At 68.9% G+C, this 56,620-nt stretch carries 48 protein-coding genes (1 of these 48 cut by a window edge); 25 read left to right on the top strand and 23 right to left on the bottom strand.

Annotated features, from left to right (window positions below; all coding sequences use genetic code 11):
• From QNJ30_21445 to QNJ30_21420, 6 genes are all read left to right on the top strand, one after another.
• Positions 1–666, top strand: partial view of an outer membrane protein assembly factor BamD gene (locus QNJ30_21445; protein MDJ0946021.1) — the 3' portion only. It extends 135 nt beyond the left edge of the window; the window shows 666 of its 801 coding nt (coding positions 136–801); its start codon lies off the left edge, out of view; its stop codon occupies positions 664–666.
• Positions 667–734: 68 nt separating this feature from the next.
• Entirely contained in the window at positions 735–2,411 is a 1,677-nt protein-coding gene (recN, locus tag QNJ30_21440; protein ID MDJ0946020.1) for a DNA repair protein RecN, read from the top strand.
• 40 nt (positions 2,412–2,451) lie between these two features.
• Complete coding sequence (ligA, locus tag QNJ30_21435) at positions 2,452–4,581, top strand: NAD-dependent DNA ligase LigA (GenBank protein ID MDJ0946019.1); 2,130 nt, start codon at positions 2,452–2,454, stop codon at positions 4,579–4,581.
• Positions 4,582–4,733: 152 nt separating this feature from the next.
• Positions 4,734–5,720 (top strand): threonine/serine dehydratase, encoded by a 987-nt coding sequence (locus QNJ30_21430; protein MDJ0946018.1) that lies wholly within the window; start codon positions 4,734–4,736, stop codon positions 5,718–5,720.
• Between the two features lie 78 nt (positions 5,721–5,798).
• On the top strand, positions 5,799–8,072 hold the full coding sequence (locus QNJ30_21425) for a UvrD-helicase domain-containing protein (GenBank protein MDJ0946017.1): 2,274 nt from the start codon (positions 5,799–5,801) through the stop codon (positions 8,070–8,072).
• Positions 8,073–8,086: 14 nt separating this feature from the next.
• Positions 8,087–8,962, top strand: a complete 876-nt coding sequence (locus QNJ30_21420) for a 50S ribosomal protein L11 methyltransferase (protein MDJ0946016.1) — start codon at positions 8,087–8,089, stop codon at positions 8,960–8,962.
• Positions 8,963–9,033: 71 nt separating this feature from the next.
• On the opposite strand, the gene QNJ30_21415 is transcribed toward QNJ30_21420, so the two are convergent.
• Positions 9,034–9,666 (bottom strand): DUF1127 domain-containing protein, encoded by a 633-nt coding sequence (locus QNJ30_21415; protein MDJ0946015.1) that lies wholly within the window; start codon positions 9,664–9,666, stop codon positions 9,034–9,036.
• Positions 9,667–9,905: 239 nt separating this feature from the next.
• Here QNJ30_21415 and QNJ30_21410 point away from each other — a divergent pair, with 239 nt between their 5' ends.
• From QNJ30_21410 to QNJ30_21400, 3 genes are all read left to right on the top strand, one after another.
• Positions 9,906–11,963, top strand: a complete 2,058-nt coding sequence (locus tag QNJ30_21410; protein ID MDJ0946014.1) for an aminopeptidase P family protein — start codon at positions 9,906–9,908, stop codon at positions 11,961–11,963.
• A 1-nt stretch (position 11,964) separates the two neighbouring features.
• On the top strand, positions 11,965–13,125 hold the full coding sequence (locus tag QNJ30_21405) for a M14 family metallopeptidase (protein ID MDJ0946013.1): 1,161 nt from the start codon (positions 11,965–11,967) through the stop codon (positions 13,123–13,125).
• 78 nt (positions 13,126–13,203) lie between these two features.
• Positions 13,204–14,235: a S1C family serine protease gene (locus QNJ30_21400; GenBank protein MDJ0946012.1), complete on the top strand. Its 1,032-nt coding sequence runs from the start codon at positions 13,204–13,206 to the stop codon at positions 14,233–14,235.
• A gap of 7 nt (positions 14,236–14,242) precedes the next feature.
• Here QNJ30_21400 and QNJ30_21395 read toward each other — a convergent pair whose 3' ends face one another.
• Positions 14,243–16,036 carry a chloride channel protein gene (locus QNJ30_21395; GenBank protein MDJ0946011.1) on the bottom strand — a complete coding sequence of 598 codons (1,794 nt, stop codon included), beginning with the start codon at positions 16,034–16,036 and terminating at the stop codon, positions 14,243–14,245.
• Positions 16,037–16,061: 25 nt separating this feature from the next.
• Positions 16,062–16,559: a thioesterase family protein gene (locus QNJ30_21390; protein ID MDJ0946010.1), complete on the bottom strand. Its 498-nt coding sequence runs from the start codon at positions 16,557–16,559 to the stop codon at positions 16,062–16,064.
• 162 nt (positions 16,560–16,721) lie between these two features.
• Between QNJ30_21390 and QNJ30_21385 the strand changes: the two genes are divergently transcribed.
• From QNJ30_21385 to QNJ30_21375, 3 genes are all read left to right on the top strand, one after another.
• Positions 16,722–17,666, top strand: coding sequence for a hypothetical protein (locus tag QNJ30_21385; GenBank protein ID MDJ0946009.1), 945 nt, complete (start codon positions 16,722–16,724; stop codon positions 17,664–17,666).
• A gap of 341 nt (positions 17,667–18,007) precedes the next feature.
• On the top strand, positions 18,008–18,877 hold the full coding sequence (locus QNJ30_21380) for a VacJ family lipoprotein (protein ID MDJ0946008.1): 870 nt from the start codon (positions 18,008–18,010) through the stop codon (positions 18,875–18,877).
• Positions 18,878–18,944: 67 nt separating this feature from the next.
• Positions 18,945–19,586: an ABC transporter substrate-binding protein gene (locus QNJ30_21375; GenBank protein ID MDJ0946007.1), complete on the top strand. Its 642-nt coding sequence runs from the start codon at positions 18,945–18,947 to the stop codon at positions 19,584–19,586.
• A 53-nt stretch (positions 19,587–19,639) separates the two neighbouring features.
• Here the strand turns inward: QNJ30_21375 and ettA are convergent, their stop codons facing one another.
• Entirely contained in the window at positions 19,640–21,319 is a 1,680-nt protein-coding gene (gene ettA / locus QNJ30_21370; protein MDJ0946006.1) for an energy-dependent translational throttle protein EttA, read from the bottom strand.
• Between the two features lie 159 nt (positions 21,320–21,478).
• Here ettA and QNJ30_21365 point away from each other — a divergent pair, with 159 nt between their 5' ends.
• The 5 genes from QNJ30_21365 to QNJ30_21345 all read left to right on the top strand — a co-directional run bounded on the left by QNJ30_21365 (position 21,479) and on the right by QNJ30_21345 (position 28,031).
• Positions 21,479–21,856: a response regulator gene (locus tag QNJ30_21365; GenBank protein ID MDJ0946005.1), complete on the top strand. Its 378-nt coding sequence runs from the start codon at positions 21,479–21,481 to the stop codon at positions 21,854–21,856.
• A gap of 28 nt (positions 21,857–21,884) precedes the next feature.
• Positions 21,885–23,996 carry an exonuclease domain-containing protein gene (locus QNJ30_21360; protein ID MDJ0946004.1) on the top strand — a complete coding sequence of 704 codons (2,112 nt, stop codon included), beginning with the start codon at positions 21,885–21,887 and terminating at the stop codon, positions 23,994–23,996.
• A gap of 97 nt (positions 23,997–24,093) precedes the next feature.
• Positions 24,094–24,366, top strand: coding sequence for a hypothetical protein (locus QNJ30_21355; GenBank protein ID MDJ0946003.1), 273 nt, complete (start codon positions 24,094–24,096; stop codon positions 24,364–24,366).
• A gap of 3 nt (positions 24,367–24,369) precedes the next feature.
• The gene (locus tag QNJ30_21350; GenBank protein ID MDJ0946002.1) at positions 24,370–27,132 is read left to right on the top strand and encodes a sensor histidine kinase; all 2,763 of its coding nucleotides are present in this window, start codon (positions 24,370–24,372) and stop codon (positions 27,130–27,132) included.
• A 107-nt stretch (positions 27,133–27,239) separates the two neighbouring features.
• Positions 27,240–28,031, top strand: a complete 792-nt coding sequence (locus QNJ30_21345; protein MDJ0946001.1) for a crotonase/enoyl-CoA hydratase family protein — start codon at positions 27,240–27,242, stop codon at positions 28,029–28,031.
• A 9-nt stretch (positions 28,032–28,040) separates the two neighbouring features.
• Here the strand turns inward: QNJ30_21345 and QNJ30_21340 are convergent, their stop codons facing one another.
• A complete protein-coding gene (locus QNJ30_21340) occupies positions 28,041–29,501 on the bottom strand; it encodes a putative nucleotidyltransferase substrate binding domain-containing protein (GenBank protein ID MDJ0946000.1) in 1,461 nt (486 codons plus the stop codon).
• 222 nt (positions 29,502–29,723) lie between these two features.
• On the opposite strand from QNJ30_21340, the gene QNJ30_21335 reads away from it, so the two are divergent.
• Both QNJ30_21335 and QNJ30_21330 read left to right on the top strand, forming a co-directional pair.
• Complete coding sequence (locus tag QNJ30_21335; GenBank protein MDJ0945999.1) at positions 29,724–30,266, top strand: hypothetical protein; 543 nt, start codon at positions 29,724–29,726, stop codon at positions 30,264–30,266.
• A 77-nt stretch (positions 30,267–30,343) separates the two neighbouring features.
• Positions 30,344–30,556 carry a hypothetical protein gene (locus QNJ30_21330; protein MDJ0945998.1) on the top strand — a complete coding sequence of 71 codons (213 nt, stop codon included), beginning with the start codon at positions 30,344–30,346 and terminating at the stop codon, positions 30,554–30,556.
• 20 nt (positions 30,557–30,576) lie between these two features.
• On the opposite strand, the gene QNJ30_21325 is transcribed toward QNJ30_21330, so the two are convergent.
• The 3 genes from QNJ30_21325 to QNJ30_21315 form a co-directional block, all read right to left on the bottom strand.
• A complete protein-coding gene (locus tag QNJ30_21325) occupies positions 30,577–31,185 on the bottom strand; it encodes a tetratricopeptide repeat protein (protein ID MDJ0945997.1) in 609 nt (202 codons plus the stop codon).
• Entirely contained in the window at positions 31,182–31,424 is a 243-nt protein-coding gene (locus tag QNJ30_21320; GenBank protein ID MDJ0945996.1) for a hypothetical protein, read from the bottom strand. Before QNJ30_21320 ends, QNJ30_21325 begins: the two co-directional genes overlap by 4 nt.
• A 178-nt stretch (positions 31,425–31,602) precedes the next feature.
• Positions 31,603–33,594: a sodium:solute symporter family protein gene (locus QNJ30_21315; protein MDJ0945995.1), complete on the bottom strand. Its 1,992-nt coding sequence runs from the start codon at positions 33,592–33,594 to the stop codon at positions 31,603–31,605.
• Between the two features lie 512 nt (positions 33,595–34,106).
• Here QNJ30_21315 and QNJ30_21310 point away from each other — a divergent pair.
• On the top strand, positions 34,107–35,678 hold the full coding sequence (locus QNJ30_21310) for a short-chain fatty acyl-CoA regulator family protein (GenBank protein ID MDJ0945994.1): 1,572 nt from the start codon (positions 34,107–34,109) through the stop codon (positions 35,676–35,678).
• A 23-nt stretch (positions 35,679–35,701) separates the two neighbouring features.
• On the opposite strand, the gene QNJ30_21305 is transcribed toward QNJ30_21310, so the two are convergent.
• Positions 35,702–36,541: a phytanoyl-CoA dioxygenase family protein gene (locus QNJ30_21305; protein MDJ0945993.1), complete on the bottom strand. Its 840-nt coding sequence runs from the start codon at positions 36,539–36,541 to the stop codon at positions 35,702–35,704.
• Positions 36,542–36,656: 115 nt separating this feature from the next.
• On the opposite strand from QNJ30_21305, the gene QNJ30_21300 reads away from it, so the two are divergent.
• Positions 36,657–37,343 (top strand): thermonuclease family protein, encoded by a 687-nt coding sequence (locus QNJ30_21300; protein ID MDJ0945992.1) that lies wholly within the window; start codon positions 36,657–36,659, stop codon positions 37,341–37,343.
• A gap of 10 nt (positions 37,344–37,353) precedes the next feature.
• Here the strand turns inward: QNJ30_21300 and QNJ30_21295 are convergent, their stop codons facing one another.
• Positions 37,354–37,920 carry an NAD(P)H-dependent oxidoreductase gene (locus QNJ30_21295; GenBank protein ID MDJ0945991.1) on the bottom strand — a complete coding sequence of 189 codons (567 nt, stop codon included), beginning with the start codon at positions 37,918–37,920 and terminating at the stop codon, positions 37,354–37,356.
• Positions 37,921–38,018: 98 nt separating this feature from the next.
• Between QNJ30_21295 and QNJ30_21290 the strand changes: the two genes are divergently transcribed.
• Both QNJ30_21290 and QNJ30_21285 read left to right on the top strand, forming a co-directional pair.
• Positions 38,019–38,882 carry an MBL fold metallo-hydrolase gene (locus QNJ30_21290; protein ID MDJ0945990.1) on the top strand — a complete coding sequence of 288 codons (864 nt, stop codon included), beginning with the start codon at positions 38,019–38,021 and terminating at the stop codon, positions 38,880–38,882.
• A 243-nt stretch (positions 38,883–39,125) separates the two neighbouring features.
• A complete protein-coding gene (locus tag QNJ30_21285; protein MDJ0945989.1) occupies positions 39,126–39,599 on the top strand; it encodes a MarR family winged helix-turn-helix transcriptional regulator in 474 nt (157 codons plus the stop codon).
• A 107-nt stretch (positions 39,600–39,706) separates the two neighbouring features.
• Here the strand turns inward: QNJ30_21285 and QNJ30_21280 are convergent, their stop codons facing one another.
• The 6 genes from QNJ30_21280 to QNJ30_21255 all read right to left on the bottom strand — a co-directional run bounded on the left by QNJ30_21280 (position 39,707) and on the right by QNJ30_21255 (position 44,898).
• Positions 39,707–40,513: an ABC transporter permease gene (locus QNJ30_21280; protein ID MDJ0945988.1), complete on the bottom strand. Its 807-nt coding sequence runs from the start codon at positions 40,511–40,513 to the stop codon at positions 39,707–39,709.
• Complete coding sequence (locus QNJ30_21275; protein MDJ0945987.1) at positions 40,503–41,273, bottom strand: ABC transporter ATP-binding protein; 771 nt, start codon at positions 41,271–41,273, stop codon at positions 40,503–40,505. The genes QNJ30_21280 and QNJ30_21275 overlap by 11 nt, the downstream gene beginning before the upstream one ends.
• Before the next feature lie 25 nt (positions 41,274–41,298).
• Positions 41,299–42,363, bottom strand: coding sequence for an ABC transporter substrate-binding protein (locus tag QNJ30_21270; protein MDJ0945986.1), 1,065 nt, complete (start codon positions 42,361–42,363; stop codon positions 41,299–41,301).
• A 199-nt stretch (positions 42,364–42,562) separates the two neighbouring features.
• Positions 42,563–43,249, bottom strand: a complete 687-nt coding sequence (locus QNJ30_21265; GenBank protein ID MDJ0945985.1) for a DNA-3-methyladenine glycosylase I — start codon at positions 43,247–43,249, stop codon at positions 42,563–42,565.
• Between the two features lie 28 nt (positions 43,250–43,277).
• Positions 43,278–44,258 (bottom strand): haloalkane dehalogenase, encoded by a 981-nt coding sequence (locus QNJ30_21260; GenBank protein MDJ0945984.1) that lies wholly within the window; start codon positions 44,256–44,258, stop codon positions 43,278–43,280.
• Positions 44,259–44,310: 52 nt separating this feature from the next.
• On the bottom strand, positions 44,311–44,898 hold the full coding sequence (locus tag QNJ30_21255) for a TetR/AcrR family transcriptional regulator (protein ID MDJ0945983.1): 588 nt from the start codon (positions 44,896–44,898) through the stop codon (positions 44,311–44,313).
• A 194-nt stretch (positions 44,899–45,092) separates the two neighbouring features.
• Here QNJ30_21255 and QNJ30_21250 point away from each other — a divergent pair, with 194 nt between their 5' ends.
• On the top strand, positions 45,093–45,818 hold the full coding sequence (locus QNJ30_21250) for a DUF4397 domain-containing protein (protein ID MDJ0945982.1): 726 nt from the start codon (positions 45,093–45,095) through the stop codon (positions 45,816–45,818).
• Between the two features lie 78 nt (positions 45,819–45,896).
• Here the strand turns inward: QNJ30_21250 and QNJ30_21245 are convergent, their stop codons facing one another.
• The 4 genes from QNJ30_21245 to QNJ30_21230 form a co-directional block, all read right to left on the bottom strand.
• Complete coding sequence (locus QNJ30_21245) at positions 45,897–48,989, bottom strand: efflux RND transporter permease subunit (GenBank protein MDJ0945981.1); 3,093 nt, start codon at positions 48,987–48,989, stop codon at positions 45,897–45,899.
• Positions 48,986–50,413, bottom strand: a complete 1,428-nt coding sequence (locus tag QNJ30_21240) for a hypothetical protein (protein MDJ0945980.1) — start codon at positions 50,411–50,413, stop codon at positions 48,986–48,988. The genes QNJ30_21245 and QNJ30_21240 overlap by 4 nt, the downstream gene beginning before the upstream one ends.
• Before the next feature lie 167 nt (positions 50,414–50,580).
• Positions 50,581–51,612 carry a 2-dehydropantoate 2-reductase gene (locus QNJ30_21235; GenBank protein MDJ0945979.1) on the bottom strand — a complete coding sequence of 344 codons (1,032 nt, stop codon included), beginning with the start codon at positions 51,610–51,612 and terminating at the stop codon, positions 50,581–50,583.
• Between the two features lie 105 nt (positions 51,613–51,717).
• A complete protein-coding gene (locus QNJ30_21230) occupies positions 51,718–52,632 on the bottom strand; it encodes a LysR family transcriptional regulator (protein MDJ0945978.1) in 915 nt (304 codons plus the stop codon).
• Between the two features lie 107 nt (positions 52,633–52,739).
• Between QNJ30_21230 and QNJ30_21225 the strand changes: the two genes are divergently transcribed.
• Positions 52,740–54,086 carry an aminotransferase class I/II-fold pyridoxal phosphate-dependent enzyme gene (locus tag QNJ30_21225; GenBank protein MDJ0945977.1) on the top strand — a complete coding sequence of 449 codons (1,347 nt, stop codon included), beginning with the start codon at positions 52,740–52,742 and terminating at the stop codon, positions 54,084–54,086.
• Positions 54,087–54,103: 17 nt separating this feature from the next.
• Here the strand turns inward: QNJ30_21225 and QNJ30_21220 are convergent, their stop codons facing one another.
• From QNJ30_21220 to QNJ30_21210, 3 genes are all read right to left on the bottom strand, one after another.
• The gene (locus QNJ30_21220) at positions 54,104–54,724 is read right to left on the bottom strand and encodes a DUF4202 domain-containing protein (protein MDJ0945976.1); all 621 of its coding nucleotides are present in this window, start codon (positions 54,722–54,724) and stop codon (positions 54,104–54,106) included.
• A complete protein-coding gene (locus tag QNJ30_21215; GenBank protein ID MDJ0945975.1) occupies positions 54,706–55,470 on the bottom strand; it encodes a CbiX/SirB N-terminal domain-containing protein in 765 nt (254 codons plus the stop codon). Before QNJ30_21215 ends, QNJ30_21220 begins: the two co-directional genes overlap by 19 nt.
• 1 nt (position 55,471) lies before the next feature.
• Positions 55,472–56,620 (bottom strand): cytochrome D1 domain-containing protein (locus QNJ30_21210; GenBank protein ID MDJ0945974.1); only part of this gene is annotated, 1,149 nt, incomplete at its 5' end.

The following is a 56,620-nucleotide window of genomic DNA, read 5'->3' as shown; positions in this document are numbered from 1 at the left end:
GACGACCTCTACAACGAGGCCATGGACACCCTGCAGAGCGGGAGCAACATCAAGGCGGCCAAGCTCTTCGACGAGGTCGACCGCCAGCACCCCTACTCGCCCTGGGCGGCGAAGGCCCAGCTGATGTCGGCCTACGCCTACTATCTCGAGAACGAGTACGCCGACGCCATTGCCGGCCTGGACCGCTTCATTCAGCTGCATCCGGGCAATCCCGACGTCGCCTATGCCTACTACCTCAAGGCGCTGTCCTACTACGAGCAGATCTCCGACATCGGCCGCGACCAGAGCATGACCCGCCTGGCCTTGGAATCCCTGGAGGAATTGACCCGCCGCTTCCCGGAGAGCAAGTATACCCGCGACGCCAACCTGAAGGTCGACCTGACCCGAGACCATCTGGCGGGCAAGGAGATGGACGTCGGCCGCTTCTATCAGAAGCGAGGCCATTATCTCTCGGCCATTAACCGTTTCCGAAGGGTCGTCGACCAGTATGAGACCACCTCGCATACGCCGGAGGCCCTGCACCGCCTGGTCGAGTGCTACCTGGCCCTTGGCATCCTGAACGAGGCCCAAGAGACCGCCGCCGTCCTGGGCTACAACTATCCGGGAAGCGAATGGTACCAGGACAGCTATGGTCTTCTGACGGCCGCCGGCATCGCAGGTCAGTAGCGCAGCGAGGTCCCGGCGCCGCCTCTCCGGCACCTTTCGACCACTGAGACGCCCCGAGCGAGACGCCCATGCTCGTCAACCTTTCGATCCGGGATGTCGTTCTGATCGACAAGCTGGATCTTTCCTTTCATGGCGGGCTCTGTGTCCTGACCGGCGAGACGGGCGCCGGCAAGTCGATTCTCCTCGACGCCCTCGGACTGGCGCTCGGCAGCCGCGCCGAATCCGGCCTGCTGAGGCCGGGCAGCCCGCAGGCGACGGTCACCGCCGCTTTCGACATCACCGACACCACGGACCTTGACGAGCTGCTGGCCGAGCACGGCCTGGCGACCGAGGACGGCCTGCTGGTCCTGCGCCGCAACCTAGGCGCCGACGGCCGCAGCCGGGCCTTTGTGAACGACCAGCCCGTCTCGGTCAGCCTGCTGCGCCGCCTGGGCGAGAGCCTGGTCGAAGTCCACGGCCATTTCGAGCACCGCGGCCTGCTGGACGCCGGCACCCATCGCGACCTGCTGGACGCGGCCGGCGGCCTCGAGGCGGCCGCAGCGGAGGTCGCCGCGGCCTGGGAGGCCTGGCGCCAGGCCTGCGAGGTCCAGCGCCGAGAGGAGGCGGAGCTCGAGCAGGCCCGGAAGGACGAGGATTTCCTGCGCCACGCGGTCGCGGAGCTGGAGACCCTGGACCCCCAGCCCGGCGAGGAGACGGCCCTGGCCGAAGAGCGCGCCTTTCTGCAGCACGGCGAGCAGCTGACCGCTACCGTCGACCAGGCCTTCGCCGCGCTCAACGGCAAGGAGGGCCAGCCCGGGGCCGAGGCAGCCGTCGGCAGCGCCCTGAGCGCCCTGGAGCGCATGGTCGACAAGGCCGGCGGCCGCCTGGACGAGATCATTGCCGGCCTGCACCGGACCGCGGCCGAGCTGCGCGACGTCACGGCCGGTCTGCAGTCGCTGTCCGGCAACCTTGAGCTCGACCCGCAGCGCCTGGAGCAGGTCGACGAGCGCTTCTTCGCCCTGAAGGACGTCGCCCGCAAGCACGGCGTCGAGGTCGACGAGCTGCTGGCCCTGCGCGAGGACCTGGCCTCCAAGCTGGAGAGCATCGATACCGGCGAGGAGCGTCTGGCCGAGCTGGCCGCCGCGGCCGCTGCGGCGCGCGAGGCTTATCTCGCCGCCGCCGGCGCGCTCAGCCAGCAGCGCGCGGATTCCGCCGCCGGGCTCGACCGCGCCGTCATGGAGGAGCTGCCGCCGCTCAAGCTCGACAAGGCCGCCTTCACGACCCGCCTGGAGCGCCTCGCAGAGGACGCCTGGGGCCCCAACGGCCTGGAGCGCGTGGTCTTCGAGGTCGCGACCAACCCGGGCTCCCGGCCCGGCCCGATCGGCAAGATCGCCTCGGCCGGCGAGCTGTCGCGCTTCCTGCTGGCGCTCAAGGTCGTCCTGGCCCGGGTCAGCCCGCGGCGCAGCCTGATCTTCGACGAGGTCGACAGCGGAATCGGCGGCGCCACGGCGGCGGCGGTCGGCCAGCGCCTGGCCCGACTGGCCGCGGACCGCCAGGTCCTGGTCGTCACCCACAGCCCCCAGGTCGCGGCGGTCGGCAACCACCACCTGCGGGTCCGCAAGGGCAGCAAGGGCGAGGTCGTGGCCACCGAGGTCGCGGAGCTGGCCGCCCAGGATCGCCGGGAGGAGATCGCCCGCATGCTCTCGGGCGAGCAGGTCACGGAAGAGGCGCGGGCGGCGGCCGACCGCCTGATGGGGGCCGCCTAGCGTAGGACCCGGCCGAGGGGAGCGGCCCGAGATCCAAGACATGACCGAGACACTTGCAAAGATCCCGGTTGAGAATTTGACCGAGGCGCAGGCGGCGGCGGAGCTGGCCCGCCTGGCCGAAGCGATCCGCTACCACGACACGCTCTACCATCAGCAGGACGCGCCGGAGATCTCGGACGCCGACTACGATGCCCTGCGCCGGCGCAACGACGCCATCGAGGCCCATTTCCCCGCTCTGGTCCGGGACGACAGCCCCAGCCGCAGCGTCGGCGCCGCGCCGGTGACCGGCTTCGCCAAGGTCACGCACCGGGTCCCGATGCTGTCGCTGTCCAACGCCTTCGCGGCCGAGGACGTTGCCGACTTCCTGGGCCGTATCCGCCGCTTCCTCGGCCTGGAGGACAGCGAGCCCGTCGACGTCGTGGCGGAGGCCAAGATCGACGGCCTCTCCATGTCCCTGCTCTACGAGGACGGCCGCCTGGTCACCGGCGCGACCCGCGGCGACGGCGCGGTCGGCGAGGACGTGACGGCCAACGTCCGCACCATCAAGGGCCTGCCGGAATCCCTGAAGGGGGCGGCGCCAAAGGTGATCGAGGTGCGGGGCGAGGTCTTCATGCGCCGCGACGACTTCCACGCCCTCAACGCCCGCCTCGCCGAGGCCGAGAAGGCGAAGACCTTCAAGAACCCGCGCAACGCGGCGGCGGGATCCTTGCGCCAGAAGGACCCGAAGATCACCGCCGAACGGCCCCTGCATTTCCTCGCCTACGCCTGGGGCGAGACCTCGGAGCCCCTGGGCGAGACCCAGTGGCAGGCGCGCGACCGCCTGGCCGGCTGGGGCTTCGAGATCAACGAGCCGGCCCGGCTCTGCCACAGCCTGGAAGAGATCCTGGCCTTCTACGACTGGGTCCAGGGCGAACGGGCGGAGCTGCCCCATGACATCGACGGCATCGTCTACAAGGTCGACCGGCTGGACTGGCAGAACCGTCTGGGCGTGGCGGGCCGGGCGCCGCGCTGGGCGACAGCGCACAAGTTCCCGGCCGAGCAGGCCGAGACCCTGCTGCGCGAGATCTCCATCCAGGTCGGCCGCACCGGGGCGCTGACTCCGGTCGCAAATCTGGAGCCGATCACCGTCGGCGGGGTCGTGGTCTCGCGCGCCACGCTTCACAACGAGGACGAGATCAAGCGCAAGGACATCCGCGAAGGCGACCACGTGATCATCCAGCGGGCCGGCGACGTCATCCCGCAGGTGGTCTCGGTGGTCGAGGCCAAGCGGCGGAAAGGCAGCAAGCCCTTCGCCTTCCCCACGACATGCCCCTGCCCGCTCGCAACCCCGGTGGTGCGGCCGGAGGGCGAGGCTGTGGCCCGCTGCAGCGGCGGGCTGGACTGCCCCTACCAGCAGGTCCGCCGCCTGATGCACTTCGTCAGCCGCGATGCCTTCGACATCGAGGGCCTGGGCGTGGAGAACATCCAGGAGTTCTGGGACGCCGGCCTGATCGAGGCGCCGGCGGACATCTTCCGCCTGAAGGACAGCCGCGAAGAAATTCTGGACCGGGAACGCTGGGCCGAGCAGTCGGTCGCCAACCTGCTGCAGGCGATCGAGGACCGGCGCCGCATCGGCCTCGACCGCTTCATCTACGCCCTCGGCATCCGCCAGGTCGGCCAGTCGACCGGCAAGCTGCTGGCCCGGACCTACGGCGAGCTGGAGGCCTGGCAGGCGGCGATGATCCAGGCCGCCGAGGAGCGCGCCGCCGCGCCCGAGGCCAAGAAACCGGCCGAGGTCGGCGAGGCCTATGCCGAGCTCTGCGGCATCGAGGGCATCGGCATGAGCATGGCCGACGACATCGGCGCCTTCTTCCGGGATCCGCAGCACAGGGCGATGGTCGAGGACCTGGCGGCGGAGCTGGAGGTCGAGGCAATCGCCGCGGCCGTGACCGATTCGCCGGTCGCCGGCAAGACCGTGGTCTTCACCGGCACCCTGGAGACCATGACCCGCAGCGAGGCCAAGGCCCGCGCCGAGGCCCTGGGCGCCAAGGTCTCGGGCTCGGTCTCGAAGAAGACCGACATCGTCGTCGCCGGCCCCGGCGCCGGCTCCAAGGCCAAGAAGGCCGCGGAGCTGGGCATCGAGACCCTGAGCGAAGAGGAATGGCTGGAGAAGATCGGCGGAAATGCCTGATGTTTATGGCTTGATGCCACAACCTCTCATCTGTCATCGCCGGACTTGATTCGGCGATCCATCGTGGCGCTTGTTGGATGGATGCCCGGATCGCGCGAAGCGCCGCGCGTACGCGCTCCGGGCATGACAGCTTGCGATTTGGGAAGCCCGAGATGAGTGACGCGAAAAGCACGCAAGCCGACTCCGCCGAGCCCCACTCCCCGGTCGCCCTGGCCGATATCGAGGCGGCGGCGGAGCGGATCCGCGGCGCGGTGCGGCGCACCCCGAACCTCGCGGCAGAGCCGTTGAAGGACTCCCTGCCGCTCGGCGAGCTGGTCCTGAAGCTCGAGAACCTGCAGGTGACCGGCTCGTTCAAGGCGCGCGGCGCCAGCAACACGCTGTTCAGCCTGCCCGAGGACGAGGTCCGGCGCGGCATCATCACCGCCTCGGGCGGCAACCACGGCCTGGCCGTCGCCTACGCCGGCTGGCGCGCCGAGACCCGGGCGGTGATCTACCTGCCCGCCTCCACCCCGGAAGCCAAGGTCGAGAAGCTCAGGGCCTGGGGTGCCGAGGTGGTGGTCGAGGGCGCGGTCTGGGACGACGCCAAGGACGCCGCCTTGACGACCGCCGAGGCGGAAGGCCTGACGTTCATCCATCCCTTCGACGATCCGCGGGTCGTCGCCGGCCAGGGCACGGTCGGGATCGAGATCCTGGAGGACGACCCGGGCCTGGACTACCTCTTCGTCGCGATCGGCGGCGGCGGCCTGATCTCCGGCGTGGCGACGGCGGTCAAGGCGCTGAAGCCCTCGATCACCGTGATCGGGGTCGAGCCGACGGGCGCGCCGACCCTCAAGGAGAGCCTCGCGGCGAAAGAGCTGGTCACCCTGCCGGAGATCACCACCGCGGCCGGCACCCTGGCGCCGCGCCGCTCGGCGGCGCTCAACCTGGAGATCATCGGCCGGACGGTCGACGAGATCGTCCTGGTCAGCGACGGGGAGATGGCCGCGGCCGCCCGCAGCCTCTGGTTCGAGCTCGGCATCGCCGCCGAGCTCTCGGGCGCCGCCGCCCTGGCCGCGATCCAGAAGGGCCGCTTCGCCCTGCCGCAAGACGCCCGGGTCGGCGCCCTGGTCTGCGGCGCCGGCACCGACGGGATCGCATAACCGGGCGACTCGCCCTACACTATAGGCAGAGGCTGGCTCCGCCGTTCGGGCCCGCCGACGCGAGAGTCGAAAGCGATCATGCCGGAAGCCATGCAAGAGCCGGCGGCGACGCCCGAGCCGCCGCACCTGAGGGGCCTGAACCCGGAGCAGCGCCAGGCCATCGAGAGCCTTGACGGCCCGGTGCTGGTCCTGGCCGGCGCCGGCACCGGCAAGACCCGGGTTCTGACCTCGCGCCTGGTGCAGCTGCTCTGGACCCGCAAGGCGCGGCCCTTCGAGGTCTTGGCAGTCACCTTCACCAACAAGGCGGCGCGGGAGATGAAGGACCGGGTCGGCGCCCTGCTCGGCCGGCCGGTCGAGGGCTGGTGGCTTGGCACCTTCCACGCGCTGGCCGCTCGGATTCTGCGTGAGCAGGCCGAGCGGGTCGGCCTCAAGCCCAACTTCACGATCCTCGACACCGACGACCAGCTGCGCCTCCTGAAGCAGATCCTCGAGGCCGAGGGCTTCGACGACAAGAAGTGGCCGGCCCGGGTGATCCTCTCGGCCTTCGAGCGCTGGAAGGACCGCGGCCTGACCCCGGACAAGGTCTCGGCCGGCGAGGCCGGGGACATCGCCGGCGGCCGCGCGGTCGAGCTCTACCGCGCCTACCAGGCGCGGCTGCTGGCGCTCAACGCCTGCGACTTCGGCGACCTGCTGCTGCACAACCTGACCCTCTTCCAGGCAGACGCCGAGCTCCTGAAGATCTACCAGGAGCGCTTCCGTTTTCTGCTGGTCGACGAGTACCAGGACAGCAACGTCGCCCAGTACCTCTGGCTACGGCTGCTGGCCCAGGACCACGGCAACATCTGCTGCGTCGGCGACGACGACCAGTCGATCTACGGCTGGCGGGGCGCGGAGGTCGGCAACATCCTGCGCTTCGAAAAGGACTTCCCCGGGGCCGTGGTGATCCGGCTGGAGCGCAACTACCGCTCGACCCCGAACATCCTGGCCGCCGCCTCGGGCCTGATCGCCCACAACGAGGGCCGCCTGGGCAAGACCCTCTGGACCGATGCCGAGGCCGACCCGGGCCCGCCGGTGCGGGTCCGCGGGCTCTGGGACGGCGAGGCCGAGGCCCGCTTCGTCGGCGAGGAGATCGAGGCCCTGCAGCGCCAGGGCCACCGCCTCTCCGAGATCGCGATCCTGGTCCGCACCGGCGCCCAGACCCGCGAGTTCGAGGAGCGCTTCATCACCCTGGGCCTGCCCTACCGGGTGGTCGGCGGCCCGCGCTTCTACGAGCGCCGGGAGATCCGCGACGCCCTGGCCTACTTGAGGATCCTCGCCTCGCCCAGCGACGACCTGGCCTTCGAGCGCATCGTCAACGTGCCCAAGCGGGGCATCGGCGACGCCACCCTGCGGCTGATCCACGCCGCCGCCCGGGCCGGCGACAAGCCGCTGCTCGCCGCCGCCGCCGACCTGGTCCAGACCGACGAGCTGCGCCCGGCCGCGCGCCGCAGCCTGGGCGACCTGATCGCCGGCATTGCCCGCTGGCGGCAGCTGACCGATCAGATCCCGCACACCGAGCTGGCCGAGATCGTGCTCGACGAATCCGGCTACACAGCGATGTGGCAGGCCGACCTCTCGGCCGACGCGCCCGGCCGCCTGGAGAACCTCAAGGAGCTGGTCTCGGCCATGGCCGAGTTCGAGAGCCTGGCCGGCTTCCTGGAGCACGTCAGCCTGGTCATGGAGACCATCCAGGGCGAGGGCCAGGACCTGGTCACGGTCATGACCCTGCACTCGGCCAAGGGCCTGGAGTTCGACAGCGTCTTCCTGGCCGGCTGGGAGGAAGGCCTCTTCCCCAACCAGCGGGCCCTGGACGAGACCGGCCTCAAGGGCCTGGAGGAGGAGCGCCGCCTGGCCTACGTCGGCCTGACCCGGGCCCGCCGCCAGACGGTGGTCAGCTTCGCCGCCAACCGGCGGCTGCACGGCTCCTGGGCGGCCGCCATCCCCTCGCGCTTCGTCGACGAGCTGCCAAAGGACCACGTCGAGGTCGAGAGCGACGCCGGGCTCTATGGCGCGACCGGCGGCGGCTTCGGCCCCCGGAGCGGCTTCGACGACTGGCAGAGCCACCGCTGGTCGCCGGGGCTGGAACGCGCCCAGCGCAATCGCGACCGGGCGGCCCCCTTCATCGAGGGCACGGCGACGGTGCTGGGCAGCGACGTGACTGACTTTCCGCCGGGCGCCCGCGTGTTCCACCAGAAGTTCGGCTACGGGACGGTCAGCGAGGTCACAGGCGACCGCCTGACCATCGACTTCGACAAGGCCGGGACGAAGAAGGTCATGGCCGGCTTCGTCATGCCGGAGCACCTGGCGGGCTGACCCGCCGTCGGATCATGGCAGGCTCCGGCTGGCGCATCGACCTGACGGTGCCCGCGGCGGCCCAGGCGGTCTTCGAGGCCGCCCTGGAGCCGGTCGGCGGTGCTCTCGCGATCGGTCTGCCGGGCGCCGACGGCCTGGTGCCATTTCAGGTCTATCTGCAGGAGCCGCCCGACCGGGGGGTTCTGCGCGCCTGTCTGGTGGACGCCGCAGAGGCCGTCGGCACGGAAGTTCCGGAGACCCGGATCGCGGCGCTGGCCGACACCGACTGGGTGGCGGAGAGCCAGAGCAACCTGCCGGCGATCCGCGCCGGGCGCTTCTACCTCCACGGCAGCCACGTCACCGGGCCGCCGCCGCCGGCCTCGATCCCGCTGCTGATCGACGCCAACGTCGCCTTCGGCACCGGCCGCCACGAGACCACCCGCGGCTGCCTCCTGGCCCTGGAGGGCCTCGCCAAGGCCGGCTTCCGACCGCGCCGCCTGCTCGACCTGGGCTGCGGCTCGGGCATCCTGGCCCTGGCCATGGCACGGCTCTGGCGGCGCCCGGTCCTGGCGGCGGACAACGATCCGGCCGCCGTGGCGGTTGCCCGGGTCAACGCCCGGATCAACCGGTGCGGCAGGTGGGTTCGGCCCTTGGTCTCGGAGGGCTACCGGCACCCTTCGCTACGGGCGGCCGGGCCTTTCGACCTGATCGCCGCCAACATCCTGGCCGAGCCCCTGGCCCGGATGGCGGTCGAGCTGCGCGCCCATCTGGCACCGGGCGGACGGGCCGTCCTTTCGGGGCTGCTGGTCAAGCAGGAGCGCTTGGTGCTGAACCCGCACCGGGCCCAGAAGCTACGCCTCGTCCGACGGTTGCGCCTTGCCGAGTGGTCGACCCTGGTCCTGCGCCGCTGATCGCGGATAGGAAAGAGGACGGTCCTGCAGGACCGCCCTCTTCGCTTCTCCATCGGGGCAATCGGCGTGGATCAGGCCGCCTTGCGCGTCACCGTGGGCTCGTTGGCGTTGGCCGGGCCCTGGACCATCAGATAGAAGGGCAGCAACAGGGCGGCGCTCAACTTGACCGTGAGGCCCGGCCGCGGGTCGGTCAGCGGGGTTTCCAGGCGCCAGGTCGGGCTCCGGCCCTCGAGCCGCGCGTCGACCACCTCGGGAATGGCCGCCCGTTCGACGCCGATGTCGCGCAGCAGCCGGTCGTCCAGAGCGGCCAGCTGGCCGATGGTCTGGCGCCGGATCGCGGCGCGCTTCAATTCGGCCTTGAGCCGCTGCAGCCAGCCGGCGGGATGGGGGTGCGCGGCCTGGCTCCTTTCAGTGGCGATGCGGCCGATATCGCCGCGCTCGACGCCGATGTCGCGCAGCAGACGGTCGTCGAGGTCTGCAAGCGCCGCAAGGGTGCGCCGGCGGGCGATGCCGCGCCGAACGGCGCAGACCAGGGCGGCAAGCCCCGAGGCGCGCCACAGCTTGGCCAGGCCACGGTTGATGTAGATCGCGCGTCGGCGCCGCGCTTCCAAGAGGAAGCGGTCGACCTCCGTGGGGTCGACGAACGTCGCCTGGGCCTTGGACCTCAGGATTTCCGCGCGTTCGGTCTCTGACAGGCGGGACATGATTGGATGACTCCTTGTCTCTAGCCAAAAATCCCAGCTTGGAAGGAGCTCCCCGAGACACCCGGTAGGAGGGTTTCTTCTTCTTGTTGCGTGGAATATACGAACGCCCCCGGAGCCGGCCGAGCGGTCGTTTTGCACTGCAGCATTGCCGGGCCTGCATGGCTTCCGGCAGCGATCTTGCCTGCTTCGCGAGGGCGCCTTAGCTTGCCGGTTCAGACCACCTCAGCCGGAGGCCCGAAGTGCCGGATTCAGCCCCGACCTACGCCGGAGACGCCGAGCTCGATCGCCTGCTGACCGCCGCCGGCGCCGACCGGGACGCGGCCGCCGTCCGCAGCCTCCTCGCCGGGGTCCTGGCCGCCCCCGAGGCCGAAAACCCCGAAGCCTGGATGGACCTTGTGGCGGAAGGGCGCAGTCCCGAGCTCGCGCGCCAGCTGGCGGCCCTGAAGCGGGACCTGGCCGCCGGCCTTAACGACGGCCTGGGCGCGGGGGCGGACCACGCCGCCCGCCTGGCGGACCTCAGGGCGGAGCTCGCGCACCGCGGCCTGCAGGGCTTCCTGGTGCCGCGCAGCGACGAGCACCAGGGCGAATACGTGCCGGCCCGCGCCCAGCGGCTTGCCTGGCTGACCGGCTTCACCGGCTCGGCCGGCGCCGCGCTGGTCCTGGCCGAGAAGGCCGCGGTTTTCGTCGACGGCCGCTACACCCTGCAGGTCCGCCAGCAGGTCGACACCGCGCTTTTCGACCCGGTTCACCTGGCCGAACAGTCGCCCGCCGACTGGATCGCCGAGAACCTGAAGGCCGGCGAGAAGCTCGGCTACGATCCCTGGCTGCACAGCGAGTCCCAGGTCAAGGGCCTGCGGGCCGCCGCCGAGAAGGCCGGCGCCAGCCTGGTGCCCTGCGACGGCAATCCCCTGGACGCGGTCTGGCGCGGCCAGCCGGCCCCGCCGCTGGCCCCCGTCCGGCCCCACGACCTGGCCTACGCCGGGCAGGCCACGGCCGAGAAGCGGGCGCAGATCGGCGCCGAGATCGAAGGCCGCGGCGCCGAGGCGGCGGTCCTGACCCTGCCGGACTCCATCGCCTGGCTGCTCAACGTCCGCGGCGGCGACGTCACCCACACCCCTTTTGCCCTGTCCTTCGCGATCCTGCGGGCCGACGGCGGCACGGCCTGGTACATCGACGACCGCAAGCTGACCACCGCGACGCGCCGGCATCTGGGCAATACGGTGGCCGTCGAGCCCCCAGAGGTCTTCGGCCCGGCCCTGGAGGCCTTGGGCAAGGCCGGCGCCAAGGTCACCCTCGACCCGGCCTCGGCCCCGGACTGGGCCTTCGAGCGCCTCAGGTCGAGCGGCGCGAAGGTGATCCCCGGTCCCGACCCCTGCCTGCTGCCCAAGGCGCGCAAGAACGAGGTCGAGATCGCCGGCGCCCGCGCCGCCCACCTGCGCGACGGGGCCGCCGTGACCCGGTTTCTCGCCTGGCTGGCGGCCGAGGCACCGGCCCGGGCCGGCAGGGACCCGGTGACCGAGACCGAGGCGGCCGAGCGCCTGGCCGCCTTCCGGCGCCGGAACGAGGAGTTCCGCGATCTGTCCTTCGACACCATCTCCGGGGCGGGCCCCAACGGCGCCATCGTGCACTACCGGGTCGACGAGACGAGCAACCGGGCCCTCGGCGCCGGCGAGCTCTACCTGGTCGATTCCGGCGCCCAATACCCGGACGGCACGACCGACGTCACGCGCACCCTGGCGGTCGGCGCGCCGAGCGAGGAGATGCGCGAGCGCTTCACCCGCGTGCTCAAGGGCCACATCGCCATCGCCACGGCGCGCTTTCCCAAGGGCACCACCGGGAGCCAGCTCGACACCCTGGCGCGGCGGCCCCTCTGGGAGGCCGGGCTCGACTTCGACCACGGCACCGGCCACGGTGTCGGCAGCTATCTTTCGGTCCACGAAGGCCCGCAGCGGATCTCCAAGGCGCCGAACCCGGTGCCGCTGGAACCCGGGATGATCGTCTCCAACGAGCCCGGCTACTACAAGGAAGGCGCCTACGGCATCCGCATCGAGAACCTGGTGACGGTGGTGCCGCTGAGCGCGCCACCGGAGAGCGAGCGGGAGATCCTGGGCTTCGAGACCCTGACCCTCGCCCCCATCGACCGGAACCTGATCGACGGACGGCTTCTCGACGATGCCGAGGTCGCCTGGCTGGACGCCTACCACACCCGCGTCCGGGAGGCCCTGACCCCGCAGCTCGAGCCGGAAACCGCAGCCTGGCTGGCGGCCGCGACGGCTCCCCTCGCCGGAGCGCGTTGACGTGACCAGGACGACCGAACGCCAGGCGCTGCTGCCCGGCGCCACGGGCACCCAGCGCACGCTGACCCTGCACCGCTACGGCGCGCCTGAGACGCGGCCCAAGGCCTATCTCCAGGCCGCCCTGCACGCCGACGAGACGCCGGGCCTCCTGGTCCTGCATCACCTGATCCGGCTTCTGGACGCGGCCGCCGCCCGGGGCGAGATCACCGGCCAGATCGTGATCCTGCCTTACGCCAACCCGATCGGCCTGGATCAGAACGTGAACGGCTATCACCTCGGCCGCCAACACCTGGGCGGCGGCGGCAACTTCAACCGCAACTGGCTCGACGTCAGCGAGCCGGTCGCCGAGGCCGTCGCCAAGGGACTCGGGCCGGACCCGGAGAAGAACGTCGAAGCGATCCGCGCCGCCCTGCGGGCCATCGTCGCCGGCCGGCGCGAGGCCCTGCCGCCGGATCAGCTCGGCGCCGAGCTGATCGACCACCGGCTGCGCCTGGCCCAGGAGGCGGCCGATTCCGACCTGGTGCTGGACCTGCATTGCGACCTGGAAGCCCTGATGCACATCTTCCTGATCCCGGCGCACTGGCCGGCGGCGCGGGATATCGTCGCCGAGCTGGGCTGCCGGGCCGCGTTGCTGGCGGCGGATTCCGGCGGCGGCTCCTTCGACGAGGCTTTCTCCACGCCCTGGACCAAGCTCGCCGGACGTTTCCCGGAGCATCCCATCCCGGCGGCCTGCCTCTCCGCCACGGTCGAGCTGCGTGGGCGCGGCGACGTTTCGGACGAGCTGGCGGCGGCCGACGCGGCGGCGCTTTTCCGCATCCTGCAGCGCCGCGGCTTCCTCGCCGGCGATCCCGGCCCCCTGCCGGAGCCGCTCTGCGAGGCGAGCCCCCTGGAGGCCGTCGACGTGCTGCGCGCCCCGGCGCCCGGCGTCCTGGCCTACAAGGTCGCCCTGGGCGAGCGCGTCAGGGAGGGCGATGTCGTCGCGGAGGTGATCGATCCGGCGGCCGAGCCCGAGGCGGCGCGGACCCCGGTCGTGGCCCACACCGATGGCCTGGTGCTGTCCCGCCACGTCCAGTTCTACGTCACGCCCGGCACCTCGATCGCGAAGGTCGTCGGCACCAAACCCCTGCCGCACCGAAGCGACGGTAACCTGCTCGAAGACTGAAACCCCGCGGAATCCAAGGGCCACGGGGCATCTTCGATGTCATTTGCACACGAAGCATGCTAGAATTATATCTTTATTATGACCGAGTCTTTCAGAGCCAGGGCAGGACTCTCGCGCGCGGTGGTAGCGGCCTTCGCCGTCGTCGTCCTTGCGGTTGGGCTCCTGCCCTTTGCGATCGCGGACGCGAGCGCCGAGGAGGCTTCGCAGTCCAGTCCGATCGATGCGGTCGTCGGCGTCGCCGCGAGGGTGCCGGCGGACGCCCGGACCGCGGAGCACCTCGGCACCGAACGGGAGGGCTCCGGCGTCGTGATCGGCGACGGCGACCTGGTGCTGACCATCGGCTATCTGATCATGGAAGCCGACCAGGTGGAGGTTCTGCTGCCCGGCGACAGACGGGTGCCGGCCGACATCGTGGCCTACGACTACGAGACCGGCTTCGGCCTTCTGCGGGCGCTTTCGCCTCTCGGAGTGCCGCCCATCGAGCTGGGCGAGTCCGCTGAGCTGCGGGAAGAGGCCCAGGTGCTCGCTGTCGGCTACGGGAGCCCGCCGCAGATCGTGCCCGCCAAGGTCGTCTCGCGGCGGACCTTCGCCGGCTATTGGGAATACCTCCTGCCGGAGGCCATCTTCACCGCGCCGCCGCATCCCAGCTTCGGCGGGGCCGCCTTGATCACCCGCGAGGGCAACCTGGTCGGAATCGGCTCGCTGATCGTCGGCGAGGCCGTGGAGGACGAGGCGCGGCCGGGCAACATGTTCGTGCCCATCGACGCCCTGCGGCCGATCTACACCGACCTGCTTGAGAAAGGCCGCGGCCTGGCCACATCGCGGCCCTGGCTGGGGGTCTACAGCGAAGAGTTCCGGGGCCACGTCATCGTCACCCGGGTTGCGCCGGGCGGTCCGGCCTCGCAGGCCGGGGTCAAGGCGAACGACGTGATCGCAGAGGTTGCCGGCGAGCCGGTGGCCACCCTGGCCGAGTTCTACCGTGCCATCTGGGCGCTGGGGAATGCCGGCGCAAAGGTGCCCCTGACCCTGGTCAGCCCGGGCGGCATCCGGCCGGTCACCGTCACCTCCGGCGACCGCTACGACTGGCTGAAGCTGGCGCCGACTTACTGAAGCACCACTAGAGCTCGCCGCGCTCCTCGGCCCGGGCCTGCTGCAGGGCCCGGTGGTAGGCGAGCATGACCTCATGCTCGTGCACCACCCCGAGAAGCTTCATCTCCTCGATCGAATCGACCACCGGCACGTGGACCTCGCCCGAGGCGCCGTAGACCTTGATGGCCGCTTCCAGATCGTCGCCGACCTGCAGCACCGTCGGATGCTGCCGGGCGACGTCGAGGGCGACCAAGGCCTCGTCGCGGCTGGTGTCGAAGGCGGCGTCGGCCAGGTCCGAAAAGGTGATGGTGCCGACCAGGTGCCCTTCGGGGTCGACGACGAAGAGCTCGCCCCAGGGCGCCCTGGACAGGCGCTCGCGGACCTGGGCCAGAGGGGCCTGCGCCGCGACGGTCTCGAAACGCTTGTCGGTGAAGCCGTCGATGGTGATGGTGCGCAGCAGGCTGATCTCCTGCCCGCCCTTGATCGTGATCCCCCGCCGCTCCAGCTGCCAGACGAAGAAGGAGCGGCCGTGAACCTGCTGGGTGATCACGCTGGCGATGACCGTCGCGATCATCACCGCGATGGTCAGGGAATAGTCGCCGGTCATCTCGAAGACGATCAGGATGGTCGAGATGGGCGCGCCCAGGACCGCCCCGGCGACCGCGCCCATGCCGACCACGGTGTAGGCGCCGTGCCCCGAGGACAGCTGGGGGAAGACCGAGGTCGCGACGATGCCGAAGGCGCCGCCTAGCATGGCCCCTATGTAGAGGGACGGCGAGAAGATGCCGCCGCCGAATCCGCTGCCCAGGCAGAGCGCCGTGGCCGCGCCCTTGACCACCATGAGGGCGATCAGGATCTGCAGATCGAGCCGCTCCGAGAGCGCGGCGTCGGTGGTCTCGTAGCCGACGCCCAGGACTTGCGGGAAGCCGAGCGCGATCAGGCCGAGGAGAAGCCCGGCGAGGGCGGGCCGCGCCCAGGACGGGACCGGGACCCGGGACCAGATGTCCTCGGTCAGCATGACGGAGCGCATCAGCACGATGGCGGCGACGGCACTGGCGACGCCGAGCATGGCGAAGGCCGGGAACTCCAGGAAGGACGCGATCTCCCGCGATTCCGGCAGGATGAAGGCCGGAAAGTCGCCGAAGTACATGCGGCTGACGATGGTTCCCGTGACCCCGGCGATGACGATGGGCGCGAAGGCCGAAAGCGCGTAGTGGCCGATGACGACCTCGAGGGCGAAGAAGACGCCGGCGATGGGCGCGTTGAACGAGGCCGCCACCGCTGCGGCGACGCCGCAACCCAGAAGCGTGCGCGAAAGCACCCGGCCGAGCTGCAGCCGCCTGGCGAGCCAGCCGCCCAGGCAGGCCCCGAGATGGACGACCGGGCCCTCGCGGCCGACCGAGGCCCCGACTCCGATCGAGGCGGCGCTGACGAAGGCCGCGCTGAGCCCGTTCTTCAACGACATCCGGCCGCCGCGCAGCGCGCTGGCCTCGATCACCTGGGCGACCCCCAAGGGCCGGCGCCCGGGCATGACGTAGTAGACGAGAAGGCCGATCGCCAGTCCGCCGAGGCTCGGCACCAGCAGGAGGTGCCAGAACGGCAGTTCCGGCGCCAGCCGGGTGAGGAAATCGGGATCGACGCCGAAGAAGACGCGCTGGAAGAAATCGATTCCGAGCCGGAACACGATCGCCGCGCCGCCGCCGGCCGCGCCGACGACCACCGCCAGGGTGGAGAGCACGACGAGGTCGTTGCGCCCGAAGCGCTTGAGCCCGCGGAAGATCGACTTCCAGGACGGCCGGCCCGGCTTGGAGGCTTCGGACATGCCACGCCGCCCTGCGCGCCGCCGGTCAGGCGCCCGGAACCAGAGCGGTCGGACGGCGGATCATCCGTCCCGCCTCCTCGGGCCAGGGCAAGGCAGCATGGCTCGCCATGACCTGGGCCAGCCGCGCCTGGATCTGCGCCGGCATCGGCCCGACCTTGCGGGCCTTGAGGTCGACGTGCAAGGTCATCCATTCGATCGTCGAGGCCAGGAAGCCCGCCTCGGCGTGATACATCCGATGCAGATAGTGGATCCGTTTTTCGTCGTAGCCGAGCAGCTGGGTCGTGAAGCGCAGGGGATCGCCCTCGACGACCTCGCGCTGATAGGTGATGTGCGCCTCGACCGAGAAGGTCGAGGACCCCGCCGCCGCGCGCAGGGCCTCGTCGAGCCCGAGGAAGTCCAGGAAAGCGTCGGTCGCCCAGTCGAAGACCAGGACGTAGTAGGCCACGTTCATGTGGCCGTTGTAGTCGATCCAATCGGACTCGACGACGGCGCGGTAGATCTCGAGCGGCGCCGGGATGGTCATGACATCTCCGTGACTGGGGACGGCTCCAGGTGGGCTTCAGGAAAGCGCCGCCGCGAAACATAGTCCATTGGCCGGAAGCGGCAAAGCGGCTAGCGTCAGCGCCCGCGGGCGCCGCCTTCGCGCGGGGCATCGATATCAGGGCGGAAGGCAGGCGGCGGGACGATGGTCAGGGTCCTCGAGTTCCTCGGCGGCAACGCGATCCCGGCGCTCTTCCTGGGCGTCTTCCTCGGCCTGCTGCTGCCCGATCTCGCCGCCCTGGCCCGCCCGCTTCTCGGCCCCTGCGTCGTGATCCTGCTGCTGGCCACGCTGCTTCGGGTCGACTGGGAGGGACTGCGGCACTACGCCCGGCGTCCCGGCCTCGCCGTCCTGGCCACGACCTGGCTGCTGATCGCCTCGCCGGTCTTGATCTGGGTCCTGGTGGTGCCCCTCGGCCTGCTACCGCCGGCGCTCGCCACCGCCCTGGTGCTGATGGCCGCCGCGCCGCCGATCCTGGGCGCCACCTCGATCGCGATCATCCTCGGCCTGGACGGCGCGCTGATCATGGTCGTGACGCTCTTTGCCAGCCTGCTGGCGCCGCTGACCATTCCGCCGCTGGCCCTGGCGCTCCTCGGCCTGGAGCTGGAGGTCTCGGTCCTGGAGTTCACCTTACGGCTCTCGGCCGTGGTCTTTCTCGCCTTCGCCGGCGCGCTGGTTCTGCGCCGCCTGACCTCGCCGGCCTGGCTGGCCAGCCGTGCCCGTCACATTGACGGCCTGGTCGTGGTCGTCATGGTCGTCTTCGCCGTCGCGATCATGGCCGGGGTCACCGATACCCTGCTGGCCCGGCCCGGCATCGTCGCCCTCTGGGTCGCCGCCGCCTTCGTCGCCAACCCCCTGCTCCAGGCCCTGGGCGCTCTGATTTTCCTCTGGCTCGGGCGTCGCGCCGCCCTGACCATCGGCCTGGCCTCCGGCAACTGCAACATGGGCTTGCTGATGGCCGCCCTGCCGCCGGACAGCGATTTCGACGTCTTCCTGTTCTTCGCCCTGGCGCAGCTGCCCATGTACATGCTGCCGGCGGCGCTGTCGCCGCTCTATCGCCGGGCCACGGCAGGGCCGGCGCCGGGGGCCTGAGGACCGGCCCGAAGTCGCCGCCGATCGCCCCGGTCGGAGCCCAATCCGGGCGGAAGTCCGCCGGGAATTGCCGCACGAGGGCAATTCTCTGTCTCTTTTCCATCAATCGAGCCCCATCTAGCCTTTCGCGCGCCACTATGATAAGGCGATGGCGCGCTGCCGGGTCTCCAGGGGCGGTCGGGCAGCCTGCCAAGGGCAAGACGGAAGGGGCAGGCTTTCCGCGAGGAAGGGAGACCGGCGGGGCCGGGGCGGCAGGCTTGCCTGGGATCGCCCGGAAAGGATCTGCCCATTGGGGCCTTGGGGCGGGCAAAAAAAGAGATGACAAGGACTTGAGGAGGCCCATGCGCTTCATTCCAATCTGGCGAATCTTGCTGGTCGCTGCGATCCTCGCAGCTTCGCTGGGCGCTTGCGCGTCCCAGCCCAACGAGGCGGATCCGGAACCGGGGTTCGAGGAGGTTTCCGACCCGCTCGAGCCCCTGAACAGGACGGTCTTCGACATCAATCTCCTGCTCGACGATCTGCTCATCCGGCCGATCGCCGAGCCCTATCGCGAACTGATGCCGGTCTTCATCCAGGACATCATCCGCAACATCATTCGCCTGGCCGACACGCCGGTCAACATGGCGAACGCGATCCTTCAGGGCGATGTCGACGCGATGGAGAACATCACGGCGCGCCTGCTGATCAACCTGACCGTCGGTGTCGGCGGGCTCTTCGACATCGCGGCCGACAGCGGTTATCCCTATCGCAGCAAGGATTTCGGCCAGACCCTCGGCGTTTGGGGAGTCGACCCGGGCTTCTACCTCGTGCTTCCGATCCTCGGCCCCAGCAGCGCCCGGGATGCCACCGGCAAGTTCGTCGACATCTTCTTCGACCCGCTGACCTACCTCGGCGGCTTCGAGCTCGCCGGCATCGAAGGCAAGTACGACGCGGCCCGGACCGCCAGCCTCGCCAAGACCATCGCCAACGGCATCGACGTCAGAGCGCGAAATATCGAAGCCGTCGACGACTTGCGCCGCGATTCGGTGGACTTCTACGCCCGCGTGCGCAGCCTCTGGTACCAGAACCGGCAGGCCGAGATTCGCGAAGCGACGCCCGGGGATGCCCCCTTGCCGGAGTTCCCCGACGAGTTCCTGGAAGACCTGGAAGACGAGGACGAAAACTTGGATGCCGATCCGCCGGATGGGGCAGCCGAAAGCCCGCCGTCGTAGCCGGGTCTGAACCCGTGTGGGCAGGAAGGGGGAGTTTCTTGCCGGAGAGATAGGGAGCCAAGAGACGGTGTTCACGGGGAGACGGCGGCCTGCCGCAACGGTCGCGACGGTGATCTTCCTCGTTCTGGCGGCGGCCGGAACGGCGGCAGCGGAAAACGAGGACCCCGGCGACTTTCTGATCGCTCTCAGCCAGCGGGCAATCGCCGAGCTGAGCGATCAATCGATCGGCGAGGCCGAGCGGCAAAAGCGCTTCCGAGAGCTTCTGCGGGCCAACTTCGAGATGCGTGCGATCGCCCGCTTCGTCTTGGGGGCCTACGCGCGCAGAGCCGACCCCGAGGCTCAGGCCGCTTTCCTGGCCGCCTTCGAAGAGGTCCTGATCCAGCGCTTCCTGCCCTACTTCCGGGACTATCGCGGCGAGGCCTTTACCGTCAAGAAAGTCCGGCCCGACCCGACCAATCCCAAGCTCAGCCTGGTGATATCCGACATCATCCTGACCGACGGCAAGACCCTCCCCGTGGGCTGGCGCGTCCGCAGAACCAAAAGCGGCTTCAAGATCTTCGACGTCGTCGCCGAGGGCGTTAGCCTGGCAATCACCTTCAGGTCCGAGTACGCCGCGGTCCTGAAGCGCTCCGGCGGCGACCTGCCCGGTCTCACAGCCCAATTGCGCGCGAAGCTTGCCAACGGCAGCTTCGCGCCAAAGACGGAATGAAGGCCCAGACCGCGGCAGACGCCCTCGGGAGGCCGGATTGATCCGGCCCAAGTCTAACGCGTCAGCGGCTTGTACTTGATCCGGTGCGGGCGGTCGGCCTCGTCGCCCAGGCGGCGCCGGCGGTCGGCCTCGTAGTCCTCGTAGTTGCCCTGGAACCAGACCACCTGGCTGTCGCCCTCGAAGGCCAGGATGTGGGTCGCGACCCGGTCGAGGAACCAGCGGTCGTGGCTGATGATCAGGGCGCAGCCGGCGAAGTCGTCCAGCGCCCCTTCCAGGGCCCGCAGGGTGTCCACGTCGAGGTCGTTGGTCGGCTCGTCCAGCAGCAGCACGTTGGCGCCGGACTTCAGCATCTTGGCCAGGTGGACCCGGTTGCGCTCGCCGCCCGAGAGCTGCCCGACCTTCTTCTGCTGGTCCGGTCCGCGGAAGTTGAAGGCGCCGACGTAGGCGCGCGACGGGGTCGTCTTCTTGCCGAGCTCGATCTGCTCCAGGCCATCGGAGATCTCCTCCCAGACCGTCTTGTCCGGCGCTAGGCTGTCGCGGGACTGGTCGACGTAGCCGAGCTTCACGGTCTCCCCGACCTTGAGGCTGCCGGCATCGGGTTGCTCCTGGCCGACCAGCATCCGGAACAAGGTGGTCTTGCCGGCGCCGTTGGCGCCGATGATGCCGACGATGCCTGCCGGCGGCAGCTGGAAGTCCAGGTTCTCGATCAGCAGCTTGTCGTCGAAGGCCTTACCGAGGCCCTCGGCCTCGATCACCAGGTCGCCGAGGCGCGGCCCCGGCGGAATCACGATGCGGCCAGGTTCCGGGGCCGCCGCGCCGCCCTCGGCCAGGAGCTTCTCGTAGGCCGAGAGGCGCGCTTTGGACTTGGCCTGGCGGGCCCGCGGACTCTGCTGGATCCACTCCAGCTCGCGCGACAGCGTCCGCTGCCGGGCCGCCTCGGCCTTGCCTTCCTGGGCCAGGCGCTTCTGCTTCTGCTCGAGCCAGCCGGAGTAGTTGCCCTCGAAGGGGAAGCCCCTGCCACGGTCGAGCTCCAGGATCCAGCCGGCGACGTGGTCCAGGAAGTAGCGGTCGTGGGTTACGGCCACCACTGTGCCCTGATAGTCCTGCAGGTGCCGCTCCAGCCAGGCCACCGATTCGGCGTCCAGGTGGTTGGTCGGCTCGTCCAGCAGCAGCAGGTCCGGCTTCTGCAGCAGCAGCCGGGCCAGGGCGACCCGGCGCCGCTCGCCGCCCGAGAGCGTGCCGACCTCCGCATCGCCCGGCGGACAGCGCAGGGCATCCATGGCGATTTCGACCGTCCGCTCCAGGTCCCAGGCATCTGCGGCGTCGATCCGCTCCTGAAGCTCGGCCTGCTCGGCGATCAGGGCATCCATTTCCTCGGGCGTCAACTCCTCGGCGAAGCGCGCGCTGACCGCTTCGAAGCGGTCCAGCAGGGCCTTGGTTTCGGCCATGCCCTCCATGACGTTGCCGGCGACGTCCTTCGCCGGGTCGAGCTCCGGCTCCTGCGGCAGGAAGCCGACGCTCGCGCCCTTGGCGGCCCAGGCCTCGCCGACGAAGTCGTCGTCGAGCCCGGCCATGATCTTGAGCAGGGTCGACTTGCCGGCGCCGTTCAGGCCCAAGACGCCGATCTTTGCCCCCGGCAGGAAGGACAGCCAGATGTCCTTCAGGACCTCGCGGCCGCCCTTGAAGGTCTTGCCGAGGCCCTTCATGACATAAACGTACTGATAGGACGCCACGCTCGTCTCCGGAATGAGGCTGGGAACCGGGCGGGGTTCTATCCCAGTGCCCAGGCGCTGGCAATGCCCGCCGCAGGAGGCTAGTCTTGAGTCGGCCGAAGAAGGACACCCCCGCGCAGCGGATAAGAGGGGTGCCGGTGGCTTAGGGAGGCTGGCCGGATGTCGCATTCCGTCCTGGTCGTGGACGACGAGCCCAACATCGTGATGTCCCTGGAGTTCCTGATGGAACAGGCAGGGTTCGAGGTCCGCGTCGCGGCCGACGGCGAAGCTGCGCTCAAGGCCATGGCAGACAAGGTCCCGGATCTCGTCCTGCTCGACGTCATGATGCCGAAGCGCGACGGCTACGACCTCTGCCAGATCATCCGCGCCAAGCCCGAGTGGAAGGATGTCCGGATCATCATGCTGACCGCCAAGGGCCGCGAAGTGGAGCGGGAGAAGGGCATGGCCCTGGGTGCTGACGACTACGTGACCAAGCCCTTCTCGACCCGCGAGCTTGTGGAGCGCGTCAAGACCTTCCTGGAGGACCGGGAGAGCTGAGGACCAAGGCTCTGGAGCTCACCGGGGAATGACGACACGGCGCTTTTTTGTCCTGATTTTCCTCGCCCTCGGCATCTTGGGGCTGAGTGCGGTCCTGGGGCTTGCCAGCTTCGCCTTCGTGACCCTGAGCGGTAGCGAGTCTCACCTACCCGGGATGGTCCTGCTGTTTGGCGTCGTTCTGGCGCTCGGCCTGGTCGCCGCCACGGCGGTGGCCTGGGTGATCGTCGAACAACGTCTGGTGCGTCCGCTGTCGCGGCTGACCAGCCGGCTCCATACGGTCAGCCGGGCCGGCGCCGAGGCGGGCGTAGAGATCGCCGAGGCCCATACCCTGGGCCCGCTGCACGAGGCCATCAAGGAAGTCAGCCGCGAGCTGAGGACGGCGCGCAGCGAGGTGGTCAAAGCCATGGCGGGCGCCAGCGCCCGCAGCGAAGAGCAGCGCGGCTGGCTGGAAGCGATCCTGCGCGACCTCAGCGAGGCGGTCGTGGTCTGCAACCTCGATCACAAGATCCTGCTCTACAACAAGGCCGCGCAGCTGGCCCTGGAGGCCCCCGAGACGACGGGCCTGGGCCGCTCGGTGCTCGAGCTGGTCGGAGAGGAGGCGGTTTGCCACGCCCTGAGCCGCCTGCGCCGGCGCGCCACGGGCGAGGCTTCGGCGCAGCATCCCGAGACCGCCGAGCTGCTGTGCCTGGCCAAGACGACCAGCAATCTCCTGCATGGCCGGATGACCTTGATCTTCGATTCCCAGGGCGCGGCGCGGGGCTACGTGGTGGTCTTTTCCGAGGCCGGACGGGAGCGGGCCCGCTTTGCCAGACGGGACCTTCTGCTGCGCCGGGCCACGGAGGGCTTTCGCGCCCCCCTCGCCAACCTGAGGGCGGCGGTCGAGATGTTGATCGAGCACCCGGAGCTGGACAGCGCGCGCCGGCGCGCCTTCGACCGCGTGGTCGCCGAGGAGAGCTTGCGGCTCAGCGATCAGCTGGAGACGCTGACCGAGTCCTACGAAGCGCTCAAGTCCGAAGCCCTGCTGCTGGGCAACGTCTTGGCTCAGGATCTTTTCGACTCCCTGAAGGATGAGCTCGAGGCCGAGGCCGGCCCACGCCTTGAGGTCGGCGGCGGCGCGGTCTGGCTTCGGGGCGACAGCCTCGCCCTGCAATGGGTCCTGAACCGCTTGATCCTGAAGCTGTCGGCGTCCTTGAAGCCGAAGAGCTTCACCCTGGAGGCGGTCCAACTCGACAACCACAGCGCCCTCGACCTGCGTTGGCCGAGCGGACCGCTGGCCCAGCGCGAGCTGGATCGCTGGCTCCAAGAGCGGCTCGAGGATTCGGCGACCGCAGGCTCGCTCCAGGAGGTCCTCGAGCAGCACGGTGCCGAGGTGTGGTCCCTGGGCGATCGAGGGGCCAAGCCGGGCCTGCGTCTCGCCCTGCCGTCGGGCGTGCCGCCGGGCGGCCCCGAGGCGCCAGGCGCTCTGCCGCCGCGGCCGGAGTTCTACGACTTCGACCTGTTCCAGCGGCAGGCCCCGCTGGCGGCGGCCGGAGACCGCGTGCTCTCCGAGCTGTCCTACGTCGTCTTCGATACCGAGACCACGGGCCTCAACCCCTCCGGCGGCGACGAGATCATCCAGATCGCCGGGGTGCGCATCGTGAACGGACGAGTCCTTAGCGGCGAGACCTTCGAACGCCTCGTCAACCCGGGCAAGCCGATTCCCAAGGCCTCGATCCGCTTTCATGGGATCACCGACGAGATGGTGCAGGACGTGCCCGCCGCACAGACGGTCCTGCCCCAGTTCCACCTCTTCGCCGCCGACGCGGTGCTGATCGCCCACAACGCCGCCTTCGACATGAAGTTCCTTCGGCTCAAGGAAAGCGCCTGCAACGTCGTCTTCGACAATCCGGTGCTGGACACCCTGCTGCTTTCGGTCTGGCTGCATCCGGAGGAGCAGAACCACACCCTGGACGCGATCGCCGAGCGTCTGGGTGTCGAGGTCTGGGGCCGGCATACCGCGATGGGGGACACAATGGTCACCGCCGAGGTCTTCCTGGCCATGCTCAAGCTGCTCGAGGCGCGCGGCATCACCACCCTGGGTGCCGCCTTCCATGCCTCCGAGGAGATGGTCGAGATCCGGCGGCGGCAGGAGGAATTTTAGTGATTCCAACCATTTCCTCCCCAGTGCCAAGCTTCGCCGGCAGGTGTAGACTTGGCCGGTCAGACCCAAGTGCGATGGACCATCGAGGACCAAGCGCATGCCGAGGCGCGGAACCAGAGGCGAACGCCACCTGGCCCTGTTTCTTCTGGGCCTGGTCCTGCTGAGCCCACCCCTGCTGTCGATCTTCGACGGGCCGGGCTCGCTCTTCGGCATCCCGCTGCTCTACATCTATCTCTTCGCGGCCTGGGCCGCGCTGATCGGCTTGACCGCCCTGACCTCGGAACGCTGGCGGCGGGTCCCCGGCCACCGTCCCCTGGCCGGACGGCCGGACTCGGCCAGGCAGGAATCCGTGGCCCGAGACGGGGGCTGAGCCATGCTGTCCGGCTGGGTTGTCCTGCCCGTCGCCTGCGCCTACCTCTGCCTGCTCTTCGCGATCGCGTATTACGGCGACAAGCGCGCCCAAGAGGGCCGCAGCCTGATCGCCAACCCCTACATCTATACGCTGTCGATCGCGGTCTACTGCACCTCCTGGACCTTCTACGGCAGCGTCGGCCGGGCGGCCCAGGACGGGGTCGCCTTCCTGCCGATCTACCTCGGCCCGACCCTGACCTTCGTGCTCTGGTGGTTCGTGCTGGCGAAGATCCTGCGGATCAGCAAGGTCAATCGGATCACCTCGATCGCCGACTTCATCTCCTCACGCTACGGCAAGAGCACGATGATCTCGGGCCTGGTCACCGTGATCGCCGTGGTCGGGATCATGCCGTACATCGCGCTGCAGTTGAAAGCCGTCTCGACCAGCTTCAACCTGCTGCTGCACTATCCCAACCTCGAAGCCACGCCACCCATCTTCGAGGTGCCCTTCCCCGCCGATACCGCCTTCCTGGTGACCACCGCCCTGGCGATCTTCACGATCCTCTTCGGGACCCGCCAGATCGACGCGGCCGAGCATCACGAGGGCATGGTCGCGGCGATCGCCTTCGAATCCATCGTCAAGTTGCTCGCCTTCCTCGCAGTCGGGATCTTCGTCACCTTCGGCCTCTACGGCGGCTTCGCGGACCTCTTCGCCGTGGCCGGCGCCGAGCCCCAGATCGCCCGCCTCTTCAGCGTGGACAGCGACGGCGGCTACAGCCAGTGGGTGACGCTGACCCTGCTGTCGATGGCCGCGATCATCTGCCTGCCGCGGCAGTTCCAAGTGACCGTGGTCGAGAACGTCGACGAGCGGCACCTGCACAAGGCGGTCTGGCTCTTCCCGCTCTACCTGCTGGTGATCAACATCTTCGTGCTGCCGATCGCGCTGGCCGGCCTGATGCAGTTCCCAGACGGCAGCGTCGATGCCGATACCTTCGTGCTCACCCTGCCGCTTGCCGCCGAGCGGGACGGCCTGGCGCTCCTGGTCTTCATCGGCGGCCTCTCCGCGGCCACCGGCATGGTGATCGTCGCGACCATCGCGCTGAGCACCATGGTCTGCAACGACCTGGTCATGCCGACCCTGCTGCGCATGCCCTGGCTGCGCCTGTCCGAGGAACGCGACCTGACCGGCCTGCTGCTGGCGATCCGGCGCGGCAGCATCATCGTGATTCTCGCGATGAGCTACATCTACTACCGCTACATCGGCGAGTCCTACGCCCTGGTCACCATCGGCCTGGTCTCCTTCGCCGCCGCGGCCCAGTTCGCCCCGGCCATCATCGGCGGCATCTTCTGGAAAGGCGGCACCCGGACCGGCGCCCTGATCGGCCTCAGCCTCGGCTTCGCGCTCTGGGCCTACACCCTCTTCCTGCCGTCCATGGCCCGCTCCGGCTGGCTCAGCATCACCTTTGTCGAGCTCGGGCCCTTCGGGATCGAGCTCCTGCATCCCTACCGGCTCTTTGGCCTGGAGGGCCTGGACCACGTCACCCACGCCCTTTTCTGGAGCCTGCTCGGCAATATCGGCGGCTACATCGTCGGCTCGCTCTTCGGCCGGGAGACCGCCCTGGAGCGGATCCAGGCGGCGATCTTCGTCGACGTCTTCCGCCACAGCGAGAGCCAGCGCGGCTCGGGCCTTTGGCGCGGCACCGCGACCTTCGCCGACGTCTACGACGTGGTCGTGCGCTTTCTCGGCAAGCAGCCCGCCGACCGCGCCTTCGCCCGCTATGCCGCGGAGCGCAACTTCAACCTGGACAAGCTGGAGGAGGCTGATTCCAGGCTGCTGCACTTCACCGAGCGACTGCTGGCGGGCGCGATCGGGGCGGCCTCGGCGAGGGTCATGCTCGCCTCCGTCGTCAAGGGCGAGATGATCCGGATCGACGAGGTCATGAAGATCCTCGACGAGACCTCACAGGTGATCGAGTACAGCCACCGCCTGGAGCAGAAGTCGAGCGAGCTGGAGCACGCCTACTCCGAGCTGCGCGCCGCCAACCGGCGCCTGACCGAACTGGACCGCTTGAAGGACGACTTCATCTCGACGGTCAGCCACGAGCTGCGCACGCCGCTGACCTCGATCCGCTCGTTCAGCGAGATTCTCTACGACAATCCCTCGCTCGACCTGGCCCAGCGTGGCGAGTTCCTTAACGTCATCATCAAGGAGAGCGAGCGCCTGACCCGGCTGATCAACCAGATCCTCGACCTGGCCAAGATGGAGGCCGGCAGCATGGAGTGGAACATGGCCGACTTCGAACCGGGAGCGGCGATCGAGGAGGCGATCGCCGCAACCCACGCCCTGTTCCGGGAGCGCGGGGTCGAGCTGGAGGTGGGCCTGCCGAACCGTCTCCCCGAGGTCCACGCCGACCGGGACCGGCTGGTTCAGGTCACAGTGAACCTGCTGTCCAACGCGGTGAAGTTCTGCGATCCCGAGGCCGGCCGGGTGACGGTCGAGGCGCAGCCGCGCGCGGCGGATCTCCTGGTGGTGGTCGCCGACAACGGCGCCGGCCTGTCCCGCGAGGAGCAGCGCCGCGCCTTCGAGAAGTTCCAGGCCCTGCGCGAAGACCTGGCGCACAACCTCCAGGGCACCGGCCTGGGCTTGCCGATCTGCCGGCAGATCGTCGAGCACTTCGGTGGCCGGATCTGGGTCGAGAGCGAGCCCGGCGCGGGCGCCCGCTTCGCCTTCACCCTGCCCTATCCCGAAGCCGCTCGGGCCGCCTTCGGGACCGCCGCGAAGTAGCTGGGCGGGACCTGAAAAAGCTTCAAGTCCGGCTGCAGACAACTCGTTTGCCGGGCCGGAGCGCGGATCGGACAGTGGCGCCTCCCGAGATCGAAGGAGCGCCCGTCATGCCGAGCCCGATCATCTGCGAGATCGCCGAGGGCATCGCCACGCTGACCCTCAACCGGCCGGAGAAGCTGAACGCCATCAGCTACGCGATGGCCGACGCCCTCCTAGACCGGCTCGACGCCCTCGAGGCGGACGCCGACGTGCGGGCGATTATCCTGACCGGCGCGGGCGAAACGGCCTTCTCGGCCGGCGCCGACATCCACGAGTTCTCCGAGAGCCTGCGCCAGGGAGCAGACGCCGCGCTGCGGAACTTCGTCCGCCGCGGCCAGGCCATGACCGCGCGCCTGGAGGCCTTCGAGAAGCCGATCATCGCCGCGGTCAACGGCCTGGCCTTCGGCGGCGGCTGCGAGATCACGGAGGCCGTGCCCCTGGCCATCGCCAGCGAAGCCGCGGTCTTCGCCAAGCCGGAAATCCGCCTGGGGATGCCGCCGACTTTCGGCGGCACCCAGCGCCTGCCGCGTCTGGCGGGCCGCAAGCGGGCGCTCGAGCTGCTGCTGACCGGCGAAAGCTTCCCGGCCTCCAAGGCGCTGGACCTGGGCCTGGTGAACGCGGTTGTTCCGCAGGTCGAGCTGCTGCCCGCCGCCCGCGCGCTGGCAGGACGAATCCTGCGCCATTCACCTCTGGCGGTCGCCAGCATCCTGAGGGCGGTGACCCGCGGGCTCAACGCGACCATCGGCGAGGGCCTGCAGGTGGAGGCCGAACAGTTCGCCCGGGTTACGGGCAGCCACGACCTCGGCGAAGGCTTGGCCGCCTGGAAGGAACGCCGCCCTCCCGCCTTCAAGGGCCGCTGAGCCGAGGGCTCAGAAGACGTCGCCGGTGAACTCCGCGTAGACCCGGTCGCGCAGCCCTTCGATCGCCCGGAAGGAATCGATCAGGATGTCCTTTTCACGTTCGGAGAGATCGTCGGGGTGGGTGTAGTTGCTGACGCTCTCGCCGGCCTTGAAGTCGGCGATCTGCTGGCGCAGCAACAGGCCGGTAATGTGGCGGAAAGCGCCTTTGAGGTAGTCCTGGGTATCGCGGTCGAAGACCCCCTTGTCGTGCAGGGCGCCGATCCGCCCCAGGGTCGAGGTCGCCTCCACCCCTTCGCGCAACGCCAGCAGCCGGACGCAGGACACCAGCGGAAGGGTGCCGCGATGCTTGAGGTTGATTTTGCCCTTGAACTCCTTTTTCTCGGTCTCGGTCTGCAGGCGCCCGAACCAGCCGAGGGCGACGCCTTGGTTACGCACCTCGGCCTGCATCTCCTGCAGGAACCCGGGACTCGCTCGCAGCATCTCGGTGACCCGGGTGCGCAGCTCGCGGACCATGTTCGCGTCGCCGTAGCCGCAGGTGAAGTCGAAGAAGATGTCCGAGAGCTGGACCGCGATCTCGCTGCGCTTCCGGCCCCAGTAGCGCAGCTGCGCGGCCCACTGGCTGCGGCTCTTGCGCCACAGCGGGTTTGTCGCCATGACGTAGCCGTTGCAGTAGGGAAAGCCGATCTGGTCGAGCTCCAGGGTCATGCGTTCGGCCAGCTCGATGAAAAAGCCGTCGATCCGCTCGTGCTCGGAGTCGGGATAGTCGTCCAGGATGAAGCCGTTGTCCTGGTCCGGATAGAGGAAGCTCTCGCCGCGGCCGCCCGAGCCCATGATCAGCAGCGCGAAGGGCACCGGCGGCTCGCCCCAGCCGGTGTCGCGCATCGCCGCCAGGTTGCGCCGGATCACGCGGCGATGGATGCCGCGGTTGATGTCGCTCAGCACCGCCTGGATCTCCGGTGCCGGGACCCGGTCGCGGAACAGTTCGTCGGCGACCTCGACCTGGGCCGCCTTGACCTCGCGCAGGCCGTCCAGGCTGTTCTCGTGAACGATCCGGTCGATCTGACGGAGGATCTGCTCCGCGGCGACCGCCAGGGCCGCGTTCAGATCGATGATTCCGACCGGGCGCTCCTCCGGATCGGTGACCGGCATGTGCCGCCAACCGAAGCGCCGCATGCGCGCGATCGCCACGTAGAGGTAGTCGTCGCGGCTGACGCTCTCGACCGGCGCGGTCATGACCGCGGTCGCCGGCTCTTCGCCGCTGCACCGCAGGGCGATCCGGCGAGTGATGTCCTGCTCGGTGATGATGCCGCTGAGCCGGCCCTCGCGGTCGGTGACCAGGGCGCTGGTGCGCTTGCGCCGGACCATCTCGGCGATCAGCTGGGCCACGGTGGTCTCCGCAGGCAGCACGAGGCCCCCCTTGCGCATGTAGTCGCGAACAAGTTGAGAGAAGATCTTGGTCTGCGACTGCATGCCGGCCCTTCCCCGCGAAGATCTGCTCCGGAGGCCCGGCCGCAAAGCCGGCGGCGGCTCCCGAGAACTTGAAAAGAGTCCGATCCCAAGGCCTCTGGGATTCGGCGCGCCGGGCACTATACTAATTGTAAGGGTTGTTCAGATAAAACCTTGGTCTGGATCTGTGAGCCCGGATCGGACCCTTTGGAGGAAGCGCGGCCTGCACGACGAACCGGAGGGAAAATGCCCAACTTCCTGCAGACCTTGATCCGCCCGGACCAGGACGAAAACGAAGACCGTGCGCTGATCGCCCATGCGGCGAACATCCTTGAGATCGGCGAATTTCAGTTGCTCCAGCTCGCCTACTACGAGTGGCACGGCTGCGACATGCCGGAGGCCCAGACCGATACGATCTTCCACGGCTTCATGATGCAGAACCGGGTTCCGCATTGGGCCAAGCACTTCGCGCGCCGCGTCCTGGAGCACGAGGAACGCGACGAGCTGAATGCGCGGCATCCCTATTTCCACCGCTACGACAGCGAGTACCACCGTGCCGCGGCGCTGGGCAGCCGGCGCCTGGCGATCGCGCTGTGCGTCATCATGCTGGCAGTCGGCGGCGGCATCCTGGTGAGCCACTTCGCGACCCATGGAACCGCTGCGACAGCGACCCGGGCGGCGCCCGTCGACACCGCCAAGCCGAGCGCGCCGGCCACGTCGGTCACGCCGCCCTTCTTCTCGGAAGAGGAACTGCGCCCAACGCCGCGAACCGACTTGCGCGGATCCTGACGCCCGGCCCCGGGTGAGGGCGGCGAGCGTCGCGCTGGCGGCTTGAGCCGGGCACGCCGGCCGTTTAGGTTGCCGCCATGTTCGAGTTCGCCGGGGCATGGGAAATGCCCATCAACATCGTCTTCCTCGCGGTGACCGGCTTCATCGCCGTCAACGGCATCCGCTACCGCGACGAAGAGGGCAAGACCGACTTCGTCCGGCTGCTCTTCGGCTGCATCGCGGCCGTCTTCTTCATCATGGTGCTGCTGCAGGACGTCCTCGGCGTGGTCAGGTTCGCGCCGGGTCCCTGACGGCCCCGCCGGGCCGGGTCTCAGGGCTTGTGCATGCGCTGCAGCTCGTCCTTCTCCGGAACGCGCATGACCCGCTGGTCCTCCGGCAATCTGAGCTGTTCTTGCAGATAGATGGCACGGTCCCGAACCGTCGAGGGCCGATAGCCGTAGAGGATCTGGTCGAAGATGCCCGGCCCCTCGGTGACGCCCTCGTCGACCTGCAATGACCTGACGTAGTCGAACAGGGCCTCCTCGTAGCGAGCTTCCCGGTCGTGGACCACGCCGCGGTTGGCGTAGGCGGCCGCGAGCGCGCCGCGACCCGTGGTGTCGTCAGGCTCCAGAGTCTCCTCCAGGCGGCCGATCAGGTAGGTTAGCTCCTCGACGGCCTCGGCGTAGCGTTCGGTCTGGATGAAGACCAGGGCCCGGCCCATCAGGGCGCCGCGATGGTCGGGCATCTCCTGCAACGCCAGGTCGAAGCTCTTCAGAGCCAGGTCGAATTCGCCGGAGGTCAGCTGCTGGTCCCCCTGCTTGGTGTGGTAGTCGCCCGGCTCCTGGCGCAGGAAGTTCTCCATGAAGGGCCAGGCGATGACCGTCACCAGGAGCAGCAGCCCCATCAGCACCACGAAGCGCTTGAGCACTCTTTCGTTCATGATCCGTCACCGAAGAGCACGTGCATTACGAAGAAGTAGGAGAACACGAAGGATAGCAGGGCGGAGGTCGCGCCGGCGCGCCGGCGCAGCCGGATCCGGCGTTCCTCGTCCTGATTGCCGTCGCGCTCGGCGCGTCGCACGGCGAGCACCCAGACGAAGTTCCGCACGAAGTGGAACAGCGCCAAGCTCAACGCCAGAACCCAAAGCAGGGCATACTTCTCGGTGAAGAGCTCCGCCACCCTCAGATCCCTCGCCTCTCCGCGCCGCTGGCCGGGAGGCCGCACGCCAGGGCCCGTGTAAGCGGACCGCAGGCTCCGGAATGTTACCGCGCGCCCGCGGGCCCTGTCTTATCCAAAGAAAAGGGGGAGGGACAAGCCCCTCCCCCAGTCTCGATTGCCCGATGTCTACGCAACGGGATCAGTCGGCGGCGCCTCCGGCACCGGCCTGCTCGGCCGGCGCGTGGACATCGCCGATATCCTCGGTCAAGGCCTCGATCTCCCGTTCCGGAACGGTCGACATCTCCATCTTGTAGGCCAGGAACCACATCATGCCGACGCCAAGGATCCAGAACAGGATCTGCCAGACCCAGATCGACGGCATGCCGAAGGTCCAGGTCGAGGAGTCGCCCGGGACGCCGAAGATCGTGTTGCCGATCACCGCACCGGGGCCGATGCCGAAGAACAGCCACGCGAGGGTGATGATCCAGGCCACCGGAACCAGGCCCTTCTTGGAAGCCGGCAGGCTCGCGTGCTCGCGCAGGAAGTTGTGGAACTTCATGCGATGCTCGCGGTCGGCCGAGTTCTGGGTCATCCCCGAGACGATGACGCAGACGCCCAGGTTGAAGATGATGCCCCAACCCGCCGAGTGGATCGTCCAAGGCCAGCGGCCCCAGGGCAGAGCCCCGCCGGTCAGGTCGACGGCAATCTTCTCGGTCGCGATGACCGCGATCAGGCCCGCGGCCAGACCCCAGGTGGCACCCTGACGGGTGATCCAGGGGAACCAGCACACGGCGGCCAGAGACGGCCACATCTGGAAGCCGAAGGCCACCGCCAGACCGCCCAGGAGAACCAGGGCGTCCCGCGAGAAGGTCGCGACGATCAGCGCCGAGAGGACGATGAAGGCCACGCCCAAGCGACCGAAGAGCTTCTGGGTGGTGTGCGAGGCACCCGGGTTCAGGTAGCGCTTGTAGAGGTCGCGGGTGAGCATTGCGCCCGCCGTCGACATATAAGCGGCACCCGTGGACTGCATCGCGGCCAGGGCACAGACCGCCAGCAGGCCCACCAACCAGGGCAGGCTGTCCGCGATCTGGTTGAAGTAGAAGGGCACCAGCGAGTCTGGTTTGGCGGCGATCGCCTCACCGTCGAGGATCTGCGAAATCGCTAATCCCGCCTCGTTCACCGCCGGGTTGGCGCCAAGGAGATGCGCGCCCATGCCCTGGAAGGCGGTGAAGAAGAACAGGATCAAGCCGATCGCGAAGGACGAGGCCCAGACCTGCTGCGGCGCGAAGGGCCGCGGGTCGGTGTTGGAGAAGGACCACATCGAGAAGGCCGGCGCCGACTGGATGCCCATCAGGGCGAACATGTAGGTCAGCACCATGATGCCGGTCCAGAGGCCGCCGACGGGCGTCTCCTTGCCCAGTCCCGCGGTGAACTGGATCACGCCCGGGATCGCGAAGTAGGCGTTGTGGCCGTCTTCGGTGACCCCCCACTTGCCGACGTCGCTGGCCGCGAGGGTTGCGAAGCCCTCGTTGATGGCCCCCCAACCGCCGATCAGGTTGAGCGCGATGATACCGGTGACAATGATGCCGAGCGCCAGCAGAATGCACTGCAGGGTGTCGACGTAGGCCACTGCCCGCAGGCCGCCCGAGGCGACGTAGATCAGCACCACCAGGGACAGGATCCACATGCCCGCGGTCGCGGAAACGATGCCGTCGGGGCTGCCTTCGGTGATGGTCAGCACGTTGAACAGGAAGCCCGAGGCTCCGAGCTGCACGCCCAGGTAAGGGATCGAGAACAGCAGGGCCACGATCACCGTCAGAATCCGGATCGCGTCGCCGCGGAAGTAGTCGGACAGCATCTCGCCCGGCGTGACGTAGCCGAAGCGCTTGCCGATGATCCACTGCCGCTTCAGGAACATGACCCCCGTGAAGGGAATCGTGATGGTGTAGAAGGACGCGTAGGCGTACTGGAACCCGTCTCGATAGACGAGCCCCGGATGGCCCATGAAGGTCCATCCCGAGAACGACGTCGCCGTCGCCGCCAGGACGAACACCCACATCGACATGCGGCGCCCGGCGATGAAGTAGTCGCTCGCCGTCTTGGCCTGCAGGGCGCCCTTGACACCCCAGAAGATGCAGTACGCCCAGTACATGCCGACGAAGGCAAACAACCAAACAACTTTTGCTTCCATCTTTGCCGTCTCCCCTCCATTGGGTCCGGACTAGCATTGACCGCAGAGAGGCCGGCGAGAGGTGCCGGGCCGCAGCGGTCTTCCCCAAGTGTTCGCCCGGCCGGGCAACGCAAGGCAGAACCTGCCGACGCGCCGCGCCTCCGGGGCCGACCAGAAAGGAGGGGTCCAAGCCTTGACCGCCGGCGTCACGCCTCCGTGACACCGGCCAGCCGGCTCCAGCGAATCGGGGGAATGGCCCGGGTGATCCGATGGGCGCCGCCAAGCTTGGTGAGCGCCGCCCTTCACCCGTGACGCGGGGGAGCTTCCTGTCTCCCTTGCGCGTCGCCTCCCCCCGGTAGAGATCGCCCTTAGAGCGGGCTGCATCCTTTTTGGTCTTGCTTGTAAAAATCCCACAATTCGTTAACCCAGTCAACAAGACCCTTGGTTTTCAGCCTTTCGGTGTGTAAATTGACCCTGAGAAACCATGGCCAAATTGTAAATCTCGTAAAAATCCGGGGCCGTGGGCGCGGGCTATGAGCGATCGCACACATCTTGGGAGCAAGGTCAGACGGCTGCGCCGTGCGCAGGGCGTGACTCAGGTCGACATGGCCAAGCGGCTGGGCATCTCGCCCAGCTACCTCAATCTGATCGAGCACAACCAGAGGCCCCTGACCCGCTCGCTGCAGATGAAGCTGGCCGAGGGCTACGACGTCGATCTGCAGGTCTTTGCCGAGGACGAGGACGCGCGCATCGTCACCGACCTCGTCGAGATCCTCCGCGATCCGCTCTTCGCCTCCTTCGAACTCGCGCCCAAGGATCTGAGCGACGCGGTCGGCGCGGCGCCGGTGCTGGGCCAGGCCATGATCGCGCTCTACCAGGGCTACCGCAATCTGCGCGCGGACCTCGACGCGGTCAGCGAAAGACTCAGCGACGATGCCTTGATCTCGGCCTCGACCCACGAGTTGAGGACCGTTCTCACCTCGATCCGCTCCTTCTCGGAGATTCTGCGCGACTACGACGACCTGGACGCGGCGCAGCGACAGCGGTTCCTGGAGATTCTGGTCAAGGAGACCGGCCGTCTGGACCAGGCCGTCGACCGCATGGTCGATTTCGCCAAGGGCGAAGACCTCACCGGCCTCGGCGGCCTGGCCTCGGCGGTCGACGATGTGATGGACTTCATCCAGAACCACAACAATCACTTCCCGGAACTGGAAGCTGCGGCCGAGGCCCTCTGGGACCAGGCGGAGCTCGCCGGCCGGCCGCTCGAGTTTGCCCTCGCGGCCTATCTCGAGACGGCCTGCGGCGTCGCGGTGGAGATCGGCGCCGACCGGGACCTCGCCGGCGGCGTGGCCGCTTTCGACGAGGCTCGCGGCAGGCTCGTCCTCTCCGAGGCCCTGCCGGCCAGCAGCCGGGCCTTCCACACGGCGCGCTGCATCGGCGCCCTGCGCTGCGGGCACATCTTCGATCCGCTGATCGAAGGCACGACGCTTTCGGCCAGCGACTCCGGCGCCAAGCTTCGCCAAGCCCTGACCTCCTACTTCGCGGGGGCGGTGATCTTGCCGTACGAGCCCTTCGTGACTGCGGCGCGGGAGCTGCGCTACGATCTGGAGCGCCTGCAGCAGCGTTTCGGCGCCAGCTTCGAGCAAGTCTGCCATCGACTGACGACCCTGCAACGGCCGGGGCAGCGCGGCATTCCCTTCCACTTCGTCCGCATAGATCCCGCGGGCAACGTCTCCAAGCGCTTCGGCGGGTCCGGGCTGCGGATTGCCCGCTACGGCGGAGTCTGTCCGCGTTGGAACCTTCACGCCGCCGGCGCCGCACCCGGGCGGATCCTGCGCCAGGTCGCCGAAATGCCGGGCGGCAGCCGCTTCTTCTGCCTGGCGCGCAGCATCACAAAGCCAGGTGGCGGCTACGGGGAGCCCGAGACCCGTTATGTGATCGGGATCGGCTGCGACCTCTCATATGCGGAAGAGCTCGTCTACAGCGAGGGTTTGAGCTGGGACGACCCCGAGACGGTGGTCCCGGTGGGAATCAACTGCCGGCTCTGCGAGCGCAGCGATTGCCGCCAGCGTGCCATGCCGTCGCTGGTCCCGCCCGTGGCGTGAGCCCAGTGCGCGCCAGCGCCCTTCTATTCTTCGTCCAGATAGAAAGGGCCGGGGCGGTTGTGGAGATCCTCGTAGTGCACCAGCACCGGTTCCCCCAGGGGCACGCCCTGGCCGCCGCGAAAGGCCCATTCGCCGCGGTCGCAATTGGCGGCGATCACGTAGCCGTTGACGTAGGTGCGGCGATCCATGGACGAGACGTTGGGACCCGAGCCGTGGATCATGTAGAGGCCCCAGAACGCGAGATCGCCGGGGTCGAGCTCCAGATGCACGATGCGTCGCGGGTCCAGCCCCAGAGCCTTGAGATCCTTGTCGCTGAGGGCGGCGTCCATGATCCGGCCGCGTTCGGGAAAGGTCAGCTTGCCCAGCTTGTGGCTGCCCGGATAGACCGTGATGGCACCGTTCTCGGTCCTGTGCGGGTCGACCGCGATCACCGTCTGGATGTAGGAGCGGCCTGGCTCGCGGTAGGCGGAGGGGGGTCGCCGGAAATGTATATCCTGGTGGTAGCTGAACTCGGTCGTCGCAGCGCCGGGCGGCTTCCAGTGCATCTGATTGATGATCTGCTTGAGATCGCCGCCGATCAGCGGCTCCAACACCCGCAGGATGCGTGGATCGCGTCGGTAGCTTTCCAGAACCGGATCGAAGTAGGATGGCCACTGGACCAGGCGCAGAATCCGGCCGAGCCGCGGATCCTGGCCGACGCGAAACAGCACGTTGCCGTCCCGATAGCTGGCGTGGTGGGTCAGGCCCTGGGCGTAGACCCGCTCGAAGGCGGCTGCCAGGGCGGCGACGTCGCCGGGGTCGAACAGACCGCGAACGACGGCGTATCCCTGATCTCGAAAGTGCTCCAGATAGCCAAGGTCCATTCGAGGGCGGCCTCCAGGGAAAAGGAGTAGCAGTTATCACAGAAGAAACACGATATTTCCTTTATGCCCGTACCACCTGCTATAGGTAGTTAACGAAAGCCGTTGAGGAAGCGCGTTGACACGGTCTGTTCTCAAGATGTTCCTTCCCGTCGCCGCCGCTGTGGCCTGGGTTTGCCTGGCGCCCGGCGATGGCGCGCTGGGCGCGAACGAGGCCAATCCGGTGATCGATGGGGATACCCTGGTCGTCGAGGGCCGCCTGGTGCAGCTATCGGGAATCGACGCGCCGGAACTCGGTCAGCGCTGCTTCAACGACAGCAAGTCCTGGCGTTGCGGTCTGGAGGCCGCCTTGGCGCTGCGCAAACTGATCGCCTTCGGCGAGGTCGTTTGCGAACCGGCGGACCCGGAATCGCAGAGCGCCCAGGCAAGTTGCAGCGTCGACGACAAGGATCTGGCGGTTGCGCTTCTCCAGCAGGGCTACGCCGTTGCGCTTCCCGAAGCGCCTTCGGCGTTTCAGACGGCCCAGAACAGCGCCAAGGAGGCCAAGTTCGGCATCTGGCGCGGCGATTTCGTGGCGCCCGCGTCCTGGCGCGACGGCGTGCGCCTGCCCGGCGAGGCCGAGGATCCGCAGTACTGCGTCATCAAGGGAACCATCAACGAGAAGGACCAACGGGTCTTCTACGTGCCCTCTGACAAAGGTTACGACGCCATCGTCATCGATCCCAGCCGGGGTGAGCGCATGTTCTGCAGTGACGACCAGGCGATCCTGCGCGGCTGGCGCCCCTTCCCCAAAGCCAAGTCCTGAAGCGCCCGGGTCACGGCCGGCGGCCCTCCCGCGTGAAGTCGGCCAGCGCCGCGAGGAACGCGGCCAGGTGCTCGCGCGCTTTCGGCTCGGCCAGCCGCCCGGCCTCGTCGAAAGCGCGGCGGGCGTCGCCCAGCATCATCTCGGGGCGGTTCATGATCCGGCCATCCAGGTAGATGAAGCATTGGCGCAGCTGGTACTGGGCGCGGGCCGTGCCCAGACGGCTCGGGCTGGCGCCCAGGATCGCGATCGGCTTACCGGCGAAGGGCTGGTCTGGCGGCCGGGAGGCCCAGTCGATGGCGTTCTTGACCACCCCCGAAAAGGAGAAGTTGTATTCCGGCGTCGCGATCAGCACCGCGTCCGCAGCGGCGATGCCCGCCCGCAACGCGGCGACGGCCTCTGGAAGGCCGGCCTGGCGCAGGTCCTCGTCGTAGAGCGGCACCCCTGCAAGGTCGAAGACCTCGATCGCCATGCCGTCCGGCGCCAGGTCCTGCGCCGCCGCCAGCAGCGCCTTGTTGAGAGAGCCGCGCCGCAAGCTTCCGGCAAAGCCGAAGACCCGAATCCCGTCATTCGAAGCCATGATCCTCGCCCTCTCCGCTTTGCCGGCCGGCCGGCCATCTGCTATCAGGTCACGTCCGGCCGGTCGGGCCGGCGTGCCGCCCCCAAAAGGGAGAGGACATGGGCCCGCGGGTCAAAGCCTTTTTCGACGAGGACACCTTCACCGTGTCCTACGTCGTATCCGAGCCGGAGGGCGGGCACGCCGCGATCATCGACAGCGTGCTCGACTTCGATCCCAAGTCCGCGCGTAGCAGCACCCGCAGTGCCGACGCCATCATCGACCACCTGGCGACGCAGTCGCTGCGCGTCGACTGGATCCTCGAGACCCATCTGCACGCCGACCACATGACCGCGGCCTCCTACCTGAAGCAGCAAGTCGGCGGGCGCAGCGCGATCGGCAAGCGGATCACCGAGGTCCAGGCGACCTTCAAGGCCCTCTACAACCTCGGTCCGGAGTTCGCGGCCGACGGGTCCGACTTCGACTACCTCTTCGCCGACGGCGAGACCTTCCGGATCGGCGCGCTGGAGGCCCGGGTCCTGGCGACGCCGGGGCATACACCGGCCTGCGTCACCTACCTGATCGGCGATGCGGCCTTCGTCGGCGATACAATCTTCATGCCCGACTACGGCAGCGCCCGCACGGACTTCCCAGGCGGCGACGCGGCGACCCTCTACCGCTCGATCCGGAAGCTCTTTGCCCTGCCGCCCGAAACCCATATGTTCCTCTGCCACGACTACAAGGCGCCCGGGCGCGATCACTTCGCCTGGGAGACCACGGTGGCGGAGCAAAGGGACAAGAACATTCATCTGCACGACGGCATCGACGAGGACGCCTTCGTGAAGCTGCGCGAAGAGCGTGACAAGACGCTTCAGATGCCGGCGCTGATCCTCCCCTCCGTGCAGGTGAACCTGCGCGCCGGGCGTTTCCCGCCGCCGGAGGACAACGGCATCGCCTATCTCAGGATTCCGCTGAACGCGCTCTGAAACCCTTTGCCCGCAACTTGCGAGGCGGAGGTGCCGTGGCAGAGAAGTCACGCGCCGGCCGCAATCGGCCCCGAATTCTACAATGCCTTGTGTCTCAAAGCAGGATGGGTGCTAAGCTTCATCCTGCGGGCCTACAACTGAACCGGGTCGGGAGCAAGACGCTCCGGGCCTCCAAAAAAATGCGATCAACCCTCAAGACATCACAGTGGTTCAGATTGCTCGCAGAGAGGGGCATATCAGACCATGCTGGATATACCGGAACAGTTAAGTCCGGATGACTTGGCGCAGGTAGCGACACAATGCGCTTGCGGAAACTTCCGGAAAGCAACACGTGCCGTCACGCAGTTCTTCGATGAATGTCTTGAGCCCACGGGCCTACGCTCGACGCAGTTCGTGATCCTCGTGGCGGTCGGGGCGATGCAACCCACCAGCATCGCCCGCCTGGCCCGCGAGATGGTCATGGATCCGTCGACCATGGCTCGGAACCTGCGGCCTTTGGAAAGCCAGGGACTGGTCGAAAAGCTCAGCCGGGAGGGCCGGCGCAGCGTCAACCTGTCGCTAACCGCCGCAGGCCGGGCCATGCTGAAGCAGGGCTACCCCCTGTGGCATGACGCCCAGAACCGCTTCGTCGGCCATTTCGGCGGGGAGACCTGGGAGCACCTGCGCGGCTTCCTAGCCCAGGCGGTCAGCGCCACGCGCCTCCCCGACGACTATTAGCCAGGCCAAGCCACACCCCCGACCTGCCTTCGATCCCGGCCGGCCGCAGCACGCCTCCGCCGGCCTGTCGGCCTGCCTCGGCTTGGAGGTCTGCGGCCGCTCGGGATTCAGCGCCAGGCCAGCAGCCAGGCTTCGAGCCGGGACAGCACGGCGGAGACGCAGAGCCCGAGCAGCGACAGGACCACCACGCCGGCCAGGAGCTGGTCGATCTGGTAGAGGTTGCCGGCCGCCAGCACCAGGGCGCCGACGCCGTACTCCGCGCCGATCATCTCGGCGGCGATCAGAAGGATGATCGCGATCGAGGCGGAGATCCGGAAGCCCGACAGGATTGCCGGCAGGGCGCCCGGCAGGACGATCTTGCGCACGATCGAGCGGGTCGGCAGGTCGAAGCTCTGGCCCATGCGGATCAGGCTGCGCGAGACGTTGTCGACCCCGCCGAAGGTGTTGATCACGGTCGGAAAGAAGACTCCGAAGGCGATGGTCGCGACTTTCGAGGGCTCGCCGATGCCGAACCAGATGATGAACAGCGGCAAGAGGGCGATCTTCGGGATCGGGAAGAGCGCCGAGACGAAGGCGATGCCGGGCGAGCGCGCCCAGGTGAACATCCCGACCGCGAGGCCGACCAGCAGGCCGGCCAGGGTGCCCAGGGTCCAGCCGGCCAGCAGCCGCTGCAGCGAGGCCGCGAAGTGGCGCCAGAGCTCGCCCGAGACCGCCAGGGCCCAGAGGGCCTGGAGAACCTCCCAGGGGCTCGGCAGGACCAGGGCCGGGATCACGCCCCCCGCCGAGCCGAGTTGCCAGAGCAGGATGACTCCGAGGAAGCTGCCCCAGGCGGCGAGCGGCACCAGGCGCGGCGCAAAGCCGCGGGCGCGGAAGGGCACCGGCCCGCGGTCGAGATGCCGCGGCTCAGGCGACATCGCCGAGCTCCTTGTCGGCGGCTGCGGCCTCCTCGCGAATCAGGTCCCAGAGCCGCCCCTCGATCTCGGCCAGGGCCGGGTCGCCGGCCTTGCGATCCGCCACCGCAATGGGAATCGGCAGCAGCGCCTTGAGGCGCCCGGGCCGCCTCGACAGCACCGCCACCCGGTCGGCGAGGCGCAGGGCTTCGGCGAGGTTGTGGGTCACGTAGACCGCGGTCGCCCGGGTCCGGGCGAAGAGCGCGGCGAAGTCCTCGAGGAGAAGGCTGCGGGTCTGGGCGTCGAGGGCCGAGAGCGGCTCGTCCATCAGCAGGACCGCGGGCCGCACCGCCAGGGCCCGGGCGATGCCCAGGCGCTGGCGCATGCCGCCGGAGAGCTGCTTGGGATAGGCGCTCCGAAAGTCGGCGAGCCCGGTCAGGGCCAGGACCTCCGTCACGCGCTCGGCGCGTTCGGCGGGGGTCAGGGGCTGGTCCTCCAGCACCAGCCGGACGTTGCCCTCGACGCTGCGCCAGGGCAGCAGGGCGAAGTCCTGGAAGACGTAGGTCATGGGCACCAGGCAGCCCGCGGGCAGGTCGCCCTCGCGGAACACCGCCCCGCTGCTGGGCCGCAGCAGCCCGCCCAGGATCGACAGCAGGGTCGACTTGCCGCAGCCCGAGGGCCCGATCAGGGCCAGCACCTCGCCGGCCTCGACCGAGAGATCGATGCCCTCGAGGACCGTCAGGTCGTCGTAATGGTGGCCGACCTGGCTGACCTCCAGCCGCATCGCCGGAGCACCCGCGTACGGGCCGCTACCTCTCGGTCCCCGGCAGGGCGGGCAGGAAGCCGGTGTCGATGATCTTCGCCGGATCGACGCTGGAGTCGACCAGGCCCTTGTCCTGGTACCAGCGCACCTGCTCGTGGACGTCGGCGACGTCGAGCCGGGCCTCGGCGTCGATGTACATGGCGCCGTTGCGGATCTTGGGGAAGGCCTTCTCCGGCGGGTTGTCCTTGTAGACGTAGCGGTGGATCAGCGCGACCGTCTCCTCGGTCGACTTCGCAGCGACCGGCTTGCCCTCGGCATCGCGCGCCAGGAAGGCTTCGGCGTAGTCGCCGGCGCCCCGGCGGTAGGCCTCTGCGAAGGCGCGCACCAGCTCCGGCCGCTCGGCGACGTTGCGGCTCGATGTGAAGAGCCCGCCGACCTGGTAGGGCGCGTAGTCGCGCACCCAGCCGATGATCTTGGCGGCGCCGGCCGCCTCAAGCGGCTTGGCGATGTGCGGCACGATGATCATGGCGTCGACCTGACCGCTCTTCAGGGCGCCGATCATGTTGGGCACCGCCTGCAGCGGCTTGAGCGTCACCTGATCGAGCGGAAAACCGGCCGCCTCCGAGACCCGGCCGATCATGTAGTGGAAGGAGGAGCCGACCTGGGTCATGGCGAAGGAATGCCCGGGGAACTTGTCGACCGAGGTGAAGCCCGCGGCGTGCGCCTTGTTGGAGACCAGGATCGCCGAGCCGTCGTAGCCGGGACGCTCGTGCAGCTGGGCGCCGATCACCTTGAGCGCGCCCTTGCCCGCCAGGTTGAAGAAGCCGGCGGTGAAGGCGGTGACCCCGAAGTCGGCGTCGCCCGCGGCGATGGCCACCGCCACCGGCTGCGCCGCCCGGAAGAACTTGAACTCGACCTCCAGCCCGGCCTCGGCGAAGTAGCCCTTCTCGTAGGCGATGAAGAGCGGCGAGGAGGAGACGAAGGTCAACGCGGCGACCGTCACCTTTTCCGCGGCCCGTGCGGCCGTCGCCGGCCCCAGGGCGATCAACGCCAGGCCGAAAAGACCGCCGAGCAGCCGGCCTGCCGCGCCCCGTCGCGCCATGAAGACCATGATCACCTCCCTCCTTGGACGGCGCCGGGCCGGCCCTTGTCGTTCGGGCGCTTGACCCTCCACGGCGCTTCGCATCATGAGCAGGTTTAGGCAAAGGCCAGATCGGGCGCAACCAAGACGTCCGATCGCCGCCTGCCGGGGCGGGAAACCCCAGCCGATGGCCAGGCCGGCGGGCATCCGGCGGTCGCGGCGTCGAGGCTCAGGTCTCCTCGCCCTCGCCCGGCACCGTGAAGGCCAGGACGCGGCTGATATGGGTGAGCGGCCGGCCGCTCTCCTCCATCCAGACGTTGAAGGCGCTCTGCACCTTCTTGAGCGCGCCTTTGCCGGTCGGCGGCTTGTCGACCACGCCCTCGCGGATCAGGGCCACGGCGACGTCGCCCGAGGTCATGAAGGAGTCCTTGCCCATGAAGCGCAGAAAGTACTGCGCGGTCGAGCCGCCCAGGCGGCTGCCCCGGGTCTTCAGGAGATCGAGCAGGCCGATGTAGTCCTCGCTCGGCCAGTCGGCGAAGGCCTTGGCGGCCGAGCCTCGCTCGGCCGCCAGCTCGCAGAGCAGCCTGGCGTTGTCGCGCACGGTCAGGATCTTCTTGGCGTTGCGCACGATGCGCTGGTCCACGACCAGGCGATCCAGGTCCTCGTCGGACATCATCTGCCAGCGCCGCGGCTCGAAGCCCTCGAAGGCGGCCTCGAAGCCCGGCCACTTGTCCTCGATCACCCGCCAGACGAAGCCGGCCTGGAAGATCCGCTTGGTCATCCCGGCGAGCCAGCGGTCGTCGGGAATTCGGGCCAGGGCCTCCGGGCTTTCGGGCGAAGGCAAGAGCGCCTCCAGGGCCGCCGCCCCGCCCTTGCGCCGGGCGGCGATATCGAAGAGATCCTGAAACGGAGTCATCTCGGCCTCCCGGGTGATCGCGGCGCGTTCATCCGCCGGTCCGCCGCAGCCAGTCGGCGAGCGCGCGGCCGATGGCTTCGGGCTGGTCCTCCTGAATGTAATGCAGCCCGCCGCCGACGAAAGCGGTCTCGATGTTCCTGAGGTTGCCGGCGAGCCAGGCTGCGACCTCGGGCGGGTTGAGCGCGCCCGGCGAGGCGTAGAGGTGCAGTAGCGGGATCTCGGTCTCGCGCAGCCAGGCGCCGTAGGACTCGACGATGGCCGCGACCTCCTCGGGCTCGCCGCCGATCGGAATCTGGTTTGGCCAGACCAGGATCGGCTTGCGCGCCGAGACCTCGGCGAAGGGTGCGCGGTAGGCGGCCATCTCCTCCGGCGTCAGGTCGCGCAGCACCGCGCTGGGCAGGATCTGCTCGATGAAGGCGTTGTCCCGAATCACCATGATGGGCCCCTTGGCCGGATCCCGCATGTCACGGAACAACTGCTCGTAGGGGCCCATGTCGGCAAAGGACTCCATTGGAAAGACCGGCGGCACCAGGGCCTCCATGAAGGCAATGGCCCGGACCCGGCCGTTGCTGCGCATCGCGTAGTCGAAGCCCAGCGCCGAGCCCCAGTCATGCAAAACCAGGGTCAGCCCCTCCAGGCCCAGGGCCGCGATGAAGCCGGCGACGTAGGCGCGATGCTCGACGAAGGTGTAGCCGATGTCCGGCTTGTCCGAGCGGCCGAAGCCGATCAGGTCGGGCGCGATGACCCGGCCGTGGGGCTCTAGGAAGGGGATGACGTTGCGCCAGAGGTAGGAGGACGTGGGGTTGCCGTGAAGCAGGAGGATGGGCGCCCCCTGGCCCGCTTCGATGTAGTAGATCCGCGAACCGAGGACTTCGACGAAGCGGGATTCGTATGGAAAGTCGGCCGAAAGCGGCGGGCGGTAGCTCGGCTTTGCGTCCTGGGCCGCAAGTGGCGCCGCAACCAGGGTCAAAAGGCCCAGCAGGCCCGGAAAGAGGATTCTCGGCTTCATCGCAGCTCGGCTCCTTTCTTCAGAACGTACAGTCTGGACCGGACAAAAATTTTTACCCCCTCAGCACCGCCGCGAAGCTGTTCTTGAGGCCGCGCGCAACGGCGGCGGGGTCGCGCCCCGAACGCAGGAAAACGGCCGCGCCCTGGACCGCCGCAGCGATCACCTCGGCGGCTTCCTGCGGGCTCAGCTGCGACTGCCAGTCGCCCTCGGCCTCGGCGTTCTCGAAGGCCCGCGTCACGGCGGCGATGACCCGCTGGAAGGTGGCGGCGACTCGCGCCGACACCTCGGGGTCGCTGGGGCCGAGATCCACGCCGGAGAGGCAGAGGAAGCATCCCAGGCGCCCGATCTCGGTATCGACGCTGGCCAGGAGCCGATCCCGGTAGCCCAGAAGCTCGGGCAAGGCGGCATCGGAGCGCTCGAGCGGCCCGATCAGCTGCGCGATCAGGATCTCGCCGTAATGTTCCAGGGCTTCGAGGTAGAGCGCGTGCTTGTCGCCGAACTCGTCGTAGAGGCCGTAGCGGCTTGCCCCGGTCACCTCGGCGATATCGCTGATCGAGGTGTCCTCGTAGCCCTGCCGCCAGAACAGCAGCATCGCCTCATGCAGCGCCTCTTGGCGATCGAAGGACTTTTCCCAGGGCATGATATCTTGTTCAGATTAAGCGTTCTGGACTTTGCTGCACCGCGCACCGCGAGTCAAGGGCTTCTGCACTTGCCGATCGGAGACCGGCTTGGCCGCCCCGGCGCGAGGTTTCAACAAAGCGTCACCTGGGGCGTACATCCAATCCGAAGACCGCACCGTAGGGAGAAGCATTCCTAACCTATGGGAGGTACGTCATGAAGACTCTTTCTACCCTGGTTATAGCCACCGCCGGTCTTGTGGCCGTGCAGGCCTGGGCGCAGCCGGCGCAGGCTCAGGATGCCAGCGTCCAGGTCATCCACGGCATCAACGGCACCGATCTCGGCCTCGAAGAGTCCTTGCCGGTCGACATATCGGTCGACGGCGACTGCGCGCTGACCGGCGTGTCCTTCGGCGACATCGCCCGCGATGTGGCCTTGCCGGCCGGCAGCTACGAAATCGCGGTTTCGCTGGCCGATACGGACAAGCCCTGCCAGGGACTTCTAGTCTTGACCAGCCGGATCGACCTGTCGGCCTTCGAGAACGCCTCCGTCATCGCCCACCTGAATCAGAGCGCCTCCCCGACCTTGACGAAGGTCAGCAACAACGTGTCGACCCTGGGCGTCTACGATACCCGTCTGGCCGTCGTCCACGCGGCCGTTGCGCCGCCCGTCGACGTCCTGGTTCGGCCGAAGCGCGGCTCCTACCGCAGCGGCCTCTTCATCGACGGCTTGGCCAACGGCGAGCAGAGCTTCCCCAGCGACGCTGCAGCGGGCGACTATCAAGTGCGGATCTCGCCGGACACCAGCTTCAAGTCGGTCGCCAAGATCAATGTCACTCTGGACGAGCAGGTGAGCTACACGGCCTTCGCGGTCGGTTCGCTGGCAAACGGCACTTTCGACCTCATCGTCCTGGCCCAGGACACAGCCGACGAATCTTCCTGACGCTGTTTCCAGGTTCGCAGGGGCGCCGAATGGCAAAGGGGCGGCGCCCACCCTGCCTATTTTACCGCCGCGCGAAGCCTATGCCTCGGCCGCGACCGTCCGGGCGGGGCGTAAATCGTCGAGAATGGCGTAGAGCGTCGGCACCACGACCAGCACCAACACCGTCGAGGCCATCAGGCCGAAGGCCAGCGACACGATCAGAGGCTTGAGAACCTGGGCCTGCTGGCTCTGCTCGAAGAGAAGCGGCACCAACCCGGCGATAGTGGTGAGCGAAGTCAGCAGCACCGCCCGAAAGCGGTCGCGGCTGGCGCGTCGGGCCGCCTCGACGACGCTCCGCCCCTCCGCCGCACGCAGCTTGATGAAGACCAACAGCAGGATCGAGTCGTTGACCACGATGCCGGCCAGGGAGGCGAAGCCGAGCATGCTGGGCATCGACAGGTCGAGGCCCAGGGCGATGTGCCCCCAGATCACGCCGATCAGGGCGAAGGGGATGGCGAGCATCACGATCACCGGCTCGACGTAGTCGCGAAACTGGAAGCTGAGCAGGAGGAAGACCCCGATCAGGCCGAGCAGGAAGCCGCGCAGCATCGAGGCCTGTGTCTTGCCCTGCTCGGCGATTTCGCCTTCGAGTCCAACCTCGACACCGGGAAATCGGCGGCTCAACTCCGGCAGGAAGCGCGCGATCGTGTCGCCCAGGATCTCGTTGACGTTGGCGACCTCGGTGTCGACGTCCCCGCGGATCGTCACCGTGCGTCGGCCGTCGATTCGGCCGATCCGCGAAAACCCGCGGCCAATTTCGGTCTGCGCCACGGCGGAGAGCGGCACCTGCTCCCCGGTCGGCAGGGTCACGTGGAAGTTGTCAAGGTCGCCCAGGCTGTCCTGGCCGACGCCGGCGAGCTGGACGTCGATCTCGAAGTCCTCTGCACCGACCTGGATCTCCGAGGCCGTGGTGCCGTGGAAAGCGCTGCGCAGCTGGCCGCCGACGCTGCGCGCGTCGAGGCCCAGCTGGGTCGCGCCCTCGCGCAGGGTCATCCAGACCTCCGGCTTGCCCGGCCGCAAATCGTCGTTGAGGTCGGCGACCCCGCGGTAGCGCGCCAGCCAGTCGAGCAGCTCGCGAGAAGCCGCCTTGAGCTCGGCAAGGTCCCGGCCCTGCAGCCGGATCTCGATGGGTGAGCCGCCGGGGCCGATCTGCGGGTCCTTGAAGGTCAGGCTGAGGACGTCGGGGAGGGTGCCGACCTCGCGGCGCCAGCGGTCGAGGATGGCGTCGCTGTGGGTCCGGCGCCGGTCGCTCTTCAGCAGGTCGGCCGTTACCGTGGCGACGTGCGGGCCGCTTTCGTAGGCGTCGACGTTGGTATTGAACTGGACCAGGACGTTGCGGACCAGCGGCATCCGATCCGGCTGATCCGGCGTGAAGGCCGCGTTGACCCGCTCGAGCGCCTCGGTGATCCGCTCGCCCGCCGCCACCGTGCGGCTGAGCGGCGTGCCCTGGGGCAGCAGGATGCGCGCCTCGACCACGTCGCTGTCCAGGTCGGGGAAGGCGCGGAACTTCAACAGCCCGCCGGCCATCGCCGAGAGCGAGACCAGGAAGACCATAACCACGAGGCCGGCGGTGAGGTAGCGCCAACGCACGGCCGCGTCGATCAGCCGGCCCAGGACCTTCTGCCGCAGGGCTTCGAAGCCGCGCTCGAAGGCGCGACCGAAGCGGCTCCCTCTGGGGTCCGCCGGAGTGTGACGGATGTGGTGCGGCAGGATCAGGAAGGCCTCGATCAGGCTCACCGCAAGGGTCAGGATCAGGACCACAGGTACCACCTTGAGGACCTTGCCGATGTCGCCCTCGAGGAAGGCGAGCGGCGCGAAGACGCAGATCGAGGTCAGGAAGGAGGCCACCACGCCGGGCGCGACCTGCCGCGTGCCCTCGATCGCGGCCTCCAGCGGCGGCCGGCCGGCGCGGCGCAGGCGGGCGACGTTCTCGGCGATGACGATGGAATCGTCCATGATGATGCCGATGGCGATCAGCAGGGCGACCATGGTCAGCATGTTCAGCGAATAGCCGATCAGCACCATGACCATCAGGGAGCCCAGGAAGGACACCGGCAGTCCCAAGGCAGACCAGAACGACAGCCGCAAGGAGAAGAACAGCCAGAGCACCAGGAAGACCAGGACCAGCCCCTGCAGGCCGTTGCGGACCAGCATGGTCAGGCGGTCGCGGACGATGTCCGAGACGTCGCGGGTCAGCGCGAACGCGACCCCGGGCGGAACCCGGCCCCGCTCCGCCTCCAGGAAGCGCTCGACCGCGTCGCGCACCACCAGGGCGTCCTGGTCCTTGGTCTTGCTGACCGCCAGCAGGGCGGCGCGGCGGCCGTTGAAGAGAACCCGGTCCTCCTCCAGCTCGAAGGTATCGTAGATCCGGGCCACCTGGCCCAGGGTCACCTCGCCCCCGGCATCGCCGCCCATCAGCACCAGGGACTCGAAAGCCTCTGGCCGGCGCCGCTCGTCGGCGAAGCGGATGAAGATGTCGCGCTCGCCGGTCTCGATGGTCCCGGCCGGCAGGTCGACGCTCTGCAGGCCGATCTTGTCCGCGATGTCCTGAGCGCTGAGCTCGTACTGGCGTAGCAGGGCGGTATCCAGGGCAATGCGGATCTGGCGCTGGGAGAAGCCCTTGATATCGATCAGGCTGACCTCGGGCAGGCGGAGCAGCCGCGCCTTCAGGGCCTCGGCATAGACCTTGAGATGCGGCGCCGACATCGGGCCGGTAACCGCGATCGAGACCACCCGGTCGGCCAGGTTGATCTGCCGGACCACCGCGTCCTCGGTCTGCTCCGGGAAGTCGTCGATGGCGTCGACCTCCGCTTTGACCTCGCGCAGGAAGCGGTCGAGGTCGCCGCCTTCGCGCATCTCGATGGTCGCCGTGCCCAGGCTTTCGCGGGCGTCGCAGCGCAACTCGCCGCGGTCGGTGAGGCCGTCGACCGCGTCCTCGAGGCGCTGGCAGATCGCCTCTTCGACCGTCTCGGCTGCCGCGCCCGGATAAGGCACCCGAACCTCGACCGCGTCGACCGTGAAGTCGGGAAAGGTCTCGCGAAGCAACTGCGGCAGGGCCAGGACGCCGAAGGCCAGCAGCAGGATCATGAGTAGGTTGGCCGCGGTCGGATGACTCGCGAAGTAGCGGATCACTGCGCGGACCCCGACCCGGCCGCCGCCGAGGCGACCTGCTTCATCAGGGCCTCGTCGAGCGCCGGTGCCAGCAGCATGCCCGTGACCGCGGGCACCAGGTCGGTCACCACCACCCGCTCGCCCGGCGCCAGGCCGTCCTCGATCACCACCAGGTCGCCCTGGGCCGGGCCCGGCGCGACCCGGCGCCGAATCAGGCGGTCATCGGGTCCGGCCAGGTAGACGACCGGCGTCCCGCTGCCGGCGTCGTGCAAAGCGATCCGGGGGATCACGATGGTCTCCGCCCGTACCCGGCCGCTGAGCTCGACCTGGACGAACATGTTCTTGGTCAGCGGCGGCCGCCGGCCGGGCAGGACGCTGCGATAGGGCTCCTCGACCACCACGATCACGCCAAGGGTCCGGGTCTTGGGATCGACGGTGTCGGAGGTCCGGTCGAAGCGCGCCTCCCAAGGCAAGGTGAAGTCGGCCTGCGGCAGGCGGACCAGAGCCCGGATCCCCATCCTGCGCACCACCTTGCCGAGCTCCGCGGCGGACAGCCCGGAGGTGTCGAGGTCCTGCGGCACCAGCGGCCGCATCCGCTCCAGCGGGATCTGGACGGCGATCTCTGCCGAGTCGACCGAGTCGGCGACCACCAGCCGGTCGCCGCTGCGCACGAACTGGGCGGTCTCGATCTCGACCTCGGCGATGCGCGCGGCGAAGGGCAGGCGCAGCACCGTCCGCTCCAGGTCGACCTGGGCCTCGGAGAGCACCGCGGCCGACTGTCGTTCGCTGGCCTCGAGCACCGCTCGGCGGCTCGGCAGGAGACCGATCTGGTTGCTGAGGTCCTGCGCCCTCTGGCGCTGCAGCAGCAGGGCGCCCTCGAACTCGTCGACCCTGGCCTGGCTGACGTTGCCCTTGGTGCGCAGCTTCTTCTGCCGCGCCAGCTCCCGCTCCTCGATCTCCAGGGCGCGGCGCTCGATCGCCAGCGAAGCCCGGAGGTTCTGCTCCTCCACCTGCAGCTCGGCGAGCTGGGCGCGGATGCTGGCCAGGTCGGCCTCGGCGCGCGCGACCGCCAGCTCGTAGTCGGTCGGGTCGATCCGCAGCAGCTCGGTGCCGGCCTCGAGGATCTGGCCGCGCTCCAGGAGCGGGTGCCGCGTGGCGATCCGGCCCTCGACCTGGGCCACGGCGTCCCAGACCCGGTCCGGCTGGACGAAGCCGTGTCCCAAGGCCCGGGGCACGAAGCTCGTGGCTTGCACCTCGACGACGCGGACCGCACGAGCCACCTCGCGCGGCGGGTCCTGCTGCGGCCCTTCGCGCCCGGCGATCTGCCAGACCAGGACCAGGACTCCGACCAGGATCGGCGGCAGGATCATGAGGGCGCGCAGCCGGCCCGATGGCCGCTGCCGAGGCGGGTCGCGCTGGCCGTTTTGCGTCAGCGGCTCGGACATCGCCTTCTGGCCTCCTGCCACGGATTGCCTGCCGAAGCCCGCCCGACTTCAACAGTTTAGAGCAAGATTCAGGTAGGAGGTCGATCCGACCTCGTATCGTCCCGCTCTAGGTATGCGCCCTGCGCGGCCGAACCGCCACCCCGAATTGCGCCGCCGGATCGGCGGCGTCAGTCGACCGCGACCTCGGCGTCCTGGTCCTCGCGGCCGTGGTCGGGAAAGGTCGGGTAGAGCGACAGCCGCCGTCCGAGCTGCTGCACCAGGGCCAGCACGCTGTCGATGTGCGGCGTCTCCATCTCGACCATGCGGCCCATCTCCTGGACCACGGTCAGCAGGGCGTCGATCTCAAGCGGCCGGCCACGCTCCAAGTCCTGCAGCATCGAGGTCCGGTGCGCGCCGACCTTGGCGGCACCGTTGATCCGCCGCTCGACGTCGACCCGGAAATGCACGCCCAAACGCACGGCGATGCGCTGCGCCTCCAGCATCATCTCGCGCGACAGCGCTCGGGTGCCCGGATCGGTGGCGACCACGTCCAGGGTCTCTCGGGTCAGGGCCGAGATCGGGTTGAAGCAGAGGTTGCCCCAGAGCTTCAGCCAGATCTCGTTGCGGATGTGCGGCAGGATCGGCGCCTTGAGCCCGCCCGCCTCAATCGCGTCCGACAGGCGCTGGCAGCGCGCCGAGGTGCTGCCGTCCGGCTCGCCGAGGGCGAACTTGTTGCCGTAGATGTGCTTGATCACGCCCGGCTCGACGATCTCGGTGGCCGGGTAGACGACGCAGCCGATCGCTCGCTCGGGCCCGATCGCGTTCCACTGCCGGTCCTCCGGGTCCACGCTGGCCAGGCGCAGGTCGGCGTACTGGCCCTCCAGGCCGTGGAAGTACCACCAGGGCACCCCGTTCTGGCAGGTCACCACCGCCGTTTCCGGGCCGAGCAGCGGCGCCATCTGCTCGGCGACCTCCCAGGCCTGGTGAGCCTTGAGGGCAATGATCACGAAGTCCTGGGGCCCGAGCTCGGCCGGATCGTCGCTGGCCCGGACCTGGCCGACCCGGGTCTCCTCCTCGATCACCAGCTTCAGGCCCTTCTCGCGGATCGCCGCCAGATGCCCGCCGCGGGCGATGGCCGAGACCTCGACCCCGTCGACCTGCGCCAGCTCGACCGCCAGGTAACCGCCGATCGCCCCGGCCCCGTAGATACAGACCTTCACCTTGCCGCCCTCCCTTTGCCGCAGCATCCGTAACGGGCCGACGCTACCATCGGAGCCCCACCGCCCCATAGTACCACGGCAAAGACAGGCGGGAGTCCAGCACGGTCAGGCGGAGGTTTCGCCGGCCGCCTGCGCGCGGAACCAGGCGACGAGCGCGGAGCGTCTTGCCTCCTGCCTCGAGGTCTTCGGCAGGATGAGGCTCAGGTTCTTCCCCGTCGGCACTCTCAGGGGAAAGGGCATGACCAGGTCACACCGCGCGGTGGCCGAGGCGACCAGCGCCTCGTGGCCCATCAGGACCCCGGCGCCTTCGACCGCGGCTTCGAGAGCCAGGCTGTAGAGGGAGAAGCGCGGTCCGACCGTGCCGTCGACCGCTTCGGTCCCCGCCTTCCGCAACCATAGCGGCCAGTCGCCCCGCCAAGAGGCGTCGTGCAGCAGAACCTGGCCCGCCAGATCCGCAGGTCCGCGCAGCGGCGGCTCGGCGTCCAGCAAGTCCGGGCTGCAGACCGGGAAGATCAGGTCCTCGGCGATCGGGATCGCCTCCGCGCCCGGAAGGCGGTCCTTGGTGTAGAAGAGCGCGAGGTCGTAGAGCTCTCGGCCGAAATCGGGCGGTGCCTCCAGGGCCGAGATCGAGAGGCCGCCGGCGGGGGCAAGCGCCGCCAGGGCGGCGCGGCGCGGCGAGAGCCAGAGCTGGGCCAACGCGGGCAGGGCCGCGACCCGCAGCTCAGCCGGACCGACGGCATCCCTCAGCGCGCGAACCGCCGATCCCAGCGCATCGAAGGCGTCGACGAAGGCCGGCAAGGCCGCGCGCGCGCCCTCGGTCAGGCGCAGGCCCTGGTTCAGGCGTCTGAACAGCGGCGTCCCGAGCCAGGCTTCGAGAGCCTTGACCTGCTGCGCCACGGCTCCGGGGGTCACGTTCAGTTCTTCCGCGGCCCGGGCGAAGCTCTCGTGCCGGGCCGCCGCCTCGAAGGCACGCAGGGTGTTCAGGGCCGGCAAGCCGGGACGGGGTGCCTTGAGGGACATCGCGAGACCTAGAATTTCTATGCCTGAACCGCAGACTATCTGGTTTGCGGCTCAAGGGCCAAGCCAGGCATCTTCTCGCGAGATCGACGCCTTCGAGGACTGCATCCATGACCCGCCCGACCTTCGCCCTCAATCCCATCGCCGAGAAGCCCTGGCTGCCGGCCGGCTGCGCCGCGACCATTGCCGAGATCGAATCAAGCCTGGACCTGGAGGACCGCGAGGAAATCGAGGCCCGGCTCTTCGACTTGGTCGAGGACCACGAGCGGCTGATGGACCGCGAGAGCCTGGGGCTCAACGCCGGCACCAACGTCATGAACCCGCGGGCCGCCGCCCTGCTTGGGCGCTCGCTCGGCAACCGGCCGAGCCTGGGCTATCCCGGCGACAAGTACGAGATGGGCATGGAACACGCCGAGCGGATCGAGGTCCTGGCCGAAAGCCTGGCGAAGCGGCTTTTCAGCGCGCCCTATGCCGAGATCCGCGTGCCCTCGGGCGCCCTTGCCAACCTCTACGCCTTCATGGCGACCTGCCGGCCCGGCGACCGGATCCTCGCCTTCAGCGGCGAGATGGGCGGCCACGTAACCCACCACGCCGCCGGCTGCGCCGGGCTCTACGGCCTGGAGATCCATCCGGTCCCCTACGTCGGCGCAAGGATGACGATCGACCTCGACCGTCTGCGCGACGAGGCGCACCGCCTGCGGCCCAGGATGATCACCCTGGCCGGCAGCCTTTGCCTCTTCCCCTATCCCGTGGCCGAGGTCCGGGCCATCGCCGAGGAGGTCGGGGCGCTGGTGCTCTACGACGCCGCCCACATGGCCGGCATGATCGCCGGCCGGCGCTTTCAGTACCCCCTGGCCGAGGGCGCTCAGCTCATGACGATGTCGACTTACAAGGCTTTCGGCGGCCCGCCCGCCGGCCTGGTCCTCACCAGCGAGGCGGATCTGGCCGAGAAGCTCGACAAGATCGCCTTCCCCGGCATGACCGCCAACTTCGATCTCGGCAAGACCGCCGCCCTGGCGCTCTCGATCCTCGACCTGCTGGAGTTCGGCGAGGCCTACGCCGCGCAGTGCGTCGCCAACGCTCAGGCCCTTGGCGCCGCGCTCGCCGCGGAAGGCGTCGAGGTGCAGGGCGTCGAGGGCCGCGGCCATACCGAAAGCCACCACCTCGCCCTGCCCGCGGCGTCCTACGGCGGCGGCCAGACCGCGGCCAAGCACCTGGCCAAGGCCGGGGTCCTGCTCTGCGGCATCGGCCTGCCCCTGCCGCCGGTGGCGGGCGACCTGAACGGCCTGCGCCTCGGCACCCAGGAGGTGACCCGCTGGGGCCTGAAGGAGCCCGAGATGGCGACCGTCGCGCGCTTCATCGCCCGCGTGCTTGCGAAGGGCGAGGCGCCGGGAAGCCTGGTCCCGGAAGTCATCGCCTTCCGGAACGACTTCCAGACGCTGCACTACATAAGGTGACGGCCCGGGCGCGCAGCCTATCCGGCCAGGGCGGTCTGCACGAGGTGCAGCGGCCTGCCCTCCAACGGCAGGGCGAGCGCTGCCCGGTGCCCCCGCTCCGACATCTTGCGCCAGGTCTTGCGCAGGATCTCGACCAGCTTGGCGTCGTCCTGGCCCTCGGCGAAGGCGGCGAAGTGATGCGCCAAAAAGACCAGACAGGCGACGTCCTCCAAGGCCTGGGACTCCGGGTCCTTTTTCAGGCGCTCCTTGCGCAGCAGGGCGCCGACCCGGGCGATCAGAGCCTCCTCGAAACCCAGGTCGCGCAGAATCTCGGCCGCGCGCTCGGCGTGGAAGGCCTTGAGGTCGCGGCGCCAGGTCAGGTAGCCGACCCGGCCCTCGGGATAGCTGTTCCGGGGAATCCGCCAGCGTTCCAGGTGCTGGGCCCGCGCTGCAAGCTGCAGTTCCGCCGAAGCTTCGGGATAGACCTGGGCGAGGCAGGCGCTCATCCGGCGGCCGTAGATCAGCTCCTTCGGCTGCGGTCCCTCGGAACCGTCTTCCAGGTTCGGATCGGCGGCGTTGGCCCGGTCGAAGGCGGAAAGGGCCGCCGTCAGGTCGGGCGCCGTCGTCGAGGGATCGAGGGCTAGCGGCTGAGCAGACATGCGTCCTCCTCTTGCTGCGGCGTTATCGTTTGGCCGGTCTCGGCCAGGGCGCGCGCGGCCGAGTCCAGGATCAAGGTATCGGTCCAGTCGGCGGCGCCGATCGGCCCGAGGTAACGCACCTCGCGTCCCGAGGCCGCGATCAGGGCCGGAACATCCTTGCGGGCGTGGCGGCCCTGTTCGGAAAAGCAGCCGGCGACGACGAGCCGCCGCTCCGGGGCCGCGGCCAGGACGGCGTCCAGTGCCGGCGGCTCCTCCAGGAAGGCGCAGTCGACCCGGAGCCCCCCGGCGGCGCGGCCGACCTGCCGCGCCAGGCGCTGGGTCGCCTCGCGCGAGGCGGAATTGCGGCGTGAGCCGTGGCCGACGAGCACCAGGGCCAGGTCCTTCGTCGACCAGCCCGCGCGGCGCGCCTCCGCCTCGGCGGCGGCCAGGAGCCCGGCCGCCAGCCAGGGATGCGTTCCCAGGGGCCGGCAGAGGGTGAAGCGCGCAGGCCCGCCGAGATCCTGCAGGCGGTCGCGCAGCGCGGCGAAGGTCGTGCCCTCCGAGAGCAGCAGCGGGACGACGCAGATGCGCGCACTGGTCAGGCCGGCGACCACCTTTTCCAGGGGCGGGTCGCCGTAGAGCAGCGCGCCCGCCGTCTCGGCGCACCTCAGCCGGCGACCGAGCGCGGCGGCGCGCCGGGCCAAGTCTTCGCCGCTGCCGGGGCTGCCGTGGGCGCAGAGCAGCAGCGCCGTGGAGGCCGGCGGCACCCTAGTGGCTGGTGCCGTCGGAGAAAGTGATCTTGTTCCAGACATTGTACTTCCCCGAGGGCTTGGACATCGGCAGGCGCTTGACCTCCTCCAGGGTCGCCGCGTCGTAGACGACGATCGCGCCGTCGTCTTCCCAGATGGAGAGGAGGGCGTGGCTGCCGTCGCGGTCGAACTCGACGTGGGCGGCGGTCTTGCCCGGCGCCGGTTGCAGAGTGCGCGCGATCTCCAGGGTTTCCTTGTCGATCACGTGGACCAGGTCGCGGTGCGGCCCGAAGAAGACGTCGGTCCAGGCGTAGCGCGTGTTCTCGTGGCTGCGCAGGAAGAAGCCCGGGCCCTTGGTCTCGACGGTCTTCACGATCGACCAATCTTCCAGGTCGATGACGCTGAGCCGCGCTTCCTTGAGGTGCGGCGTCGCCATCACTTGCCGATCTCGATAGGTCCAGGCGATGCCCGAGCCCAGGTGCGGCAGGCCGGGCAGATCGATCCGCGCGATGTCGCGGCCGACGTTGAGGTTGACCACCACCGCGCTCTGCCCGTCGCGGGCCGAGCCGATGAGGTTGCGGTAGTCCGGGGTGAAGAAGAAGTCGTCCAGGGGCTCCGGCGCCTCGATGCGGCGCAGGGCGAAGAGCCCCGATTCCGCAGCCAGCGCCTCCTGCATCCCGGCCTCGCGGGAATGGACCAGGCCGGTGAAGACCGGCGGTGCCTCGGGATCGGTGGCGATCTCCCAGATCTCCGGCACGTCCTTGAGCGCGGCGACGAAGCTCTTGCGGGGCCGCGCCTGATAGACCGCCGAGACCCGCGACGGATTGCCCCAGCGGTCGACCGCCGGGATGACCTTCTCGACGGAAAGGTCCTCGGCGCTGAGCAGCACCAGGGTCTGCGGCAGGTAGTTGGCGACCGCGATGTGCCGGCCGTCCTCCGAGATCGCGATGTTGCGCGAGTTGATCCCGGCGCGGACCTCGGCGACGGTCGAAAGGGCGTAGAGGTCGAACTTGGTCACCCAGCCGTCGCGCGACATGAAGAAGACGTAGCGGCCGTCCGGCGTGAACTTGGGCCCGCCGTGTAGGGCGTAGCGGGTGGGGAAGCGGTGCAGCGGCTCGAAGCGGTCACCGTCCAGGATGGTCGCGTGGTGGTCGCCGGTCTCGACCAC

The organism is Kiloniellales bacterium (genome assembly GCA_030066685.1).
Taxonomy (GTDB): domain Bacteria; phylum Pseudomonadota; class Alphaproteobacteria; order Kiloniellales; family JAKSBE01; genus JAKSBE01.
This window is presented reverse-complemented; position numbering and strand designations above follow the sequence as displayed.

Excerpts from the sequence above, each read along its gene's own strand:
- QNJ30_21260 (MDJ0945984.1), bottom strand. The coding sequence starts at position 44,258 with ATGAAGCCGAGAATCCTCTTTCCGGGCCTGCTGGGCCTTTTGACCCTG.
- QNJ30_21430 (MDJ0946018.1), top strand. The coding sequence starts at position 4,734 with ATGAGTGACGCGAAAAGCACGCAAGCCGACTCCGCCGAGCCCCACTCC.
- QNJ30_21220 (MDJ0945976.1), bottom strand. The coding sequence starts at position 54,724 with ATGTCTGCTCAGCCGCTAGCCCTCGATCCCTCGACGACGGCGCCCGAC.
- QNJ30_21395 (MDJ0946011.1), bottom strand. The coding sequence starts at position 16,036 with ATGTCCGAAGCCTCCAAGCCGGGCCGGCCGTCCTGGAAGTCGATCTTC.
- QNJ30_21350 (MDJ0946002.1), top strand. The coding sequence starts at position 24,370 with ATGCTGTCCGGCTGGGTTGTCCTGCCCGTCGCCTGCGCCTACCTCTGC.
- QNJ30_21255 (MDJ0945983.1), bottom strand. The coding sequence starts at position 44,898 with ATGCCCTGGGAAAAGTCCTTCGATCGCCAAGAGGCGCTGCATGAGGCG.
- QNJ30_21275 (MDJ0945987.1), bottom strand. The coding sequence starts at position 41,273 with ATGCGGCTGGAGGTCAGCCAGGTCGGCCACCATTACGACGACCTGACG.
- ligA (MDJ0946019.1), top strand. The coding sequence starts at position 2,452 with ATGACCGAGACACTTGCAAAGATCCCGGTTGAGAATTTGACCGAGGCG.
- QNJ30_21225 (MDJ0945977.1), top strand. The coding sequence starts at position 52,740 with ATGACCCGCCCGACCTTCGCCCTCAATCCCATCGCCGAGAAGCCCTGG.
- QNJ30_21270 (MDJ0945986.1), bottom strand. The coding sequence starts at position 42,363 with ATGGTCTTCATGGCGCGACGGGGCGCGGCAGGCCGGCTGCTCGGCGGT.
- QNJ30_21240 (MDJ0945980.1), bottom strand. The coding sequence starts at position 50,413 with ATGTCCGAGCCGCTGACGCAAAACGGCCAGCGCGACCCGCCTCGGCAG.
- QNJ30_21345 (MDJ0946001.1), top strand. The coding sequence starts at position 27,240 with ATGCCGAGCCCGATCATCTGCGAGATCGCCGAGGGCATCGCCACGCTG.
- QNJ30_21360 (MDJ0946004.1), top strand. The coding sequence starts at position 21,885 with ATGACGACACGGCGCTTTTTTGTCCTGATTTTCCTCGCCCTCGGCATC.
- QNJ30_21325 (MDJ0945997.1), bottom strand. The coding sequence starts at position 31,185 with ATGAACGAAAGAGTGCTCAAGCGCTTCGTGGTGCTGATGGGGCTGCTG.
- QNJ30_21355 (MDJ0946003.1), top strand. The coding sequence starts at position 24,094 with ATGCCGAGGCGCGGAACCAGAGGCGAACGCCACCTGGCCCTGTTTCTT.
- recN (MDJ0946020.1), top strand. The coding sequence starts at position 735 with ATGCTCGTCAACCTTTCGATCCGGGATGTCGTTCTGATCGACAAGCTG.
- QNJ30_21230 (MDJ0945978.1), bottom strand. The coding sequence starts at position 52,632 with ATGTCCCTCAAGGCACCCCGTCCCGGCTTGCCGGCCCTGAACACCCTG.
- QNJ30_21390 (MDJ0946010.1), bottom strand. The coding sequence starts at position 16,559 with ATGACCATCCCGGCGCCGCTCGAGATCTACCGCGCCGTCGTCGAGTCC.
- QNJ30_21425 (MDJ0946017.1), top strand. The coding sequence starts at position 5,799 with ATGCCGGAAGCCATGCAAGAGCCGGCGGCGACGCCCGAGCCGCCGCAC.
- QNJ30_21330 (MDJ0945998.1), top strand. The coding sequence starts at position 30,344 with ATGTTCGAGTTCGCCGGGGCATGGGAAATGCCCATCAACATCGTCTTC.
- QNJ30_21420 (MDJ0946016.1), top strand. The coding sequence starts at position 8,087 with ATGGCAGGCTCCGGCTGGCGCATCGACCTGACGGTGCCCGCGGCGGCC.
- QNJ30_21335 (MDJ0945999.1), top strand. The coding sequence starts at position 29,724 with ATGCCCAACTTCCTGCAGACCTTGATCCGCCCGGACCAGGACGAAAAC.
- QNJ30_21400 (MDJ0946012.1), top strand. The coding sequence starts at position 13,204 with ATGACCGAGTCTTTCAGAGCCAGGGCAGGACTCTCGCGCGCGGTGGTA.
- QNJ30_21340 (MDJ0946000.1), bottom strand. The coding sequence starts at position 29,501 with ATGCAGTCGCAGACCAAGATCTTCTCTCAACTTGTTCGCGACTACATG.
- QNJ30_21380 (MDJ0946008.1), top strand. The coding sequence starts at position 18,008 with ATGCGCTTCATTCCAATCTGGCGAATCTTGCTGGTCGCTGCGATCCTC.
- QNJ30_21315 (MDJ0945995.1), bottom strand. The coding sequence starts at position 33,594 with ATGGAAGCAAAAGTTGTTTGGTTGTTTGCCTTCGTCGGCATGTACTGG.
- QNJ30_21250 (MDJ0945982.1), top strand. The coding sequence starts at position 45,093 with ATGAAGACTCTTTCTACCCTGGTTATAGCCACCGCCGGTCTTGTGGCC.
- QNJ30_21310 (MDJ0945994.1), top strand. The coding sequence starts at position 34,107 with ATGAGCGATCGCACACATCTTGGGAGCAAGGTCAGACGGCTGCGCCGT.
- QNJ30_21265 (MDJ0945985.1), bottom strand. The coding sequence starts at position 43,249 with ATGACTCCGTTTCAGGATCTCTTCGATATCGCCGCCCGGCGCAAGGGC.
- QNJ30_21280 (MDJ0945988.1), bottom strand. The coding sequence starts at position 40,513 with ATGTCGCCTGAGCCGCGGCATCTCGACCGCGGGCCGGTGCCCTTCCGC.
- QNJ30_21365 (MDJ0946005.1), top strand. The coding sequence starts at position 21,479 with ATGTCGCATTCCGTCCTGGTCGTGGACGACGAGCCCAACATCGTGATG.
- QNJ30_21295 (MDJ0945991.1), bottom strand. The coding sequence starts at position 37,920 with ATGGCTTCGAATGACGGGATTCGGGTCTTCGGCTTTGCCGGAAGCTTG.
- QNJ30_21285 (MDJ0945989.1), top strand. The coding sequence starts at position 39,126 with ATGCTGGATATACCGGAACAGTTAAGTCCGGATGACTTGGCGCAGGTA.
- QNJ30_21305 (MDJ0945993.1), bottom strand. The coding sequence starts at position 36,541 with ATGGACCTTGGCTATCTGGAGCACTTTCGAGATCAGGGATACGCCGTC.
- QNJ30_21290 (MDJ0945990.1), top strand. The coding sequence starts at position 38,019 with ATGGGCCCGCGGGTCAAAGCCTTTTTCGACGAGGACACCTTCACCGTG.
- QNJ30_21385 (MDJ0946009.1), top strand. The coding sequence starts at position 16,722 with ATGGTCAGGGTCCTCGAGTTCCTCGGCGGCAACGCGATCCCGGCGCTC.
- QNJ30_21415 (MDJ0946015.1), bottom strand. The coding sequence starts at position 9,666 with ATGTCCCGCCTGTCAGAGACCGAACGCGCGGAAATCCTGAGGTCCAAG.